This is a genomic window from Micromonospora sp. NPDC049102 (assembly GCF_043197485.1).
Classification (GTDB): Bacteria; Actinomycetota; Actinomycetes; order Mycobacteriales; family Micromonosporaceae; genus Micromonospora.
Window position 1 is genome coordinate 169456 of sequence record NZ_JBICTE010000003.1, and the last position, 56128, is coordinate 225583.

A 56128-nucleotide genomic window follows, 5' to 3' on the forward strand; every position below is an offset into this window, starting at 1 on the left:
CTCCCGTCGGTGTGCGTCGTCTCCATCTGGAGACCCAGGGCGCCGTCGACGAGCATCGAACGTGCCCGCACCCGCTGCGCGTACCGGCCGGTCCGGCCGAACAGGCCGAGCGTGAGGCGACCGTGCCGGGGCGCACCCGGTGCGGTGACCGCCCGCCGAGCCCGGGAGGCGAGCTGCCGCGCGCCCACCTCGCTGGTGCCCAGGACCTCGGCCACCCGGGCGAACGGCACCGCGAACACGTCGTGCAGCACGAGCGCGACCCGCTGCTCGGGCGCGAGCCGTTCCAGCAGCACCCGCAGGGCGGTGCCGACCTGGTCGGTGCGGACCGCGCGCTCGGCGGGATCGGGGGCATACCCACCACCCTGGTGGGCCTCGGCGGGCGGATGGTGCGGGGGTGGGCGATGATCCGAGGATGAGTGAAAGCGGGCAGGAGCAGGGCGAGCGGATCGTGGCACCCCACGGCGGGTCCGTACGGGATCTGCTACGGGTCACCGCGCCCGTGGACCTCGCCACGATCGACCCCCGGTCCACGCCCGGCCTGCCGGATGCCAAGGCGATCGGCGAGCGCCGGAAGACCTGGGCCCGTACGCAGGTGGAGTTGATCGGCGAGGAGCTGGGTCGGCGGCAGGAGATGCTGTTCGCGATGGCCAAGGCCGGCTCGGCGGACCCGGCGCGACGGGTGCTGCTGGTGCTCCAGGCCATGGACTGCGGTGGTAAGGACGGCACGATCAAGCGGGTGGCGGGCGCGATGAACCCGCTGGGCCTGCACATCCGCTCGTTCGGACCGCCGACCCCGCAGGAGCTGCGGCACGACTTCCTCTGGCGGATTCGCCGCGAGCTGCCGCCGCCCGGGTACGTCGGGATGTTCAACCGCTCGCACTACGAGGACGTGCTGATCGCCCGGGTCGGCGCCCTGGTGCCGAAGGCGACCTGGCGGGCGCGCTACGAGCAGATCAACTCCTTCGAGCGGGAGCTGGTCGACGACGGGGTGACCGTCGTGAAGGTGATGCTGCACATCTCGTACGCCGAGCAGGGCGAGCGGCTGCTGGAACGGCTCACGGACCCCCGTAAGCACTGGAAGTACAACCCGTCGGACGTCGACTCCCGGGCGCACTGGGACGACTACCAGGCCGCGTACGCCGAGGCCCTGAGCCGGTGCGGCACGGACGCCGCGCCGTGGTTCGTGGTGCCGGCGGACCGCAAGTGGTACCGGGACTGGGCCGTGGCCCACCTGCTCCGTGAGACGTTCGACACGCTCGGTCTGGGGTATCCGCCTGCCGATTTCGACGTGGCGCACGAGCGTGAGCGATTGGCCGCTGGGGGAGCGGGGACGGTTGGGACGCCCGAGATGAACAGCAGATGAACGACCGGTGAATGTGGCCTGGCCAGGGGTGGGCCGGGGAATTTGCGGTTCTGGCGTTTCCTAGCATTCACCGAGCGGACGCCTACGGACGCCGCCACCCCTTCCACCGACGCGACGAGGTCTGTGCTGTGAAGTTTTCCTTCCGCCCCACCGAGGGCGCCTTCTACGAGCTCTTCACCAGGGCCGCGCAGAACCTGGTCCGGGGCACGGCGCTGCTGAACGAGCTGGCTCTGCCCGGTGTCGACGTGCAGTCGGTCAGCGAGCGCTTGACCGAGGTCGAGCACGACAGCGACCAGATCACGCACGATCTGTACAAGAAGATCAACTCGACCTTCATCACGCCCTTCGACCGGGAGGACATCTACCGGCTGGGCTCGCTGCTCGACGACGTGATGGACCACCTGGAGGCGGTCGGCGACCTGCTCTACCTGTACGGGCTGACGGAGCTGCCGGCGCTGCCCCGCGAGCTGCACGAAATGGTCAACGTGCTCGACCAGCAGGCCAAGTTGACCGCCGAGGCGATGCCCCGGCTGCAGTCGATGAAGGACCTCGAGGACTACTGGATCGAGTGCAACCGACTGGAGAACGAGGGCGACCGGATCAACCGGCAGCTGCTCGTCCGGCTCTTCTCCGGCGAGTACGACGCGTTGACGGTGCTGAAGATGAAGGAGGTCGCCGACGAGTTGGAGGCCGCCTGCGACGCCTTCGAGCACGTGGCCAACACAGTCGAGACCATCGCGGTCAAGGAGTCCTGAACCGGTGACTCCCGAACTCATCGCCGTGCTGGCGGTGATCGCGGTTGCCCTGGCGTTCGACTACACCAACGGCTTCCACGACGCTGCCAACGCGATCGCGACAAGCGTCTCCACCCGTGCGCTGACACCCCGGATCGCCCTTGGCCTCGCCGCGGTGGGCAACTTCATCGGCGCACACTTCGGTGCCGGGGTCGCCAAGACCGTCGGCGATGGCCTGGTCACCCTTCCCCCGGGGGTGAGCAGCCTCGGGGTGGTCTTCGCCGGGGTGCTGGGTGCCATCGCCTGGAACCTGATCACCTGGTACTTCGGCCTGCCGTCATCGTCCTCGCACGCGCTCTTCGGCGGTCTGGTCGGCGCGACCCTGCTCTCGACCGGCGGCCTCGTGCAGTGGGGCAACATCGGCGAGAAGGTCATCCTGCCGATGGTGCTCTCGCCGATCGTCGGCCTCACCCTCGGTTACCTGCTGATGCTGGCGATCCTCTGGCTGTTCCGCAAGGGCCAGCCGGGCAGGCTCAACCGGGGTTTCCGCCACGCGCAGACCGTCTCCGCCGCCGCCATGTCGGTCGGCCACGGCATGCAGGACGCCGCCAAGACGATGGGCATCGTGGTGCTGGCGCTCTACACCGGCGGTTTCCAGGAGAGCAAGACGCACATCCCGGGCTGGGTCTTCTGGACCTCGGCGACGATGTTGGCCCTCGGCACGTACGCCGGTGGTTGGCGGATCATCCGTACCCTCGGTCGTAAGATCATCGACCTTGGACCGCCGGAGGGTTTCGCCGCCGAGACGGTGGCCAGCGCGGTGCTCTACTTCAACGCCCTGGTGCTGAAGGCTCCGATCTCCACGACCCACACGATCACCTCGGCGATCATGGGCGTGGGAGCGACGAAGCGGCTCTCGGCGGTTCGCTGGAACGTCGCGGGCAACATCGTGATCGCCTGGATCATCACGTTCCCGGCCTCCGCGCTGATCGCCTGCGTCACCTACCTGCTGGTCCGGCCGCTGTTCGGCTGACCGGACCCGACGCGCGACAGGGCCCCCCGGACGCCGGGGGCCCTGTCGCGTTCACTCGTAGCGCACGCCGATCTGCTCGCGGACCGTGTCCAGCAGGGCCATCACCTCAAGGGTCGTGGTGTGCGGCACCAGCGGGCTCTCGGTGAGCCCGGCGGCCAGGCAGCGTCCCACCTCGATCGCCTCGTACTGGTAGCCGTTGCCGGCCTCCTCGGCGGTGATCGTCTCGGGCTCGGCGCCGTCCCGGTGCAGGGTCAGCGAAGCCGGCCGGAAGAACGGCTCCGGCAGGTCGATACGGCCGGTGCTGCCGGTGACCGAGGCGGCCAACGAACTCGCACCGACCATGCCGCAGCTCAACGTCGCCACCGCTCCGCTGTCGTACCCGAAGAGGATGCCGGTGTTCTCGTCGGTCCCCTCCGGGCCGAGGTGCGCCCAGGAGCGGACGTGCTGCGGCACGCCCAGCAGCAGGTGCGCCAGGCTGATCGGGTAGATCCCCAGGTCGAGCAGCGCGCCCCCACCCAGCGCCGGGTTGCGCATCCGGTGCTCCGGCGGGAACGGTCCGGCCACCCCGAAGTCGGCCCGCACGTTGCTCACCGTGCCGATCGCCCCGTCCGCGATCAACTCGACCGCCCGCAGGATCAGCGGGTTCGTCCTCATCCACATGGCCTCCATCAGGAAGACCCCGGCGGCGCGGGCGGTGTCCACCAGCTCGGTGCTGGTGGCCAGGTCGAGGGTGAACGGCTTCTCCAGCAGCACCGCCCGGCCGGCGGTCAGGCAGGTCAGCGCCGCCTCGTGGTGCGCGGCGTGCGGAGTCGCCACGTAGATCACGTCGACCTCCGGATCGGCGGCGAGCTCCACCCAGGAGCCGTACGCCCGCTGCGCACCGTAGGTGTCCGCGAACCGCTGCGCGCTGTTGACGGAGCGGGAACCGACCGCGACCAGCTCGGCGTCCGGTACCAGCCGGAGGTCTTCGGCGAAACGGCTGGCGATGTGGCCGGTGGCCAGGATGCCCCAACGAGTCATGCTGGAACGCTAGACGAGCCACGTGAACCGCCCGCTGCCTGGCCGCCGCCCAGCTCATCCGTCGGGACCTCGGCGCGCTCCTGGCCGCCCTCGCGCCGCGCGCCCCGCGCCGGGGCCGCGCGCCGGACACTGCGCACCGCGCGCCGCGCCGGCCGGGCCACCCCTCACCTCCGCCCTTTGCTCTGCTTCAGCCGACGCAACGGTGCCGGGGATTTTTGTTGCCTGGGTTGAAGCAGAGCAAAGGATGTGTGGGGGCGGGGCCGGCCCGCCTGCGCCGACCGGCCGGGGAACTAGGCTCGCGGCATGACGAGCGACAGCGACGGCTTCGCCGCCCCGGCCGCCCTGGTCGAGCACGCCCGCCGGTTCCAGGCCGAGGGCGGCACCCCGGCGGTGCCCCGGGTCGCGGCCACGGTGCTGCTGCTGCGTCCGACCGACACCGACTTCGAGGTGTACGTCATCCGCCGCGTCGCCGCGATGACCTTCGGCGGGATGTACGCCTTCCCCGGGGGCGGGGTGGACCGTTCCGACTCGGAGGCACACCTGGACTGGGCGGGCCCGACACCGGACGAGTGGGCGGGCCGCCTCGGCGTCCCCCCAGACGCGGCCCAGGCGGTGGTCTGCGCCGCCGCGCGGGAGGTCTTCGAGGAGGCGGGTGTGCTGCTCGCCGGCCCGGACCCGGCGACCGTGGTCGGCGACGTGAGCGGCGACGACTGGGAAACGGCCCGGCAGGACCTGGAGGGTCGCCGGCTGGGCTTCGCGGCGCTGCTCGCCAACCGTCAGCTCACCCTGCGGTCGGACCTGCTGCTGCCCTGGAGCCGGTGGGTCACTCCGGAGTTCGAGCCACGGCGCTTCGACACGTACTTCTTCGTCGCCCTGCTGCCGGCGGGACAGCGGACCCGCGACGTCTCCGGCGAGGCCGACCACACGCTGTGGATTCGGCCGGCGGATGCGCTGGCCCGGGCGCAGGCCGGTGAGCTGACCATGCTGCCACCGACGCTGGTCACGCTGGCCCAGGTGGTGGCCGCTGGCGACTTGGCCGGCGTGGCCCGCGCGGCAGCTCAGCGGGACGCCGCCACCCCGGTCACCCCACGCCTGGATCTGCCGCCGAACGGCGAACCCCGCTTCGTCCTCGGGTGACCCGTCGGGCGCTGAGGCGGTGTCGGGAATGGCACCGGCGCCCACGCCGGGAGGGCGGGGCGCCGGTGACCGGACGTGACCGGCTCAGCCGAAGCGGCCGGTGATGTAGTCCTCGGTCTTCTTCACGCTCGGGTTGCTGAAGATCTTCTGGGTGTTGTCGTACTCGATGAGCCGGCCCGGGTCGCCGGTCTTCTCGATCGAGAAGAAGGCCGTCCGGTCCGAGACCCGCGCGGCCTGCTGCATGTTGTGGGTCACGATGATGATCGTGAACTTGTCCTTGAGCTGGAACATCAGGTCCTCGATGGCCAGCGTGGAGATCGGGTCCAGGGCCGAGCACGGCTCGTCCATCAGGACGACCTGCGGCTCGACCGCGATGGTCCGGGCGATGCACAGCCGCTGCTGCTGACCGCCGGAGAGGCCCGCGCCCGGCTTGCCGAGGCGGTCCTTGACCTCGTCCCACAGGTTCGCCGAGCGCAGGGCCTTCTCGGCCGCGTCCTCCAGGATCGACTTCTTCCGGACGCCGTTGAGCTTCAGCCCGGCCACCACGTTCTCGAAGATGCTCATGGTCGGGAACGGGTTCGGCCGCTGGAAGACCATGCCGATCGTGCGCCGGACCGCGGTGACGTCCACGTCCCGGTCGTAGATGTCCTGGTCGTCGATGGTCAGGCTGCCCTCGACGCGGGCCCCCGGCAGCACCTCGTGCATCCGGTTGATCGACCGCAGGAACGTCGACTTGCCGCAGCCGGACGGCCCGATGAGAGCGGTGACGGTCTTCGGCTCGACGGTCAGGTTGATGTTCTCGATCGCCTTGAAGCCGCCGTAGTACGCGGTGACGTTCGAGGCGGAGACGCGCTTGGCCATGGTGGTACCTCCAGGGTTCATCGGCTGAGCCTGTTGCGACGGGCCAGCAGCTTCGCCGCGATCGTCAGGATGAGCACGAGGGCGACCAGGGTGAGTGCCGCCGTCCACGCCCGTGCCGGCGAATACTTCGACGCCTCGCCGGCCTGCTGGTAGACGAAGAGGGCCAGCGACGACTGGTTGTTCTCGAAGGGGTTGAAGTTGATCGCGGCGCCACCGCCGGCGACCAGGAGCACCGGCGCGGTCTCGCCGGCCGCGCGGGCGATCGCGAGCATGACGCCGGTGACGATGCCGGGCAGCGCGGTCGGCAGGACCACCCGCAGGATGGTCTTCCATTTGGGTACGCCGAGCGCGTACGCGCCCTCACGCAGTGGGGCCGGCACGAGGCGGAGCATCTCCTCGGTGGACCGGACGATGGTGGGCAGCATCAGTACGGCAAGGGCCAGCGCGGCGGCGAAGCCGGAGAAGCTCGGCCGGCCGTCGTTGAACCAGGGCGACACGATCAGCACCCAGAACGCCAGCACGAAGAGGCCGGTGACGATCGACGGGATGCCCGTCATGACGTCCACGAAGAACCGGATCGCGAAGGCGAACCGACCCCGCCCGTACTCGACGATGTAGATGGCGCAGAGGATGCCGAGCGGGACGGTGATCAGGGTGGCGATGCCGACCTGCTCCAGCGTGCCGATGATCGCGTGGTAGGCCCCGCCGTTGGCGTCCCGGGCCCCGATGTTGTTCATCGAGGTCTGGAAGAAGTTGCCGTCCAGCCGCTCGGTGCCCTTGCTGACCAGCGTCCAGACGACCGAGATGAGCGGCAGCACCGCCAGCACGAACGCGGAGTGGATCAGCGCGCTCCAGGTACGGTTGCGGGCCGACCGACGCCCCTCGACCACGTTGGCCGCAGCGAAGAGCCCGGCCAGGTAGAGGATCGCGCCGAGGACGACGACGAGGACCGGGCCGCCGATGTCTCCGCCGTAGACGATCACGGCGGAGAGCGCGAGGGCCGCCACGGCGATGACCGGTGCGGCGTACCAGGGCAGCCGCCGGGCCCGCAGTGAAGCCGGATGGGCCGGCGGCCGGGTGCGGTGGGAGGTGACGGTTGTGGTCATGCGGCGGACTCCGTGAACTCCCGGCGGCGGTAGATGATCGCCCGCGCGATGATGTTGACGATCAAGGTGATCGCGAACAACACGAGGCCGGAGGCGATCAGGGCGCCCCGACCGGTCTCGTTCGCCTCGGCGAACCGGTTGGCGATGTTGGCCGCGATGGTGTTACCACCGGACTCGAGCAGGTTGAACGAGATGGCGTAGGTGGAGCCGAGGGTCAACGCCAGCGCGATGGTCTCGCCCAGCGCGCGGCCCAGGCCGAGCATGACCGCGGCGATGATGCCGGGACGGCCGTACGGCAGCACCGCAGTGCGGAGCATCTCCCAACGGGTGGCGCCCAGGGCGATGGCGGCTTCCTCGTTGGCCTTCGGCGTCTGGAGGAACACCTCGCGGGTGAGCGAGGTGACGATCGGCAGGATCATGATGGCCAGTACCAGGGAACCGAGCAGGATCGAGTTGCCGTAGGGGCCGTCGCCGCCAAAGATCGGGATCCAGCTGAAGTACTTGTTGAGCCAGACGGAGAGGTCCGACACCGGGCCGATGAGGTAGTCGCGACCCCAGAGGCCGAACACCACGCTGGGTACGGCAGCCAGCAGGTCGATCAGGAAGCCAAGGCTGTTGCCAAGCCTGCGCGGAGCGTAGTGGGAGAGGTAGAGCGCGATGCCCATTGCCACAGGTACGGCCATGAGCAGCGCCAGGGTGGCGGTGAGCACGGTGCCGAAGGCGAGAGCGCCGATGCCGAACGTGGGCGGGTTGTCGTTCGGAAACCAGCCTTCGAAGGTCCAGAAGTTCGCGGAGTTGGCGCGTAGGGCCGGGATCGCCTTCGCGATCAGGAAGACCGCGATGGCCACGATGATGACCAACACTGTCGTTCCGGCAGCCAGGGTGAGGCCACGGAAGGCCCGCTCGGCCCCGAACTTCCGGTTTCGGGGCAGCGTGTCGCCGCCGCCGCCCAGCCCGGTGCCGCCCGGGAAACGGGTGCTGACTGGTGCCTCGGCCACACGCGCCGAGGCACCGGCGGGCCACTCGTGACTCTGGGTCACGCGCGTCCCACCGGTGCCGGCGTCGGCCGAGCGGTGAGGGGTTTCACCCATCTGCTCGCTCGATTCGGTTGCGGAGGTGTGGTGGTCTCGGATCAGGAGAGGTTCTTGACCGCGGTCTCGACCTTGGTGCGGACCGTCTCGGGCAGCGGGGCGTAGCCGAGGTCGGTCAGGGAGTTCTGGCCCTCAGCGCTGGCGGCGTGGCTCAGCAGACCCTTGACCAGCTTCAGCTTGTCGGCCGCGAGGCCCTTGCTGCAGACGACCTCGTACGTCGCCAGGACGATCGGGTAGGCCCCGGCCTCCTTGGTGTTGTAGTCGATCGACAGCTTGAGGTCGTCGCCCTGGCCCTCGATCTTCGCCCCGGCGATGGTCTTGCCGGCCGACTCAGCGGTCAGCGCGGCCCACTCGCCGGCACCGTTTTGCACCTTGGCCATGTTCAGGCTGGAGTTCTCGGCGTACGACCACTCGACGTAGCTGATCGTGCCGACCGTGCTCTTGACCTTGCTGGCCACACCGTCGGACTTGGCGGCACCGATACCACCCGGGGCCTTCCACGCCTTGGCGTTGCTGAAGGTCCAGTCCGACTCGGCGGTCTTCGACAGGTACTTGGTGAAGTTGTCGGTGGTGCCCGACTCGTCCGAGCGGTGGACCGTCTGGATGGCGGCGGACGGAAGCTTGGCGTCCGGGTTGTCCGCCTTGATGGCCGGGTCGTCCCACTTGGTGACCTTGCCGGCGAAGATCTTCGCCAGGGTGGCCGGCTTGAACTGCAGGTTGTCCACGCCGCTGCCGGCGTTGTAGACGACCGCGACCGGGCCGATCACCATGGGCAGGTTGAGAGCCTTGCCGCCGGCGCACTTGGCGTCGGCCTGCGGCTGCTCCTCCGGCTTGAGCGCCGAGTCGGAGCCGGCGAAGTCGGCGGTCCCGGCGATGAACGCCTGGATGCCGGCACCCGAGCCGGAAGCCTCGTAGTTGATGGTGGTGCCGGCGCACTTCTGCTGGTACGCCTTGATCCACTCGGCCATGGCGTTCTTCTGGGCCGACGAGCCCTGTGCGTTGACCGTGCCGGTACCGCAGTCGACCGCGGCGGCGGAGCCCGAGGCGCTGGCGCCGGAAGTGGGCTCGTTGTTGTCCGAGCCGCATGCACTGAGGCCGAGCGTCGCGGCAAGAGCGAGGCAGGCAATAGTGCCGTACCGCTGGAGCTTCACCTGAGGGGTTTCCCTTCGCGTCTGACTTGGCGCCCCGATCCCGGGGCCCCGAGGACCGGCACTGACCGGCTGACACGAAAGTTAGAAGTGCCAGGTAGCCGGTTCGCCGGTCGCAAGTGAACGCGAGGTGAACACGTACGGCCCCTGAGGTGACCGCTCGCTGAGGGTGAGTTGTCCGTTAAGTGAACCGGGGCACTTCGGTGCCCGTTGCCGCTCAGCCCAGGTGGTAGTTGATGTGCGCGGACCATCGGGCGAACCCGAGTCGCTCGTACAGCGCGACAGCCCCGGTGTTCGAGTCGTCGACGTAGAGCATCACCCGGTCCAGACCCCGCTTGTCCCGCAGGTACGCGAGTCCCGCCGTGGTCAGTGCCCGCCCCAACCCGCCGCCGTGCGCGGTCGGCTCGACCCCGAGCACGTACACCTCGCCGATGCGGGCCGACCCGGGCCGCTCGTGCACCTTCGTCCAGTGGAAGCCGAGCAGCCGGCCGGTCGCGGTCTCCTCGGCGAGCAGGAAGCCGGCCGGGTCGAACCACGGCTCGCCCAGACGGACCCGCAGGTCGTCCGAGGTCCACCGGCCCTGCTCGGGGTGCTCGGCGAAGGCCCGCGCGTTCAGGGCCAGCCATGCCGCGTCGTCCGTGTTGGGCCGGAACGCGCGCAGCACCACCCCGTCGGGGAGGCGTGGCTCGCCCAGCGGCGCCGCCAACGGCCGGCGGAGTTGCCAGAGCACCCGGGTCCGGGTGAAGCCGAGGTCCACGGCGAGTGCCGCCGCCGACGGGTGGTCGCCGTGCGCCCACGCCCGCAACGGTCCGGTCGCCGAGGCGAGCACACCTCGGGCCAGCGCCCGGCCGGTGCCCCGCCGCCGGTACGCCGGGTGCACCACCAGCTCCACCCCGATCCCGTCCACCGGGTCGGTGGTGTCCAGGTGCGCGTACCCCGTCAGGGTGCCGTCGTCCGCGCGGGCCAGCAGGTGCACGGCCGGAGCGCCCGGGTCGCGCAGGCGGAGCAGGACGTGCTCGTCGAGCGGGTCCGCGCCATCGGTGTCGCCCGCCGTGCGGGCCAGGGCCAGTACGCCGGCGATCTCCGTGGGGGACAGTCGGTCGGTCCGGGTCACCTGGTCGCTGGTCGGCTCCGCGCTGCTCATCCCGTCACCGTAGCCGCTGCGTCCCGTGCGTCCCGGACTGTCTGCCGAGTAGCGTCCCGGACCCGTCGCCGGAGGAGGGTGACCGGCTCACGTCGGGTCGGTGGGCAGCGCCTCCAGCTCGTACCGGGCGCTGAGCTCGGGCAGGATTCGGCGCAGCGCGTCGACAGTGCCCTGCCGGTCGCCGCCGGCGTCGTGCATGAGCACCACGCCCCCGGCTCGCGCCTGCGCGAGCACCGTCGAGGCGATCTTGTCGGCGCCGGGCGCCTGCCAGTCCGACGGGTCCACCGACCAGTGCAGAGGGGTCATGCCGAGCTGCTGGGACACCGACACCACCGGGTAGGTCCAGGCACCGCCGGGTTGCCGGTACCAGACGATCGCGGCGTCCGGCACGGCCGCTCGGATCGCCTCGTTGGTGCGTACCAGATCGGCGCGGATCTGGTCGGCGGACCGGTTGCCCAGCGTGACGTCGTGGTGCCAGGAGTGGTTGCAGAGCGTGTGGCCGTCGGCGACGATGGCCTGGATCAGGTCGGGGTGGTCCTGGGCGTTCTCGCCCACCACGCAGAACGTGGCCTTGACGTCGTACTCGCGCAGCGTCGCGAGGACCTGCGGTGTGTAGCGCGGGTCCGGACCGTCGTCGAAGGTCAGCGCGAGTCGGGCGGTTCCGGTGCCGGTGTGGGCGCCGAACAGCTTGTCGCCGCTGGCGTCGCGGCCCGTGCCGTCCTGGCCGGCCTCGGTGGGACCGGCGGCGTTCTGGCTGGCGCTGGTGCTGGGGCTCGCGGCCGACGGCCGCTCGGGTGGTTGGTCGGCGTAGTGCGGCCCGTCGGCGTCGGTGGTGACGCCGGTGGCGTGCCGCTGCGGCTGGTCGGGGACGAGGCTGCGGCCCAGCACGTACGCCGAGCCGAGCAGCGCCGCCACCACCACTGTCACGATCCCTGCCGCCCGCGCGGTCGAGCTGACCCGCGTCACGGCTTCCATCCGGTCGGCCGGAGCCGCCGGCCCGTCGCCCCCGTGCTACCTGCGCGCACCCTGAACCCCCCTTTTGCGACAAACCCGGCAGTCAGAATAGGACCGGCGAGATGCGCAAAAGGGGCATATGGGGAATCAGGTGGAGCTAGACGGGCAGCGGTGCGTGCTCCGCCTCGGGCAGGGACCGCGACGGCGGTACGACGAACTTGTAGCCCACCTGGCGGACCGTGCCGATCATCGACTCGTACTCGGAGCCGAGCTTGGCGCGCAGCCGCCGGACGTGTACGTCCACCGTCCGGGTGCCACCGAAGTAGTCGTACCCCCAGACCTCGCGCAGCAGCTGGTCACGCGTGAAGACCCGGCCCGGGTGCTGGGCCAGGAACTTCAGCAGCTCGAACTCCTTGTAGGTGAGGTCGAGCGGGCGACCCTTGAGCTTTGCCGCGTACGTGTCGGGGTCGATGGTGAGTTCCCCGGCCCGGATCGAGCCGCCGGCGCCGGCGGTCGCGTTGCTCAGGCGACCGACCGCGAGCCGCAGTCGGGCCTCGACCTCGGCGGGGCCGGCGGAGGCGAGGATGACGTCGTCGACGCCCCAGTCCGCGTTGAGCGCGATCAGGCCGGCCTCGGTGACGACCGCGACCAGCGGCACGCCGAGCCCGGTGGCGTGCAGCATCCGGCAGGTCGCCCGGGCCTCGCTCAACTCCGACCGGGCGTCCACCAGCACCGCGTCGGGGCTGGGCCCGGCAACCAGGGTGCGGACGTCGCGCGGCGCGGTACGCACCGAGTGTGGCAGCAGGTCGAGTGCCGGCAGCACAGCCGACGGTTCCCCTGCGCGTGCGGTCACCAGCAGCAGGATCTCCACGATCACCTCCGTCCCGGCGGCGCATCGCCGCACGCGACCAGACACACTCGTGAGGGAGTGCGCTGAGAAATTGCGTGGTCCCGGCGTCGCTGACGGGCGGGTAACGCGTTGAGCGTAACCGATCGCCTCGGCTGCGCCCGCAGGCCATTTCCCGTTTGTCTAGCTTGCCCCTGATAGTGGCACAGGTTTTAACGTTGCTGAAACCCGTGACCGTCGCGTCCGGCGGCCGATCTGGCACGATCGGGGCGTGTTTCCCTCCACCTCGCCCGACGCCGGCCGCGATTCGTGGGCCGACGGCCCCCGTCCGGGTCCGGCCGCTCCGACCCGTGGCCACCCGCCCGCGCCGCGTACCGGGCCGGCGCCCGCCGAGGGTGAGCGCCGTGAACGTGGTCCGCGCCGAGCCCGTCGTGCCGGAGAGCCGGCCCGTCGTAGCGAGGACGAGGTCGACGAGCCGGAAGAGGAGGTCATCCCTCCGGTCGAGGTGCACCGTCCGCTGGCGCTGACCATCGCCGGCTTCGCCGCGCTGCTCGGCGTGGGACTCGTGCTCGGCGCGCAGACGTCGGGTCCGGGCAACCGGCTGCCGTTCGCCTTCATCATCTTCGGCGTCCAACTGCTGTTCGTCCTCGCCTGGACGATGGCCATGCGCCCACCGGCGTTGCTGCTGGTCGGCGGGATCAGCGTCGTCGTCGCCGCTGCCGCCGACGTCGCCGCCGTCCGGAGCGACATCGCCGGTCTGGCGCCGCTGGGCTACCTGGCCGTCGGCGGCTTCCTCGCCGCCGTGCTCGGCCAGCTGGTCCGCCGGGTCGACCGGGTCCGGGTCACCGACTCGCTCGGCGCCACCCTGCTCATCGTGGTCGGCGTCGTGGCCTTCGGCACGCTGATCGTGCTCAGCCGCATCCCGGCCGGCACCCAGGCGATCACGGTCTGCCTGACCGCGAGCGGGGTCGCGTTGACCGTCGCCCGGCTCACCGACGCGGTGCTGCCGTGGCCCCGGCTGGCCCCGCAGGTGCCCCGGGGCGCGGCCGGCGTCGTCGGCGGCGCGATGGTGGGCACGCTGGGCAGCGCGTTGCTCGGCAGCTATCTGGTGGCCCCCTTCACCCCGACCAAAGCCGCGGTGATCGGCCTGGTCGCGGCCGTCACCGCCGTCCTCTCCGACCTCGCGGTGGGGTACGCGGAGGCAGGCCGCCTGATGGCCGGAGAGCCGCCCACCATGTGGGTCGCCCGGCACATGCAGGGACCGCTCGGTGGGTTCGCCCTGGCTGCGCCCGCCGCGTACGCCATGTGCATGCTCTTCCTCTGAGCCCACGGTTGAGGCCGGTGCCCGTCGGGTACCTTCCGTTGCGCCGCGCTGCGGCACGAGTTCGGACGTCCCGCCGTGTCGCGGTGGGCAGAGACAGGAGGCGGCGTGGCCGACGATTATCCGGCTGGCGAGACCCGGCCCCGACGGCGTGGACGCAAGGTGCTCATCGGCCTGGTCGTCCTGCTCCTCGTGGTGGCGGGTCTGCTCGTGGTCGCCGACCGGGTGGCGGTCGGCGTGGCCGAGCGGCTCATCGCCGAGCGGGTCAGCCAGGAGATCAGCAAGCAGGGCGCGCAGTCCACTGCACCCGACGTCGAGGTCGGTGGGGTGCCGTTCCTGACCCAGGTGCTCGACGGGCGGTACGAGCGCATCTCCATCTCGCTGCGGGACGTGCAGGCCTCGGTCGAGGGCGACGCCGTACGGCTGCCGGTGCTGGACGTCGACGCCCACAACGTGCGGGCCTCGCTGGACACGCTGCGTTCCGGCCAGGGTGACATCGTGGCCGACACGGTGAACGGCACCGGCACGGTCAGCTACGAGAGCCTGGCCGCGCTGCTGGACCGGCCCGGGCTCACCCTCGGCGAGCAGGGCGGCAAGCTGGCCGTCACCGCCCCGGTCGACATCCTCGGCCGGAAGTTCACCGTCGCCGGCACCGCCGACGTCACCGTCGGCGAGAACGGCAAGGTGGCCCTGCGGTTCAACAACCTGGACGCCGCGGGTCTGCCGAACCTGCCGCTGGCCCGCACGGTGCTCAACAACTACGCCAAGGGCATCTCCATCGACGTGCCCCTGCCCGACCTGCCGTTCCAGCTCGCGGTCCGGAAGGTCCAGCCGTTGCCCGAAGGGCTGGCGGTCACCGCCGACGCGAAGAACGTGCCGATCAACTCCGTCAGCTGAGTGGCGCGTCAACGGTCCGGGCCGCTGGGACGACGCGGCGGCCCGGTAGCCGGCCGATTCCCGGATGGTGGTCGGTACGGTGGTAGCCCGGTCACTGGCTGGTAGGCTCCGTGACCATGGGGACCCACCTCACCAAACGGCGCGCGGTCGACCTGTGCCGCGTGGCCACCTGCCTGTGTCGCCCTGTCATCTGACGGCGGGGCTGTTTTCGGCCGCCTGACGGCGGCCACCGGCACGCAGGGTCCTCGATCCTTTCCGGTGATCCCACCGAATGCCCGGCAGCGGCGCCGTCGCACGAACCCCGTGATCCCGTCCTTCCGCTGGGTCCCGCGCGCGGTGCGACAGTTCAACCCATCGATATTCGCGCGTTGGCTCACCATCCATCCTCACCAGGGAGTGATTCGATGAGTCGCGACACCGCACTCGTATCGGCCGAGTGGGCCGAGAAGAACCTCGACGCCCCGGGCGTCGTCTTCGTCGAGGTCGACGAGGACACCTCGGCCTACGAGACCGGCCACATCACCGGCGCCATCAAGATCGACTGGAAGACCGACCTCCAGGACCAGGTTCGCCGGGACTTCGTCAACAAGACCCAGTTCGAGGCGCTGCTGTCCGAGCGGGGCATCAGCAACGACGACACCGTGATCCTCTACGGCGGCAACAACAACTGGTTCGCGGCGTACGCCTACTGGTACTTCAAGCTCTACGGTCACCGCGACGTCAAGCTGCTCGACGGTGGCCGCAAGAAGTGGGAGCTGGACGCCCGCCCGCTGGTCACCGAGACGGCGACCCGCCCGGCGACCCAGTACGTCGCGCAGGAGCCGGACACCTCCATCCGGGCCTTCCGCGACGAGGTCGTCGCGGCGATCGGCACCAAGAACCTGGTCGACGTGCGCAGCCCCGACGAGTTCGCCGGCCGGCTGCTCGCCCCCGCCCACCTTCCGCAGGAGCAGGCGCAGCGGGCCGGTCACATCCCGACGGCGATCAGCGTGCCGTGGTCCAAGGCGGCCAACGAGGACGGCACCTTCCGGTCCGACGACGAGCTGCGCAAGATCTACGGCGACGCCGGGCTGGACGACGGCAAGGAGACCATCGCGTACTGCCGGATCGGTGAGCGGTCCTCGCACACCTGGTTCGTGCTGCAGGAGCTGCTCGGTCACCGCAACGTGAAGAACTACGACGGCTCCTGGACCGAGTACGGCTCGCTGGTCGGCGTGCCGGTCGCTCTCGGCGACGAGCCCGGGGAGGCCTGACGATGACCGCTCCCACCGCTGCGGGCTGCGCCGCACCCGACCAGGCCGCGCCCCTGCCGGCCAGCCTGGACCTCGAAAAGGAAACCGTCATCACCGGCATCGTCCGCTCGGCGGCGGACGAGGTCGTGCCGGGCGCGTACGTCCGGCTGCTCGACTCCACGGGTGAGTTCACCGCCGAGGTGGTGACCTCGGCCGCCGGGCAGTTCCGGTTCTTCGCCGCGCCGGGCTCGTGGACGCTACGGGCGCTGTCCCGGCACGGCAACGGCGACGCCGCCGTCACCGCTGGCCGGGGCATCAACGAGGTGGCCGTAACCGTCGCCTGACCCACCGCTTCGATCGACCGGGGCCGGCCACCCTCCTGGGTGACCGGCCCCGGTCGTGTGTGCGGTCAGATTCCGGTGGCTCTCGTGCAGGACGAGGCCGGGTCGAGGACGACGTCGAGGGTGTCGACGATGCCCGCCCTGACACGCGTGCGCTGCGTCTGCGGTATCCACCCGTCCTTGGCGACGATCACCTCGTAGCGGCCCTTCGGCAGCCACCAGACGTACCGGCCGTTGGCGTCCGCGGTCAGCGTCCAGCCGGTGGTCGTACCCACCCGGTTCACCCGGACCGTCGCCGCGACCCCGACGGTGACCCCAGCGCAGGTGATCCCGGTGACGGTGCCCTGGATCCTGCCCCAGCTGGCCGGCGGTGACACGGTCATCCGCATCGGCACCGCGGGGACCCGGTACGGCGTGTCGGATGCGATGCCCAGCTCGCCCGAGTAGGTGCCGGGCTGGGCCACACCGGCCGAGGCCGAGGCGCGCAATGTGACGGTGACCGTCCGGGCGGCGCCCGGTGCGAGGGTGAACGTGGCGGGTTTCGTCGTCAGCCAGGGTAGGTCCGCCTCTCCGGCGCACAGCTCCAGGCCGCCGAGCCGTTCACCGTCCGTGGAGCCCACGAACGACGACGGCGAACCACCGATCTTGTACGCGCCGCAGGCGGCGGCGCCCCGGTACCGACCGGACTGGACGTTGGGCAGGTCGCGCCAACTCCCGGCCACCGGGTCGTACGCGATGGTCCGGTTGGTCACCGTGGTCGACGCGCCCGTGACCCCGCCGGCCAGGACCAGGAGGTCACCGGCCGCCGCGTACTGGGAGCCCCACAGGTCCACCGGCAGGTTCGGCAGGGGCCGCCAGGCGTCCGCCGCAGGGTCGTACCGGTAGGCGTCGGTGTAGTCGGCGTCGCCGGTGCCCCCGGCACAGTAGACCGCGTTGCCGATCCCGCCGCAGGAGAGCCAGGACACCGTGTGCGGGTACGCCGCGCCGGTGCGGAACGTGCCGGTGCCCGGGTCGAAGACGACGAGCCGGTCCGATTCGGCGCAGTCGTTGTCCCGGCAGCCACCGGCAAGGTAGACCTTCCCGCCGGTGACCGCCCCGCCGGCCGCCGCCACCGGGAAGGGGTTGCCCGCTCCGGCCAGCGTGCTCCACGTGTCCGTGGCCGGGTCGAACACGTCCACCGAGGCGACGGTCTCGTCGTCGGCGCCCCAGCCACCGAAGACGTACAGCTTGCCGCCGACGGCAGCCGCGACCGGCTTGGCCCGGGCGCTCGGCATGTCGGGCAGCGCCGTCCAGGTGTCCGTGTCGGGGTCGTAGCGCCAGGCCTTTCGTTCCAGACCGCTGCCACCACCACCGCCGACGGAGTAGACCTTGCCGTCGAGGGTGGCCGCCGCGTTGTCGTAGACCGCCGCCGGAAGGGCCGCGATGCTGCTCCAGGCGTCCTGCGCCCGTGGCGCCGCCTCGGTTGCGGCCGGGCCGTACGAGGTGCCCGCGCGGGCCTTGCTGATCCCCTTCGTCCTCTGCTCGCGCAGTGGCGCACCGGCTTTGGACGGCAACTCGAACCGGCCGCTGCGTTCCACGAGGTTGACGGCGGCCGGCGCGCTGCCGGTGTTGCGTACCCGCAGCTTCGCGGTCCGGGTGCTGCCGTACGGCTGGTACGACTGGACGGTGGGCGGCGTGACGGTGAGCCGACCGGCGGCGAGCGCCACGTCCAGGCGGCGGACGTCGTCGGCCGGCACCGTCACCGTCTCCGTGGTCACCTGGTACGGCTGTCGACTGGCGGTGAGCCGATGTGCGCCGGTCAGCCCGGAGAAGAGCCAGTAGAAGCCGTCCGGCGTCCTCGGGTCGTCCGGCGTCGACGTGGACCTGCCGCGGTCCTGCGGGCGTTCGACGCTGACCACTGTGACGTCGTTGAGTGGGGTGTCGGTGTTGCGGTCGGTGGTCACGCCGAGCACCAGGCCGCCGGGTGCGGGCACGCAGTCACGGTTGACCACCTGCACGTCGTCCACCTGCCACCACCAGGCGAAACTGCCGTGGAAGCGGAACCGGACCCGGACGGCGGAGGCTCCGGCCGCCGGATCGAGCGGTACCTCCTCGACGAGCGGCCCGCGCCGGCTGGTGGTCTGGTGCCAGACCGTGTTCCAGGTGGCGCCGTCGTCGGTGGAGACGTCCACGTCGGCGGTGTCGCTCACCCCGACGGCCCGCCAGTCGCTGTGGAACCGCAGGACCGGTGCCGGTGTGCCGCGCAGGTCGACGGTCGGGGTCACCAGGTCGGTGTCCTGGGTCCGGCCGGAGCCCAGACGGTCGCTGTCGGCGATGGCGAAGGCACCGCTGCCGCCGGTGAGGTTGCCCCGCTCGCCGGCGTCGGTGAAGGTCCAGCCGCCGTCCTCGGTCCGGTTCCGCACCGACCAGCCGTCCGGGGTGGCGCTGCCGTCGAAGCTCTCGTCCAGCAGGGGCGTACCGAGGCTGCCGGTGTACCCGGCCGCCGTGCACGAGGTCTCGACCGGTACGGCGATGTCGGCCGTCACCGGACCACCCTCGGTGACCACGTCCCGGGTGGCCGTGCGGTAGCCGGGGTAGCGGGCGGTGACGGTGAGCCGGTACGTCGTGTTGCCCGGCACGGTGAACGTGTACCGGCCGGTGGCTGGGTCGGTGAACACCGGTCCACCGGGACGGCCGGCGACCTCGATCCGTGCGTAGAGCGGCCAGCCGTGCCCGGAGGCGTCGGTGATCCGGCCGTTGACGGTGACGGACGGGTTCGCGGTCAGGGCGAAGTCCCGGGTGACCTGCCCGCCCTCGGTGACGGTGACGGTGGCGCTCTGGCCGGCGTACCCGTAGGCGCTGACGGCGACGGTCGCCTCGCCGGCCGGCACGGTGAGCGCGTACCTGCCGTCCGCGCCGGTGGTGACGCTGCGGGTGCCGTCGCCGACTGTCGCACCGGCGAGCGGGTCGCCGCCTCCGGCCGCGGTGACCGTGCCGCTGATCCGCCCGACGGCGCCACGCGGCGCGGCCATCACCGCCGCGTACGCGTCCAGTCGGCCCTCGCCGAACACGTTGTTGTCGGCGGCGGTGCCTCCGCAGGCGGTGGCGTCGACGTCGTGGGCGGTCCGGTCCAGCAGCTCCTCGGTGGCGGCGATGTCGCCCCTGAGTGTCGGTGCGGCCGACCAGAGCAGCGCGACGGTGCCGGAGACGTGCGGCGCGGCCATCGAGGTGCCGTCGTAGGCGGCGTAGGAGTTGTCGGGGACGCTGGAGCGCACGTTGCTGCCCGGTGCGGCGACGTTCGGCTTGTACGACCGCGCGTCGGTTCCGCCGCCCCGGCCGGAAAAGTCGGAGATGGTGTTCTGCACGTTGTACGAGCCGACCGCGTACGCGTCGGCGTTGTCTCCGGGGGAGCCGGCGCTGCCGCAGGCCGGACCGTCGTTGCCGGCGGAGAAGACTCCGAAGATGCCGGCTGCACGCCAGGCCGCGATGGTCTGCTGGAACCACGGGTCGCCCCCCGCGCCGCCCCAGGAGTTGTTGACCACGTCGGGGCGTAGGTCGGGGCGGGGGTTCTGCCCGTTCAGGTCGGTCGGGGCCAGCACCCACTGGCCGGCCGCGAGCAGCGAGGCGTCGGTGCACGAGTCGGTCTCGCAGCCCTTCGCGGCGATCCACTTCGCGCCGGGAGCGACGCCGATCTGGTTGCCCGCTCCGTCGTCGCCGACCATCGTGCCCATGGTGTGCGTGCCGTGGCCGGCGTTGTCACAGGGCACCGCGCTCGGGCACACGCCGGCCGGGTCGTACCAGTTGTGGTCGTGGTCGAAGGTGCCACCGCCGAGGTTGCCGCGGTACGTCCCGACCAGCGCCGGATGGTCGTACTGGGCGCCGCTGTCGATGGTGGCGACGACCACGCCGTCGCCCCGGTCGCCGAGTTCGCTCCACACCCGCGGGGCGTTGATGTTGGTGAGCCCCCACTCCGGGCCGTTCGCCTCCGCGCGGCTGCCGGTGGCGGGCGTCGGTCGCAGCAGCGGGTAGCTGCGGCTGGGCTCGATCCTCGCCACCTCGGGCCGCTTGGCGATCTCGTCGAGCAGCCCGCGATCACCTGTCACGCGTACCGCGTTGGCGATCCAGTACGCGGTGTGTGGCGCCTTGCGGCTGGTGAGCAGCTTGCGCAGACCCTTCTGGGTGCGCGTGGCGGTCGTGGTGAGCAGGCGGTGCACCTCGCGGGCCCGGTCGTCCGGGTCACGCAGCTTCGCGGTCCTCGCCACTGGCGCGGTGCTGCGCAGGTAGACCAGGAAGGTGCCGCCGCCCGTCGTGCCGAGTTGGCGGAGCAGTCGCTGGTCGACGCGGGCGGGCGCGGGTCTGGGTTGGGTGGCGACCGCGGGCTGGGCGGTGAGGGCCAGCAGGGCGGTGCCGCATGCCACGGCGGTCCGCCAGAGAGTGGATCTCGGGTTCGATGGTCGGAGCACTGTTCCTCCCCACATGGGGTCCCGCTGGGTTCGGGACCTGCTCGGACGGTGCTCAATGACTAACGATTGGCCGGTGACCTGGCGTTATTCAGGCCGAGTGGCAGGTTGTCGGGCCGTGGGCCACTGCCATTCGGAGCGGAGGACAGCTCGTGACACCATGGCCGGGTGAGCGGTGCTGTCCAGACGGGTCGGCCCCCGTCGAGCGACCCCGCCCCGCCGGCACACGCCCGGCGTGGGCGGCGCTGGCTGCTGGTCGGGACCGTGTTGTGGGCCCTGCTGCTGGCCGGGCTCACCTGGCTGTCGGTCCGGAACGACCCGCCGACGGTGCGCGAGCAGCGCACTCTCGCCGAGGCCGTCCCGGTGGTCGAGCGGGCGGTCGGTGAGCTGGCCCGTGCCGCGGGGACAGCCGGGTTGCTGGAGCTGGGTCCGGCGCGGGTCAGCGCGGGATGCCGCGTCACCCCGCTCGCCGACGGCGCGAAGCTGCGTCGCGAGGTCGGTGTGCTGGCGCCCGCCGGCACCGAGCGGACCGTGCTGACCGCCATCGCCGATCGACTGCCGGCGACCTGGCGGGCCGGGGTCGGTCCCGGACTGGACGGCCCGGAACTGCGCGCCGACGCCGGAGAGTTCGTCGCCGTCGAGGGGCGGCCGACCGGGGACGGGCGGCTGCGGTTGACAGTCGACACCGGCTGTCGGCCGCCGGGCGCCGGCTACGAGCCCGCGCCGGCCACCGCCGCCGGCCCGGAAGCAGCGGCCCTCACTGCTGCGCTGACCGCGCTGAACCGTCCGGCCGGCGGCGCACCCGAGCTGGTCACCGCGCCGTGCCCGGACGGCACGCTGGCCCGTACCGCACGGTCCGCCGCCGGCTCAGGTCCGGCCACGGCCAGCGCACTCGCCCCGCTGGCCGGCGGCAACCCACTGCTGGACAACCCCCCGGTGTACGCGTACCGCGCCGGCGACGTGACCGTGCTGGCCGAATTCGCCCCGGACGCCGCACGGGTGGCCGCCACCGTCGGCTGCCCCGGTTGAGTCGCCGGGTCAGCCGGCCGTCTCCTGGTCCTGCGGACCCCGGCTGCGACCCAACGCGTCGACGCGGCCCCAGCGGCCGGGGATGTCCAGCAGTTCCACCCGGCCCATCCCCGGCGGTACGGCCGGATCGATGATCAGGTGTTCGCCCTGCGGTTCCAGCCCGAGCATCACCCGCAGCGACAACAGCGGGGTGCCGCTCGACCAGGCCTGCGGGCTGCACGCGGTGGGATACTCCACCGGGTAGCCCGTGCGGCTGCGGGTGTACCCGGCGAACGCCTCCGGCAGCCGCCCGTCGAAGTACTCCGACGCGGCCAGCATCGCGTCGCAGATCCGCCCGGCCTCCTCCCGGTAGCCGTACCGGCTCAGTCCCCAGGCGATGATCGAGTTGGTTGTCCCGGCCGAACAGGGTCATGAACCACGGCAACCCGGCGGCGATCAGCCGTGTGCCCAGGGCGATCGACTCGTAGCGCAGCGCGGCCAGGTCGTTGAGGCTGCGCCGGTACGCCCCGGCCAGCGGCTCGCAGTCGCAGCCGAGCGTGGGCGCCCGGTCGATCAGTGCCCGGTGCTCGGCGCGGATGGCGTCCCCGCCGCGGCTGCCAGAGAACCGCAGGGTGGTCCGGATGTCCTCGCCCCGTCCCCCCGTAGACGACGGTGGAGATGTGCAGTCGGGTCGTCCACTCGCTGTTGCGGTGGATCCGGACGCGGAACGTCATCCCGGCGACGTCGACCTGCGCCGGCACCGTCGAGCGGATCTGGGTCTCCCGGTGGAAGCCCTCCCGCCGGTACGTCAGGCGCAGCTCGTTGTCGGTCGCCTCGACCGTCGTCCGGCCCACCTTCTGCTGGGCGTGCTTGATCTCGAACAGGTCGGCGAAGTCGCTGCCCATCTCGATCCGGACGGTGAACTCGGCCTCCTCGCCGGAGTGGTTGTGGACGGTCAACTCCTCGTCGAAGCCACTTCCGATTTCCCGGCTGTGGATCACCGAAGCCTTGGCGTCCAGGTAGTGGGTGGGTTCGCCGGGCGCCAGGAAGAAGGTGGTCCGGTACGACTCGCTGGCGTCCACGGAGAGGGCGTGCAGCCGCTGGCCGTCGAGGTGAGCACCCAGCTCGACAGGAAGCGCGTGTCGAAGGAGAACAGCCCGGTCGGGAAGTCGAAGGACGGCTCGATGTCCCCGCGATGGTCGGTGACCAGGAAGGTGTCGCCGTCCAGGATGCTGACGAGGTCCTTCACGAACGCCGCCCGACTGCCTCGCGAGCGACCTCGCACGGGTCCCTCGTGCCCGGCGGGTCCGGGAAGAAGCGGCGGAAGGCCAGGAGGAGCACCACGTCACCGCTGAAGGTGCTCTCGTTGCGCAGCACGGCGGCGAGCGCCTGGGCCTCGCCGGTGATCAACCTGTCGAACAGGGTCGAGCTGCTGTACCAGACGGCGTAGGCGGGACCCCGTTCGCGACTGCTCTCTACGGCGCCCGGCCGCATTCGGACCAGCCAGTGCTCGGTCTGGTGGCCGGTGCCGAGGTCGATCTGGAGGGTTCCCGCGACCAGGCCGCGCAGGACCGTCGGGGCGCGCTCCGGCAGGGATTCGAAGAACCGCTGGGTCGCCTCGGTCACAAACGAATCGTAGGCAGCGCTTTGGGTTGCCGGGTCGGTATCCGAACTCCGCCACCCGGCTGAGTCAAGGATCAGTACACGAGCGCCTGTGCGCCCTCGGCCAACGCCTCCTCGACGAACACGGCGGCGCCCGCGATCCGCACGCCGGGCAGTACGTCGTCCGGGCCGATCTCCCGGCGGGCCGCGCACTGGGTGCAGGCGGTCACCCGACCGCTGGTCAGGATGACGTGTAGCAGCTCGGCCAGCGGTGCGGAGTGCGGCAGCTCGAATTCCTGGGCGCGGCCGGGCAGCGCGAACCAGGTCGACTCCCCGGTCAGCCAGAGCGAGACGTCCACGCCGGCCGCGACCGCCGTGGCGGCGACCGTGAATGCCTGGGCGCAGCGCTCCGGGGCGTCCGCCCCGGCGGTGACCTTGACGACGAGAGAGCGGGCCATGAGGCCCAGCATAGGATGGTCGGGATGGTTACCGAGATCGGGTTCGTCAGCCTGCTGGTCGCCGGCCTGGGCGGACTCGCCGGTGGCCTGGTCTACCTGGCAGTACGCATTTCGAGGGGACGCTGGTGAGCGCGAGGAGTGAGCCGGGTTTGCGAGCCCCGCAGTCGCGAACGAAAGGTGGCTCCGCGTGAGCGACGAGAATCCGCTGCAACCGCCGTGGCTGAACGCGCCTCCGGTCGACGAGTACCCGTACGAGGAGAGCTACGACCTGCGCGTCGGCCCGAAGCTGCACCCCGCGCTGGACGGCCTGCTGCCGTACATCGGTCTGTGGCGCGGTCGGGGCAAGGGTGGCTTTCCCACCATCGAGGACTTCGACTACGCGCAGGAGATCCGGATCAGCCACGACGGCCGGCCGTTCCTGCACTACGAGTCGCGGGCCTGGATCCTCGACGAGCAGAGCCGGCCCGTCCGCCCGGCCGGGCGTGAGGTCGGCTGGTGGCGGCCGGTGCTGGTGGACGGCCGGGCCACCGACGAGTTGGAGGCCCTGCTGACGGCTCCGACCGGTGTGATGGAGCTGCACCTCGGTAAGCGCACCGGCACCCAGGTCGAGTTCACCACCGACGCGGTGGTGCGGACGGCGACCGCCAAGGAGGTCACCGGAGGCCACCGTCTCTTCGGCATCGTCGAGGGCGCGTTGCTCTACGCCCAGGAGATGGCCGCGCTGGGTCACCCGCTCAGCCCGCACCTCTCGGCGCGGCTCGTCCGGGTCGGCGGCTGACGCTCAGTCGACGGGGAAACCCAGCAGTTCGTGCAGGGCAGGGGTACGCGGGCAGCGGTCCCGGCGTACCCCGTCCAGCATCCGCACCTCGACGAGTCCGCGTACCGAGGAGCTGAACCAGACGCCGTCGGCGGCGTGCAGCTCCTCGGGCGTCACCATCCGCTCGGCTCCGTCGAGGCCCAGTTCGTGCGCGTGGGCGAGCAGCCAGGCGGCGGTCGTGCCGGGCAGGATGCCGGTGGTGGCGGCGGGCACCGTGCAGATCGTGTCGCCGGTGAGCCACACCACGTTGGCGATCGGCCCCTCCAGGGCGTACCCGTCCGACGAGACCCAGAGCACGTCGTCCACCCCAGCCCGTCGAGCCCAGCGGCGGGCGGCGCTGTTGACCGCGTACGAGGTGGATTTGATGCCTGCCGGCAGCCAGTCCAAGCCGGTACGTGCGTCGGCGGGCACGCCCAGCGGCAGGATGGCCACGGTTATCCCGATCCGACGGGCCGTCAGTGACGACTCCGGCACCGCGCTCAGCGTGGCGTAGACGGTCGGCGGACCGCCGGCCTCCGAGCCCCGGGTGCAGACCAGACGCAACGCGCCCTCCACCTCCGCCGGCCAGTCGGCGAGCACCGAGTCGAGCAGATCGGTGAGCGCGTCGGTCGGAGGTAGCTCCAGGTCGACGGCCGCTGCCGCCGTGACCAGCCGAGCCAGGTGCTCGTCGCGCAGCCACGGCCGCCCGTGGCGCAGGTGCATCGACTCGAAGAGCCCGTCGCCGCGCAGGACGCCCAGGTCGTCGCCGCGGAGAACGGGTTCGTCCGCCGGGATCGGGCCGCGCCCCAGCACGGCGATCCGTGTGCTCGGCGTGGCCGGGACATTACCAACGGGCGACGTCACCATGACCGTCGAGCGTAGCGGCGGTCGGCGGCGCGCAGGGGGTCGGCGCGATTGCCGAACTATGATCGGACGGTGTCCGAATCCTCCCTCGCGGAAATGCTCCGGGCCCGTGGGCTGCGGCTGACGGCCCAACGGCAGCTCGTCCTGCAGGCGGTGCTCGATCTGGGCCACGCCACCCCGGAGCGGGTGCACGCCGCCGTCCGGGAGGTCGCGGCCGGGGTCAACATCACCACCATCTACCGCACGCTGGAGCTGCTGGAACGGCTCGGCCTGGTGACGCACACGCACCTCTCGCACGGTTCGCCGACCTACCACGCGGCGGGTGAGCACCAACACGTCCACCTGGTCTGTCGGGAGTGCGGCGCGATCGACGAGATCGATCCGGATCTGCTCCGTCCGCTCGCCGAGCAGTTGGAGGCGCAGCGGGGATTCCGGGTGGACATCGGGCACGTGTCACTCTTCGGAGTCTGCGGCCGTTGCGAGAACGGGGACCACAAATGATCGACATCGCGGGTGCGGTGGCCGTCGAGAGCATCGACGAGGCCAGTCGGGACCAGCCGGACCCTGCGCACGTCGCGGCGGGCGTACGGGGCGTCGCGGCCCACTACGGCGATCCGCTGCGCGAGCAGCGTGTGCTGGACACCGAGGTCGGTCTTGTCGACAGGTCACACCGGGGGATCATCGCGGTGCCCGGCGAGGAGCGTGCCGGTTGGCTGCACACGATCACCTCGCAGCACCTGTCGACGCTGTCCGCCGGTGAGGGCACCGAGCTGCTGGTGCTCTCCCCGCACGGGCATGTCGAGCAGCACGCCCTGGTCGCCGAGGACGGCGAGACCACCTGGCTGGACACCGATCCGGGGGCGACGGATGGCCTGCTGTCGTACCTGGAGAAGATGCGGTTCTTCAGCAAGGTCGAGCCCCGCGACGCCACCGCCGAACGGGCGCTGCTGTCGCTGGTCGGACCGGCGGCGACGGAGGCCCTGGGCACGCTGGGCGTGACCGGGCTGGCCGCACCGGACCTGGTCCCGGTGCCGGGTCCGAAGTTCGCCGCCGGCGCCGTGCCGCCTCGGGCGGGCATCCGGTACGACGTCCGACCGCTGCCGATCGGCGGCTGGGCGCGACGTGGCCCCCTCGGGGTCGACCTGCTGGTGCCCCGCTCGGCGATGGAGCAGGTGGTCGCCGAGTTGCGCGGCGCGGGCGTGCCGGTCGCCGGCCTGTGGGCGTACGAGGCGATCCGGGTGGCCGCCCGGCAGCCCCGGGTCGGGGTGGACACCGACCACCGGACCATCCCGGCCGAGGTGGACCTGATCGGTCCGGCCGTGCACCTGGACAAGGGCTGCTACCGGGGTCAGGAGACGGTCGCCCGGGTGCACAACCTGGGCCGGCCGCCGCGTCGCCTGGTGCTGCTGCACCTCGACGGGGTGACCACCGACCAGCCGCCGACCGCCGGTACGCCGGTGACCCTCGACGGCCGAGCGGTGGGCTTCGTGGGCACCGCGGTGCTGCACCACGAGCTGGGCCAGGTCGCCCTCGCGGTGCTGAAGCGGAACGTCCCCGACGACGCCGCGCTGATGATCGGCGAGAGCGCGGCGGCGATCGACCCGTCCTGACCGGCACGTCTAGGATCGCCGGCATGACGACAGGGACGTTGATCACGGTGGCCCCGACCGGCGCGGAGTCGGTCAAGGCGGAGGTGCCGGCGCTGCCGGTGACGCTGGACGAGCTGCTGCGCACCGCCAAGGAGTGCGAGGCGCTCGGCGCGGCCGTGATCCACGTCCACATCCGCGACGACGAGGCCCGGCCGACCCTCGACCTGGCCCGCCTGGCCGAGACGGTGGCGGCGCTGCGGGAGAGCACCGACCTGATCGTGCAGCTCTCCTCCGGCGGCGCGGTGACCGACCCGGAGGCGTCCCGGCTCGCCGTGCTCGACGCTCGCCCCGACATGGCCTCCTGCACGATGGGCACTGTCAACTTCGGTGACGACGTCTTCCTCAACCGCTGGGAGTTCATCGTCGACCTGCACACCCGGATGCAGGAGCGCGGGATCGTGCCGGAGTACGAGATCTTCGACCTCGGCCACCTGTCCGCGTTGCAGCGGCTGCTCGGCAGGTACGGGCTTCCGGCCGGTGGGCACGTGCACGTGGATTTCGTGATGGGTGTGCCGGGCGGCATGCCAGGCACCACCGAGACGCTCGTCGCCGCACACCGGATGCTGCGGGACCTGCCCGAGGGCACCACGTTCTCGGCCACCGGCATCGGTCGCAGCACGATTCCGGTGCTGCTGGCCTCGTTGTCGACCGGCGGACACCTGCGGGTCGGTATGGAGGACACGGTGACGTACGCCAAGGGCCGCCCGGTCGAGTCCAACATGCAGTTGGTCGCCCGCGCGGTCGGCTTCGCCCAGCTCGCGCAGCGGCCGCCGCTGACCACGACCGAGGCCCGCGCGCTGCTCGGCCTGTAAGGGCGGGGGCGTCCCGCGCTCCTGTCACTCGGGCGGTGGACGGCCTGGTCACCCCGCCGGCGGACGGTCCAGCCTCCTGGGTACCGTCCAGCACGTGGGAAAGACGTACGAGGGCGGCGTACCGCTCGCCGAGGTGGTCCGGTCCGGGTTCGTGGAGGGCGGGCACCGCGGCTCGGTGGTGGTGCTGGACGCGACCGGGGCGCCGCTGGCCGCCGCCGGGGACGTGACCGCGCCGATCTTCCCGCGCTCGGCCAGCAAGCCGATGCAGACGATCGGGATGCTCCGCGCCGGACTGCCGCTCACCGAGCCGGCCGACCTGGCGTTGGTCTCGGCGAGCCACGCGGGGGAGGACTTCCACCTGGCTCGGGTCGGCGCGCTGCTCGACCGGGCCGGGCTGGACGCCTCAGCGCTGCACTGCCCGCCCGACCTGCCGGCCGGGGCGGCGGCCCGGGAAGCGGTGCTGCGCTCCGGCGGCGGACCGAACCGGCTACAGATGAACTGCTCCGGCAAGCACAGCGGGATGCTGCTGACCTGTTCGGCCGCCGGCTGGCCGCACGACGGCTACTGGCGGCCGGAGCACCCGTTGCAGCAGGGGCTGCGGGCCGCAATCGAGGAGTTCACCGGTGAGCCGGCGGCGGCGGTGGGGGTGGACGGCTGCGGCGCTCCCGTGCTCGCGGTGTCGCTGACCGGCCTGGCCGGGGCGTACCTCCGGCTGGTCGATGCCGAGCCCGGCTCGGCGCCGCGCCGGGTCGCCGACGCGATGCGCGCCCACCCGGAGATCGTGGGGGGCACCCAGGCCGACGACACCCGGCTGATGCGCGGCGTTCCGGGCCTGCTGGCCAAGGTCGGTGCCGAGGGCGTGTTCGCGGTCGGACTGCCGGGCGTCGGCGCGGTCGCTCTCAAGATCGACGACGGGGCCGACCGGGCCCGGATGCCGGTGCTGGTCTCGGCCCTGCGGCGGCTCTGCGTGGAGGCTCCTGTGCTGACCGAGTACGCCGAGGTGCCGCTCTTCGGCGGCGGCGTCCCAGTCGGAGCCGTCCGCCCGCTCTGGTGAACCGCCCCGCCCCGCCCGCCCCCGCCCGTCCCCCGCCCGCCCCCCGCCCGCCCCCCGCCCGCCCCCCGCCCGCCCGCCCGCCCGCCGCCCCGCCCCGCCCCGCAGCCGGGCCCCGGCCGTCAGGGCGACCTCGCCCGTGATCATGAAGTTATTGCCACGACACGCCGTCGCGGATGGCAACAACTTCATGATCAACGGGGTGATGCAGTGGCCCCGGCGGGTGTGCGGGCCTGGGCGCTGCCGGTGGCACCTCGTCGATGACCGCTATACCTCAGAGTCATATGTATGACTCTGAGGTATATGGCTCGTTCGAGCGTGGGCCCGAGTGCCGCAGCCCGAGCCCGAGCCCGAGCCCGAGCGCGGCAGCGCCGGGGTGCGGGTTGCTCAGGGCAGGAAGTCGAGCAGGGCCGCGTTGACCGGCTCCGGACGCTCCAGCGGCAGCAGGTGTGCGGCGTCCGGCACGTCCGGCAGTCGTACCGCGTTGGGGGCCTCGGCGGCGATCCGGTCGGCGAGCCGGCGGATGTCCGGCACGTCCGCCGCGCCGGCGGCGACCAGGACGGGGATCTTCAGTTCGCCGAGACGTCCGATCGCCGGAGGCGTCAGCTCGCCCACCTCCACCGCGCCGAGTGCCAGTTCCGCGGCCAGGGCGCGCTGGTCCATCTCCTGTGCCAACGCCAGCAGGTCGGCGTCGACGTCGGCCGGCTGACGGGCCGGGCCGACCACCCAGAAACGCACCTCGCCGGCCGCGCCCGCGACGAAGTCGTCCGGGTCGACCTCGCCGACCAGGTCGTCCCAGAGGTCGTTGGCCTCCTCGGACCACTCGTTGCCGGAGACCGCGGTGTCGAACAGGGCGAGCGCGCTCACCCGGTCCGGGTGGGCCAGGGCGGTGTCGACGGCGACCGATCCACCAAAGGAGCAGCCGACCAGGGCGGCCTGGGGCAGGTCGAGGGCGTCCAACAGGCCGGCCACGTCGTCGTGGTGCGCGAACGGCGTCGGCGGTAGCTCCGAGTCCCCGTATCCGCGCAGGTCAGGGACGATCACCCGGTGTCGGGTGGCGAGCGCGGGCAGGACGTCCCGCCACATCCGCCGGTCCGCGATGCCGGCGTGCAGCAGGACGACGGGCGAACCGCTGCCGGCCTCGTCGTACGCGATGACTGCTCCATTGACTGTGATCTTGTGCACCACCGGACCGTACGGACCGGGCGGGGCGGCACGCAAGCGGGACGCTGAGACCTTGCTAACTCTGGCAAGCGTTTTGCTTGCAGGAGTTAGCGGATCGGTCTAGCGTCGGCGGCATGGCGACACCAAAGGACCTTCCCGACGTTGGCGGGTTCATCCGCGATCTGCGCCGCAACGCCAAGATCTCCCTGCGCCAGCTTGCCGAGCAGGCGGGGGTCAGCAACCCGTACCTCAGTCAGATCGAGCGCGGTCTGCGCAAGCCCAGCGCCGAGGTACTCCAGCAGCTGGCCAGCGCGCTGCGGGTGTCGACTCCGGCGATGTACCTGCGGGCCGGGCTGCTCGACGACAAGGAAGGCCACGGCGTGCTCGCCGCCATCGCGGTGGACCCCGACCTGACGATGGCCCAGAAGCAGTCGCTCAGCCAGATCTACGAGACGTTCCGCCGGGAGAACGCCCGACTGTCCGAGGCCCAGGCCGCGACCGGGACGCCCACCCAGGGCGCGACCGAGGCCACCACCCCGACCGACGTCGCCGACGCGCCCGCCGACGTGGCCAACCTGGCAGCGACCGGTCCCACCACCGCGGGCGGCACCCCGACCGAGGCCGTGCTCGAGTCGGTCGCCGTCACCGAGGCAGGCCCCGCACCCGCCCCGAGCAGCACCCCCGAAAAGCTCGCACCCGCCCCGAGCAGCACCCCCGACAAGAAGAAGGCCGCCGAGACGGCCGAGGAGGAGACGTCATGACCGAGCCGAAGACCAACCGCATCCCCGCTCCGATCTACGCCGCCGCCGGTGCGGCCGAGCTGGCTCTCGAGCAGCTCCGCAAGCTGCCCGCCGCCGTCGGTATGCACGGCACCCGGGTCGTCGCCGACCTGGGTGGCCGGGCGGTGCTGACCGGCTTCGAACTGCGTCAGAAGGCCACCGAGACCCTGCGTACGGCCAACGAGACCCTGCGTACGGCCAACGAGACCGCCGGCACGCTGCGCGACCGCGCGCAGGCCGAGCTGGACCTGGCCAAGCTGCGCGATTCGGCCGACCTGGCCAAGCTGCGCGAGGTCGCCGACCTGGCCAAGCTGCGCGAGGTCGCCGACATGGACAAGCTGCGTGCCGCCGCCACCCGCAACGCGGCCGTGGTGGTGACCGCGGCGCAGGCGGCCCAGGAGCGGGCGTTCGCCGCGTACGGCGCGCTGGTGGCTCGTGGTGAACGGGTCGTCGGCGCCGGCGTCCTCGAGGCCGCCGAGACGGTCAACGCGGACATCGAGGCCACCGAGGCGACGACCCAGGCCGCGACGACCCAGGCCGCGACGACGGCCCCGGCGGAGGTGCCGAGCCCGGCCGAGGTCGCCGAGATCGCCGAGGCCAAGTTGGCCGCCGTCAAGAAGGCCACTCGGGCGAAGGCCGTGAAGCCGGCCGCGACCCCGTCGGCCAAGCTGCCCCGGGCCACCAAGCAGAGCCGCCCGACGGCCGAGTAGTTCGTCCTGTCGGCGATCCCGACGGCGTCCTTGACGGACGTAGTCGGGGTCGCCGACATAAACTTGCCGGCATGGCCACCGCCGCGCCGATCTTCGCGTTCGAAGTCCGCTACGTGATCGAGCTGATTCTGCTCGTCTTCGCGTTGATCATTCAGGGTGTCGCGTTGGTGCATGCCATCACGCAGCGCTCCGACGCCTTCTCCGCCATCGGGACGCTTCCCAAGGGCGGCTGGATCGCCATTCTGGCGGTCTGCCTCGTGCTGATCCTGCTCAGCCGTGGTCCGATCAGCCTCTTCGGACTGATCGGCATCGCCGCCGCGCTCATCTACCTGCTCGACGTGCGGGTCGGTCTCCGCGATCTCAGCGACGGCAAAGGGTTCTGGTGAGAGGTTTTCGCTGGCCTCCTCCTCCGGACAGCGGTCCCCGTACCTGGGGTCCGGGCCCAGGCGGGCCGCGCACCGGCCGCCCCGCGATCCCGGACCCGGAGACCGAGCTGGTCGCCACTCCGCACGGCGTGCAGCTAGAGCGCCTGGTCACCGGCGTCGGTGATCGGGTGACAGTCTTTGCCCACGGGCTGGGCAACGGGATCGCCACCACGCGACCGTTCGGCAGCGGGGTCGCCGGTCGTCGGCTGTTCTTCCAGTTCCGGGGGCACGGTCGCTCGGAGTCGCCGGCCGGCCCGTGGACCTACCTCGACCTGGCCCGCGATCTGCGGGCCATCGCCGATCTCGGCGGCGCCAGCCGGGCGTTCGGAGCGAGCCTCGGCGCAGGCGCACTCTGCCGTCTGCTCGCCGAGAGCCCGGAGCGCTTCGAGAAGCTGGTGTTCTTCCTGCCGGCGGTGCTCGACGAGCTGCGTGCTCCGGTCGCCTGGGAACGTGTCAACGCGCTGTTGGAGGCCGTCGGGAGCGGTGACGCCTCCGCCGTCGCCGATGTCGTCTCGCTGGAACTGCCGGCGGCGGTCCGCAACACGCCGGCCGGATGGGCGTACCTGCGGCAGCGGCTCGACCAGCTGCTCCGCGACGGCCTGGCCGACGACCTGGCCACCCTGGCGGGGCAGGTGCCGCTGACCGACGCGACCGCCCTGGCGGCGGTCACCGCGCCGGCTCTGGTGATCGGCTGCGCGGGCGACGACCTGCACCCGGTCGAGGTCGCCGAGCAGCTCGCGGCCGCGTTGCCCCAGGCCACTCTGCACGTGTACGACCGACCGGGCGTTCTCTGGTCGGAACGCGCCGACCTGCGGGGGCGCATTTCCGGCTTTCTCAACGAGTAACGTGCCCTGTCATGGGCGTCACACAACATGGCCGGACACACCGGCTGGATCTCGCCGACCCGACCCTGCGCGAGTGGACCTGCACGGTCCTGCACGCCGACCCGGAGCAGGGCATCGTGCTCGACCGCTCGGCGTTCTACCCGGGCGGCGGCGGCCAACCACCGGACCACGGGGTGCTGCTCTGGCAGGGCGTGCAGACCCGGATCGTCGGCACGCGCAAGGGCGACGACCCGTACCTGATCCCCGCCGAGGGCGACCCGTTGCCGCCGGTCGGCACCGAGGTCGTCGGCGCGGTGGAGGACGAGCGCCGCACCCGTCTGATGCGTACGCACTCCGGGCTGCACGTGCTCTGCGGTGTGGTGTTCCGCGACTTCGGCGCGCTCGTGACCGGCAACTCGATGGAACCGGGCGAGGCCAGGATGGACTTCAACCTCCCCGAGGTGCCGCCGGACTTCAAGGCCCGCATCGAGGAGCTGGTCAACGCCGAGGTGGCCGCCGACCGCTCGGTCGCCACCCGGGTGCTGCCGCGTACCGAGGCGCTCGCCCTGCCGGACATCATCCGCACCCAGTCCAACCTCATCCCGCCCGACGAGCAGGAGGTGCGGATCGTGGACATCGTCGGTCTGGACGTCCAGGCCGACGGTGGCACCCACGTCGCGTCCACCGCCCAGATCGGCAAGGTGCAGGTGGTCAAGGTGGAGAGCAAGGGCCGGGCCAACCGGCGGGTCCGCGTCAGACTGGTGGATTGACAAATTCGGACGGCGGCTGTCAGGTATCGCTGGCAGCCTCGCAGGCATGACACCACCGCTCGCAGGAAAGGTCGCGCTCGTCGCCGGAGCCACACGGGGCGCCGGACGACAGATCGCGGTCCAGTTGGGTGCCGCCGGCGCCACCGTGTACGCCACCGGTCGCAGCAGCCGCGCCGGCCGTTCGGAGATGGACCGACCGGAGACCATCGAGGAGACGGCCGAGCTGGTCACCGCGGCCGGTGGCACCGGCATCGCCGTGCAGGTCGACCACCTCGTACCGGAGCAGGTCCGCGACCTGGTCGCCCGGATCGACGCCGAGCAGGGCGGTCTCGACGTGCTGGTCAACGACATCTGGGGCGGCGACCCGCTCGTCACCTGGGACAAGCCGGTCTGGGAGCAGCCTCTCGACAAGGGTTTCCGCACCCTGCGGCTGGCCGTGGACACGCACATCATCACCAGCCACTTCGCGCTGCCGCTGCTGATCCGTAAGCCCGGTGGCCTGGTCGTCGAGATCGGCGACGGCACGAAGGCGTACAACGACGAGAACTATCGCCTCTCGGTCTTCTACGACCTGGCCAAGACCTCGGTCAACCGGCTCGCCTTCAGCCAGGCGCACGAGCTGAGGCCGCACGGCTGCACGGCGGTGGCGCTCACTCCCGGCTGGATCCGCTCCGAGGCGATGTTGGAGCACTTCGGCGTGACCGAGGCGACCTGGCGCGACGGTGCCGCCACCGACCCGCACTTCCTCATCTCGGAAACCCCGGCCTTCGTCGGCCGCGCGGTGGCCGCGCTCGCCGCCGACGAGGACCGGGCCCGCTGGAGCGGCCGGTCCGTCGACGCCGGCACGCTGTCGAAGGTGTACGGCTTCACCGACGTCGACGGCAGCCAGCCGGAGGCGTTCCGCTACATCAGCGAGGTCGTCGACGCCGGCAAGCCGGCCGACGTCACCGGCTACCGCTGACGCCGTCCACCACGGCCGGGTCGTCGTATCGTGCGGCGGCCCGGCGCGCCGCGTCCGCCATGCGTCCGCGCAGCTCCGGCGGGTCGAGCGCCTCCACCTCGGGGCCCAGCGCCAGCAACTGGGTGTACGCGACTTCGACCGATTCCACGGGCAGTCGCGCCACCACCCAGCCCTGCCCGTCCGGTTCGCTGACGGCGGCGACCACCTCGTCGTACACCTGAGGGGCGTCGACCATGTGCCGGAGCCGGCGCAGGCCGGCGGGGCTGAACCGGACGGTGACCTCGGCTCGCAGCATCGTCCGCAGGAACGACCCGGCCTGCTCGCGCCAGTGCCCGGCCAGGTCGAAGCCCTCGTTGCGCGCGAAGGACTCCTCGCCGACCTCGACGCCGGTCACCCGGTCCACCCGGTAGGTGCGCATGTCGTCGCCGACCCGGCCGACCAGATACCAGGTCGCGCTCTTGAGCACGAGCCCGTACGGCTGCACCCGCCGGGTCACCTCGTTGTCGCCGCGTCGGTAGCGCAACCGCACCACCCGGTCGCCCCAGACCGCCCGCGCCAACTCGGCCAGCCACGGCGGTGGTGGCGTCTCCCGGAACCACCCCGGCACATCGAGGTGGAACCGCTGTCCCGCGCGGACGGGCGCGTCGCGCAGGGCCGGTGGCAGTGCGGCGAGCAGCTTCAGCTCGGCGGCGGCGACCGCGTCGGCGAGTCCCATGTCGCCGGCCGGGCCGGGCAGACCGGCCAGGAAGAGCGCTTCCGCCTCGTCGCGGGTCAGCCCGGTCAACCGGGTCCGGTAGCCCCCGAGCAGGCGGTACCCGCCGGCCCGACCCCGGTCGGAGTACACCGGCACCCCGGCGGCGGACAACGCCAGCACGTCCCGGTAGACGGTCCGCTCGGAGACCTCCAGCTCCCGCGCCAGCTCGCCGGCAGTCATCGAGCCGCGCGCCTGCAACAGCAGCAACAGTGAGATCAGTCGGGACGCGCGCACCCGCCCATCCTGCCCGGTGCCGCTCGCCGTCCGGCGGATTCGATCACCTGTCGTTAGGCTGCTCGATCGTGGACGCCAGCAGAATCGCCAACCCGGTGACCGGGGCCGTCGGACGCTTCCTCCTCGGGGTCAGGTTGCTCCTGCGCGGGCTGGGCCTCTACGTCCGCAGCCCGAAGCTGATGCTGCTCGGCATCGTGCCGGCGCTGATCTCCGGCGTGCTGTTCGTGGCCGTGTACGCCACCCTCGTGTACTTCGTGGACGATCTCGCCGCGCTGGTCACCCCGTTCGCCGACGACTGGTCGAGCACCGGCCGTAGCCTGGTCCGGGTGATCGCCGGGCTGGCCTTCCTGGGGCTCGGCGGCCTGCTCGCGGTCATCAGCTTCACCGCGGTGACCCTGGTCATCGGTGACCCCTTCTACGAGAAGATCTCCGAGAAGGTGGAGGAGCGGCTCGGCGGCACCCCGGACGCGGTGGACGTGCCGTTCTGGTCGTCGCTGCGCCGCAGCCTCGCCGACTCCGTACGCCTGGTGGCCCTCACTGTGCTGGTCGGCATCCCACTCTTCCTCGCCGGCTTCATCCCCGTGGTCGGCCAGACGGTCGTACCGGTGATCGGGGCGGCGGTGGGTGGCTGGTTCCTCGCCGTCGAGCTGGTCGGCGCACCCTTCTACCGACGCGGGATGCGGCTGCCGCAACGCCGGAACATCCTCAAGGCGGACCGGCCCATGGCCCTCGGTTTCGGTGTGGCGGTCTTCCTGTGCTTCCTCATCCCACTCGGCGCGGTGCTGGTCATGCCGGCCGCCGTCGCCGGCGCGACCCTGCTGGCCCGCCGCTCGTTGGGCCAGACGATCGAGGAGAGCTGACGTGGAGATCACCCTGATCGAGGGGGACATCACCGGCCAGCAGGTCGACGCCGTCGTGAACGCCGCGAACTCGTCCCTGCTCGGCGGCGGCGGGGTGGACGGCGCGATCCACCGACGCGGCGGGCCAGCCATCCTGGCCGAGTGCCGGGCGCTGCGCGCGTCCCAGTACGGCAAGGGGCTGCGCACCGGGCAGGCGGTGGCGACCACCGCCGGTAACCTGCCGGCCCGCTGGGTCATCCACACGGTCGGCCCGGTCTTCTCGGCCGCCGAGGACCGCTCGGGACTGCTGCGCGACTGTTACGCCAACAGCCTGCGGGTGGCCGACGAGCTGGGCGCGTCCACCGTGGCGTTTCCGCTGATCTCCGCCGGGATCTACGGGTGGCCGGTCGACGGCGCCGTCCGCCAGGCCCTTTCGGTGCTCCGCTCGGCCACGCCGGCCACGGTCACCGAGGCCCGTCTGGTGCTCTTCGGCGCGGACACGCACACAACGGCCCGCGAGGTCTTCGAGGCGGCGTAGGCCTCGTGCATTAGGCCTCGTGCCTTGATTACTTGATGCTCACCAGTTCCCGTGGGTGGCCCCGAACTGGTCACCATCAAGTGATCACCGCTGGTCCGACCGGTCCGGTCGGTCCTCCCGCAGATCTTGGACAGTTTCCGTCAGCAGATGACGGAAACTGTCCAAGATCTCGTCGTTGCGGTGCGACCACAGTTGGCATCGCCGTCAGGCACAGCGAAAGACCCCCGGGTTCACCGAGGGTCTTCGTGATGTGGTGGCTCAGAGGACGGCGGTCTTCACCATGTCGACGAAGCCCCGCCAGGTGTGCCGGTCGAACTGGAGGGTGCCGCCAGCGCGGTCCTTCGAGTCGCGAACCGCGACGACACCCGGAAGGTTGTCGGCGACCTCGACACAGTTGCCGCCGTTAGAGCTGCTGCGGGTGCTCTTGCGCCAATGGGCGCCGGTCAGGTCATCCATGCTCGCGCTCTCAGGAATTCGACGGTCTGGTCACGCGGAAGCGCTACCGACCTCACGGTATCCGAGACCGCCCACAGCGGAGCAACGTCATTAGTGATGCGCCCGGCCGCCTGGTCGTCGAGATAGCCGACCGTCTCACCGTCCGTTGTCGCGGCAAGGACGAAGGGCCCGGCCTGGCCGGGGTGCAGCCCAGCACCGAGCGGGATCACGTGCACCATCACGTTCGGCCGCTGCGCCATCGCTGCCAGGTGGTCGATCTGTGCGCTCATCAGGTCGGCAGGGCCACGGCGTAATGCCGCTTCGTCGATGACAAAGACCGTCATCGGCGGGCGAGGCCGATCGAAGACTGCCTCCTGCCGCCGTAGACGCGTCTCTACGTAAACCCCGGCATCAGCGCTAAGTGGCCCGCTCGTGATGACGGCGCGGGCATATGCCTCGGTCTGAAGTAGCCCGGGGATGACGGACGACTCGTAGCACCGCAGGCCCACCGCCTCACGTTCGATGTCGGTCCACGCCCGAAACCATGCTGGCTCACGACGCTTCAGGACGTCCGGCCACAACTCGTCAATGTCCTTGCCGAGTATCGCGGCGACCTGGGCGCGATGCCGCGTCTGTGGGACTCGTCCGTGGCTCGCCCATCGCGCGGCAGTCTTCGGGTCCACGCCTACCTGGCCTGCGAGGCTCTCGGCAGTCTCCCCAGCCTCATTCATCGCGGCCATCACGGCTCGATTCATCCCGGGTCTGCCCTCTTCTGTCCCGAACGTCCGAAGTACATAATGCAACGCTGTGTGTTCATCCGGCAACGGTTGGAAGCCTTCAGGTGAGCGGCACTGCTGGTGGAGGTGTAGCCCGGCGGCGGTGTCGGCCCGGGGCCGTTCCGTGGGCGAGCACTCAGGGACGGCCCCTCTCAGACCGCCGGAGGGGGAGACATGCCCGCAGCACCAGGACCGTCATTCCGGGCCGGCGACCTGCTACGCCTGTCGGCCACCGCGAGCGTGCAGTTCCTGCGCCCGATCACCGTGCGGGTCATCCGCGAGTTGGAGTGGGACACGTACGACGGGTGGGTGTGGCTCGACGCGTACGAGCTGGGCGCGCGTGGTGACGCGGTCGCCCGGCGTGAGTTTTACGTGCGGCGCGAAGGCGTGCAGCTACTGGACACGCGCCAGCCCGCGTGCGCCGGATGAGCCCGCGCCCGCGCCCGCATCACGCCGGCCTGCCGCACTGGCGCTGTACCCGCTGCGGCGCCCACTGGCCGTGTTCGGCGGCGCGGCTGTCGCTGCTGTCCCGTTGGCACGGCGACCGGGTCGGGATGCTGCTCATGTTGACCACGCTCACGCGGGAGGCGTTCGTGGACGCGCTGAAGCTGGGCCTGCGGCCGGACCCGGCGGTGTACGTCGCGCGGTTCCTGGAATGGACGCGCCCGCGTAGCGAAGCCGACTGATCAGGTCAGGTCGGCCAGGCAGGTCCACTGCGACGCCACCGGTCGGTAGCCCAGCCGGGCGTTGATCGCCAGCATCGGCGCGTTGGACTCGTCGTTCGAGGTGTATGCGATCCGTACGCCGGTCGCAGCGGCCCGGTGCAGCGCCGCCGTCTTGGCAAGTCGGGCGAGCCCGCGACCCCGGTACGCCGGGACCGAGCAGGTGTAGTCCGACCACATCCGGTCACCGTCCCGCTTGACCAGGCTGAACGCGGCCACGTCGCCGTCGACCTCGGCGGCGGTGCTGGCGACCTTGTCCAGTCCGACGTTGTCCCAGACGTCGTACCGCCAGCTCTCGAAGGTGACCGCGTCGACGGGTACGTCACCGGGTTCGTCGACGGCCGAGGCGACGTCGGCCGCGTAGAGCAGGTGCGGGTCCAGCTCGGCGATCGGCCGCAGCCGTACGCCCGCAGGTGGCTCGGGCAGCGCGGGCGGCGGGGTCAGGTCCAGCGCGGAGTAGCGCACCTCGCGGCTGGGCTCGAAGCCGTGCCGGCGGGCGAACGGTAGCGAGTCCGCCGTGGCCATGGTGCGGACGCGGCGCACCCCGAGCGGGCGGAGGTGGTCGGTCGCGGCGGTCAGCAGTGCCGTCCCGATGCCCCGGCGGCGGTGGTCGGGGTGTACGTGCAGGGTGCTGACGTCGCCGAAGCCCGGTACCGACGTCGAGGTGTTGGGCTCGGCGGACGTCCAGCCGACCACCTGGCCGTCGACCTCGGCCACCAACGCGATCCAGCCCTCGTTCGGTGGCGGATCGGCCAGCATCTTGTGGGTCGACTCGACCCCGCGCACCAGGTACGGGTGGACGATCGCCCGCAGCGCCACCACGGCTGCCGCGTCGTCCGGCCGGGCTTCGCGGATGCGCATGTCAGGCCCCCGTCCGTACGGCGGCGACGGCCTCGACCTCGACGAGCTGGTCGGTGTAGCCGAGCACGGCCACGCCCAGCAGGGTGCTGGGCGGGTCGTGGTCGCCGAAGAAGTCCCGGACCACCTCCCAGACGGTCACCAGGTCCGCCTGCCGTGACGATGCCACGTACACGGTGGTCTTGACGACGTCGGTGAGCCGCGCGCCGGCCGCCCCGAGGGCGGTCTTCAGGTTCGCCATCACCTGCCGGGCCTGCGCGGCGTGGTCGCCCGCCGCGACGGTACGACCCTCGGCGTCCAGCGGACACGCGCCGGCGGTGAACACCAGCCGGGCGGGCGGTTCGACGGTCGCCGCGTACGCGTACTCGGCGACGTCGGAGAGGGCGGGCACGTGCAGCAGCGCGACAGGATCCGGCATGCCGGCGAGGCTAACGACGATCCCGCACCGGCGCGACGCATTAGTACTCCAGCCGCACTTGGTTGATCCCGAGTTTTAGCAGTTCACGGGCATGGCACCCGTCCGAGCCGCACAGGTAGCGCAGCTACTTATGTCGATACTATTCGTGCGATGGCTCAGTTGATCGCACTGTCTGTCTGTTGTGGTCGGTCGCAGCGCGGGCAGGCTCCCGTGCTTGTGTTGATCGATGAGATCGTGGGCTGGCGGGCGGGTCTGGATGATCTGCTGGCGCGGTTCGCGCACCGGTTCGGGCGTGCGGAGCCGCCCCGGCAGGCGCTGACCTACCTGGTCGGGCTGCTGTCACCGCTGGTCAGCAAGAACCTTTGGACCTTGGCCGAGGCCGCCGGTGACACCACTCCGGATCGGATGCAACGGCTGCTCAACCGGTCCGCGTGGGATCCGGACGCGGTCCGCGATGACCTGTTCGCCTACGTCTCCGAGCATCTCGGTGACGACGACGGGGTCTTGATCGTCGACGAGACCGGCTTCCTGAAGAAGGGCATCAAGTCCGCCGGGGTGCAGCGTCAGTACTCGGGCACAGCGGGGCGGACGGAGAACTGCCAGCTCGGGGTGTTCCTGGCCTATGCCAGCCCGGTCGGGCGCACGCTGGTCGACCGTGAGTTGTATCCACCCCGTGGCTGGTGCGATGACCCCGCCCGCCGCGAGGAAGCCGGCATCGCCGCCAGCGTCGGGTTCGCCACGAAACCGGCACTGGGCGTGCGGATGCTCGAACGCGCCATCATCGCCGGCCTGCCGGCGAGGTGGGTCACCGCCGACGAGGCATACGGGCAGGACTCGAAGTTCCGCACCTGGTTGCAGCAGCACCAGATGGGCTATGTGCTTGCCGTGCCTCGCAACCAGCGGGTCCCGACCGCAGCGGGCAACTCCCGCCCGGACGTCCTCGCCGCGAACGCGCCGGCCCTGGCATGGAAGCGGCGCAGCTGCGGCGATGGCGCCAAAGGGCCACGACTCTACGACTGGGCCGTGGCATCCCTGCCCGGCACCGTCGACGGATACGGCCACTGGCTGCTGATCCGCCGCAGCATCACCAACCCCACCGACCTGGCCTACTACCTCTGCTTCGGCCCCGTAGGCACCCAGGACGAGGACCTGATCCGCATCGCCGGAACCCGATGGGTGATCGAGGAATGCTTCCAAACCGCCAAGACCGAGGTCGGCCTGGACCACTACCAGGTTCGCCGGTACGACGCCTGGTACCGCCACATAACACTCGTTCTGTGCGCCCACGCCTACCTCGCCGTCACCGCCGCGCAGGCCAAAAAGGGGGCGCTGAGTCCGATGATGGCCTCATTCCTTTCACCCTCGGCGAGGTCCGACGTCTCCTGGCATACCTGATCGCCACCGCCCGACCCTTCGATCACATGCATCGATGGTCACGATGGCGACGCCGACACCAGTACCGCGCCAAAACAGCCCACTATCAGAGAAGACTCCAACTCCACCAGGTGCACCTGCGTGACGGATCGTGCCGCTGTCCGCGACACGATGACGCAACCGCCTAGAGGGCCGGCCCACAGTCATAGATGGCGTCCCCGAGCGATCGGAGGTGTGGCCGCTTCTTGGAAAGGTCTGCTATCGCGACCAGCCATTTATCCCTCTCGTCCCAAGAGAGTTTGCGCCGGTTGGCGACGATAAAAGCTTCGGCCTTGTCCAGGTGGCCTGCTTCGATATCTCTAATCAACCGAAGCACCGACAGCGAGAAGGAGTCGGTGTCGTCCACTGCGGTGACCATACGTTCCAGTGCGGCGGACGTCAGGCCGTTTGCTGCCGACGAGCCCGGATGTTCGACCTCCCTAATCTGGGTCACCGCCGTCATCAGCTTTTCAGGCCGTTCTTCCCGGGCAGCGGCAGCATAGTCGAAGACGGTCTTGGAGTCCCCGAGGGCGCCGACCTCCAGCACAGACGCGAAGATGCCCAGCCGAGATTGCCCATTGATCCGTCCGATCATCTGTTCGATCTGGGCCTGGGCGGTGATCAGGTGCTTCGAGGACCACCTTCGCCGCAATTTTGCAAATGCTTCCTGTGACTCGGCGATAGTCGGGGCCCAAATCATGTGGCGGAGCCCACTGTCAACCGGGTTGATCGCCGCCTCTGGTCGAGCCAACCCCGCGACCGCCTGAAGGACGGCTTGGTCAATCCTTCGCCAGGGGCTGCCGGGGGTACTGGCTAGCTCGGGCCCTCCGCGCAGCCCGCGCCTGGTGGCCTGCCACTGCGGCTCGAACTGAAGTTTGTCATTTTTCCCGGAGTTGCTGGACTTGTCCCACACCGGATGTAGCACTGCGAGGCCGTACGTCGCTGCCATGTCAAGCAACTTGAGACTAGGGCGGCTACGGGTGACCACGACGGGTCGCAGGGCGCATTGGGCAAACTGTTCGAGCAGGACGTTCAGTTCGGCAATGTCCGCACCGTTTGCGGCCCCGGCGATGCCTGGGTCCGCCAGGAGGATAACCGGGAGCTCGGTGCCAGACGCATCGATGAGGTCGCTCATCAGTGACTGCGGTGCGGAAATTTTCCGCGAGGAGATGGCGTACACGTTGCCGTCAGCGGTTATGGCAGGGGTCAGCAGCATCGGCGGCCCGCTCAGCGAAATATGCGGAGCCCAGGCATCGTAATGTGTGTCACTTTCACGCCAGACCGACACCTCGGAAAGCGTGGCCGGTCCGAACGGGACAATGGCCCTGCCTTCGGGATGGTCCATGTCGTGAATCCTGATCGGCATTCGTAGTATGTGGGATACGAGGTGCACGAATGCCTCACCGAACTCACCTGTCCAGTTGTCGTCCCACTTTGCGACAGCAGCCTTCAAGGCGTCGATGTCGTCGGCTGAGGCGAGGTACGCATCCGCGCCGCCGGGTGCGTTCCGCGCGCGTTCTGTATTCCTGAGCACGTGTTGCAAGGTGCTCGACATCTCGTCGCTGTCAACCGATTCGACGCGCCTCTCAAAAACCTCTTTCAGGCGAGCGGCTGCTGATTCGCTGTTCGTGTAATCTCCTCCTTCCAGGAGGCGTAGGTGGTCTGACGGTGGCATCATCGCGATGGCGATCGCAGTGAGAAGGCACCGAGCATTCTCGGGGACCCGCAGCACTGCGCTGGGCGGAAATGCAGGTGCGGGAGGGGCTGGCCGGCGGTCTACAACGGATAGGACGGTGGTGCCCTCGCGTACCGAGTCCTTTGGGGTGTAATCTATGCGTAGCTGCCTGTCAATTTGTTCCGCGCCGGGTAAATCGAAAAAGTATTCCAGATACTCCCGCACCCGTTGCGTTAATTGAAGAGAGGTTCGAAAAGCGGAACTTCCAGGTCCGCCAGCGGTGGAGATTTGGACAATAAGACTTCCGCCTTCAGCGATCTTGGCGGCTAGCCAGCGGGCCATTCGATCAATCTGCCACCAGGCAAACTGGTCGCTGAGCTTTATCTCCCCTGGCTTGAGTTTCGGGTTGGGCCAGAACGGGCTCAAAGGAATTGCCGCTTCTGACTCCATGGGGAGAGGATTGCGTCGAGCTTTCACCGGAAGCGTTAGCGTGAAATTTTCTTCTTGCTTACGGGGTTTCCCAGAATCGCTTCGCTCGAGGCGTTCCCCCAGGATCCGCACAATGGCAGCCGGCATGGGTAGCCGGTCCTTGTTGAGGTCCACGGCGTAGAGGGCGCGGAGCGGGGTCGACCGGTCAGCCAATAGGTGCGCTATTGCGGCTCGGAGGATGAGATTCTTCTCGACTAGCCTCTGTTCATCGGCATATGTCAAAAGGTTGTCGACATTGAGTACCCCTTTGCTCCGGTCGAACGACAAACGTATGGCTTGTCGGACGGCCTTGTGGGCGCGATACCGATCGGTTACGGAGATGCCGTTCGGGCCGATCGCCTGCGGCTCCGGGTAGCCCCAGTTGCCGATGGCTGACGTCTGGGCCAGCTCGGCGACGACCGATTGGAAGTAAGAGATCGGCATTGTCGTGCTCAGGACGTCCCAGTAACCCTGTTTAGATACTTCCGCTCGGCGATATGGGCCGTCGGAGTGAAAGGTTAGAGGTTGAGTTGGAAAGTACACGGCAATATCGAGGTTGTTGCGGCCGACCAGTGCCTTGCGGAAATCGGATGCGAACCGACGCGACGCGGGTCCTTGGAGGAGTATCGACCGGACACCCCGCGAGTACGCGGCCATAAAGTTACTGTCCTGCTTGACAATTTGTGCCAGCGAGGCGGCGTTTATCCAGACGTTCCTGTAGGAGGAGTGTGAAGCACGGTCTGCTGCAAACGACACCTGGACCAAGGCGTGCTGATGCTCGATTACCGATTTAACAATATAAATCTTATCGTCTCCCCAGGGGCAGGGTATTCCTATCCGGGTATCTTGCGGACCGGTAATGACAAATCGCGTTTTATCGGCTATCGGGGGAGACGCTTCTTCGGTGTTTCCAGTCGCTGGGCGCAGATCCCAGAGGAAGTCAGTGGGCCCGTCGGCTGGGCCCGGAAAAATCAAGGAGGGGATGATGCTCCCGCCGTGGGAAATCCTGAAGCACCTGAGTGAACTGGTGTTGAAGGTCTTCGGATCACTTGTTCCAGCGTGGATGCCCGCCAAGGAAAAGTCCAGCGCGTACTTGAACTGTTGGAGACCCAGCCGGAGTCCGGAGTTTGATTCGTCGGACAATGCGGTGATTCCGTCGAAGGGTCGGCCGTCACCCTCCGGATCGTTGACAACATCCCAGTCCTCGCCGCTGCTTTCCCCGGGGACGAAGAGGCGCCAGCTCGTCCCCTGCCATGTCGAGAGTCCACCGGGGATGTTCGCGCCGACCGACACATCACCCTGCGGGGCGAGCACAGCCCGATCTTCCAAGGCATCGGCCAACCTGGCCGCGAACCCACCATCATCTGCTCCAGCGGCGCAGGAGGCGAAGACCCACGAGTCGGCGTCCGGTTCGACAGTCTTCATTATCATGGCCAGGTCCGGCGCCTCGAGACTGGCCGTCCCTTCGGTGCCGTCCGCGTACCGCACCGGAACGCGGACATCCCCACCCGTGACTGAATGCACCATGAGGGTGGGCGCTCTACCCGGTGGGACCAGGCCCCGGCCGGCGAGCTCGGCCCACTCCTGGTCGCTGACCAGGACGAACTGGCGACGGCCACCGGTGGTGACCTGTCGGACGACCACGTGCATGGTGCCCACCGCGACCAGTCGGACGGCCTCCGGTTCGGCGGGATGGGTGCCCCGATCGTCGCGCTCCTGCACAGGATGGAGCGGACCGCGCGAGTCCAGGCGTGCGCCGACGATTTGACGGCTGGACCCGGGTTGGCGCGGACCGGGTGGGATGAGGGCGGCGTCATACTGCCGCACCAATTCGGTCAGCCACGCGGTGCGTCTGCGTAGGGCTGCCGCATACTCCTCCGGCTTTCCCCTGGCGATATGCCCGGCCGGCTCGATGTCAGTCATCTTGGGCGGATAACGCAGTGGGTCAGCAACAGCGGGATCGTACGAACCGAGCTGCTCGCGCGCCCACTTCTCGGTGCGCCGGTAGAGCAGGCTCGCCAGGTGCTCGGCAGGCATGACGAGCGCGGCACCGACCTCGCCATAGGCGTGGAACGGCACGACTCGCGAATCGCTTAGACCCAGCAGCCGGGGCGCACGTACGAGGGTCGGCAGGCCTAATTGGTCAGCACTGGTCTGTGCGGCTTCCAAGCTGGGCGCGACTCCAGCCGGAACGTGCACCATCGCCGCGAGCACGCCCACCGGCTCATTGCGGAGAATCTTGGCGACGACGTCAGCGCCAATGCGGGCCACTTCGATGTGTGCCAGATGGAACCCGGAGACCCGCGGCGCGTCAAGCACCGCGACCGGCACCGGGCCGAAGAGGCTGATCCATCGGCCCGAGGGCACCCAGGTGACGGCATCCTCGACGCAGAGCATGTGGGAAACATCCGTCAATCCGCGCCCCTCTCAGAAAAACTTGGGAACGCGAGGTGAGCTGCACTGTCACCTGCGGCCCTCTCAGGCAGGGTAGTCCCCGGTCCGAAACCGGCAGCAGCCAGCGGTCCGAAATGGACGTAGGCACATCGCCCCGAGGAGCACACAGGTGTCGCGGACCAGGACCGGTCAGGCCGACGCGCGGATCACCAGCTCGGTGTCGAGCATGACGGCCTGTTCGATGGTCTCCCCGGCGGAGAGCCGGAGCAGTTGCCGGGTCATCCGTCGGCCGAGTTCGACGATCGGCTGCCGGACGGTGGTCAGCGGTGGCTCGGTGTACGCGGCGGTCTCGATGTCGTCGAAGCCGACCACCGCCACGTCCTGTGGCACGCGCCGGCCGGCCTCGCGGAGTGTGCGCAGGGCGGCGTGCGCCATCAGGTCCGAGGCGGCGAACACCCCGTCCAGGTCGGGATGGTCGGCGAGCAACTGGTGCATCGCCGCCGCGCCGGATTCCCGGGTGAAGTCGCCCACGGCGACCAGCTCGGGTAGTCCGGCGGCGGTGACTGCCTCCCGGTAGCTGTTCAGCCGTTCGATGCCGGCGACCATGTCCTGCGGGCCGGCGATGGTGGCGATCTGCCGCCGACCGCTGTCGATCATGTGCCGGACGGCGGCGGTCACCCCGCCGACGTGGTCGACGTCCACGTACGGCACGGGTACGTCGCCGAGCGGCCGGCCGCTGACCACCACGGGAATGCCGAGGCGGGCGAGCGTGCCGGGCAGCGGGTCGGCGCCGTGCAGCGAGGCGAAGAGCACCCCGTCGACGTGGCGGCCGGTCGTGTACCGCCCGACCCGCTGGTGCCCGGCCGGTGAGCCGGCCAGCATCAGCACCAACTGCTTGTCGGCGGCCTCCAGCTCCTGACTGACGCCGCGGATGATGCCGGGGTACACCTGGTCATCGGAGAAGACCCGGGTGGCCGTCTCCGGCATGACCAGGGCGATCGAGTCGGTGCGCTGGGTGACGAGGCTGCGGGCGGCGAGGTTGGGCACGTACCCCAGCTCGTCGACGGCCCGCTTGACAGCCTCCCGGATCGGCTCGGCGACGGTGGTGGCACCGTTGACCACCCGGGAGACGGTGGCTCTGGACACCCCGGCCCGGGCCGCCACCGCCTCCAGCGTCGGCCGCTGCGCCGTCGTCATCGTGACTGTCCCCCGCTCGTCACAGCCCGTTCCGGGAGATCACCTCCTGGTACCACCGGGCGCTGGCCTTCGGTGTGCGCCGCTGGGTCGGGTAGTCGACGTGCACGATCCCGAACCGCTTGCGGTAACCCTCCGCCCACTCGAAGTTGTCCAACAACGACCATACGAGATACCCGCGCAGATCCACGCCCCGGGAGATCGCTTCGTGGGCGGCCCGCAGGTGCCCGTCGAGGTAGGCGATCCGGTCGTTGTCGACCACCTGCCCCAACTCTCCGGACGAGTCGGCGCCCGCCTTGTCGGGGAACGCCGCGCCGTTCTCGGTGATCAGCAGTGGCACGCCGGGGTAGTCGGCGGCGATCCGCTCCAGCAGCCGGGTCAGCCCGGACGGCTCGATCATCCAGCCCATGTCGGTGAGGGGTCCGCTGGGCGGCAGGAAGTGCACGGCTCCCTCGGTGCCCGGGTACGCGCCGTTACCGCCACCGTCGGGCCGGCCCGCGACGTAGGTCGGCGAATAGTAGTTGATACCCAGCAGGTCGATCGGGGCGGCGATCAGCTTCTCGTCGCCGTCGTGGATGAACGTCGGTTCGACGATGCGCGCCACGTGCTCGCGAACGTCGTCCGGGTAGCCGCCGGCCAGCAGCGGGTCCAGGAAGATCCGGTTGTGCAGGCCGTCGACCAGGCGGACGGCGGCGGCGTCGGCCGCGCTCTGCGGGTCGGCCGGTCGTACATCGGCGGGGTTGATGGTGATGCCGACGCTGCGTGCGCCGGCCGCGCGCAGCGCCCGTGCGGCCAGGCCGTGCCCCAACAGCAGATGGTGTACGGCGCTGAAGGCCGCCGCCCCGTCCTGCTCGCCCGGGGCGTGCACTCCGTTGGCGTACCCGAGGTAGGCCGAGCACCACGGCTCGTTGAGCGTCGTCCAGGTGTCGATCCGGTCGCCGAGGCGGGCGTGGACGGCGGTGGCGTACGTGGCGAAGTGCTCGGCCGTCTCCCGGTTGGTCCAGCCGCCCCGGTCACCCAGGCTCTGCGGCAGGTCCCAGTGGTAGAGGGTGACGATCGGGTCGATGCCCCGGGCGAGCAGCGTGTCGGTGAGGCGGTCGTAGAAGTCCAGCCCGCGCGGGTTGACCGGGCCGCTGCCGTCGGGCTGGATCCGGGGCCAGGCGACCGAGAACCGGTACGCCGCCAGGCCCAGCTCCGCCATCAGCGCCACGTCGTCGGCGTACCGGTGGTAGTGGTCGCAGGCGACGTCACCGGTGTGGCCCTGGTAGACCTTTCCCGGCGTACGGCAGAAGGTGTCCCAGATGGACGGACCGCGACCGTCGTCGCGGGCCGCGCCCTCGATCTGGTACGCGGCGGTGGCCGCACCCCAGAGGAAGTGTTCGGGAAATCGGATCTCGTTCACGCCTTGACCGCACCTTCCATGATCCCGCCGATGATCTGGCGACCGAACAGCACGAAGGCCAGCATCAGGGGCAGCGTCGCGATGGCCGTCCCGGTGAACACCTGCGACATGTCCTGGTAGTACCCGTCGGACAGCGCTCGCAGGGAGAGCTGAACGGTCGGGTTCGCCGGGTCGTTCAGCACAGCGTACGGCCACAGGAAGTCGTTCCAGGTGGTCATGAACGTGAGCAGGCCGAGCACGGCGGCGGCCGGGCGCAGCGCCGGCAGCACGACGTGCCACCACGATGTCGCCGGCGCCCCGGCCGGCGGCGAGCCACTGGGTCAGCTTCGGTGAGTACTCGTCGAGGTTGCCGCCGGTGCCCCGCTCGACGATCTCCACGTCGGGGTGCGCGGCCATGTACTCCTTGTAGAGCTGGTCGTAACCGAACTGGCCGAAGACGTCGACGGTCAGCGTGATCGGCCCGTCCGCCTCGGCGTCGCCGCCGCCGCCGCAACCGGCGGTGACGAGCAGGGCGGTCGTGGCGGCGAGGGCCACCGCGGCGAGGCGGCGGCGCGGAAGGACAGCCATCGTATGGACCTCTCTCAACGTGAGGTGGTGGTAGAAGGCCAAGAGAGCGGTCTCACGCCAGGGTGGTTGCTTCCCCGCACCCTGTCAAGAGAGCGCTCTCCCGAATCTGTCCCCGCCTATGCGACGAGGGCGTCACCCCCGCCGGGGTGACGCCCTCGTGACGCGCGGTGGCGCGAGATCAGCCGGTACGCAGGCCGTCGAGCAGCGTACGGTCGCCGGTGACGTCGAGGGTCTCGAAGCTGACCCGCCCCCAGAGCGCCAGCAGCAGATCGCTCGCAGTGCCGCTGACCTGCGCGCGGGCATGATGGTCGTCGTGGTCGAGAATGGTCGCCGTGTCGAGCAGCGCCACCCCCTCGCCGCGCAGCCGCAGATACCACTCCTGGTCCGCGTCCGTCGCCGCGATCTGAACCACCCCGTGCCAGTCGCCCTTCGCCTGCCGCCGACCGGCGGGCAACCAGGTGTCCAGCACCTCGCTCACCCCGTCGGCGGCGAGCTTGGCCTCGACCGGCTCACCGGCCGCGATGGCGAGTTGGGCGTCCCAGCGGTGCACCGCCGTCTCGTGTGCCATCCGGCGCGGCCAGAAACCGGCCCTCTTCGGCTGCGGAGCCCAGTTCCAGGCCGGCGCCTCCGGGTCGAGCCCATCGAACAGGGTCATCAACCGGTCGTACCCCTGCTGCCAGAGCTGGAGCGGGCTCACCCCGGACGGCATCGCGGACGCGTCCCGGCGCGGCGGCGCGTCCGTGCTCCCGGACCCGGCGAACGAATAAACCCAGTGGTAGAGGCCCGCGAGGTGCAGGGTGAGATCATTGACTGTCCAGCCGGGACAGGACAGCACGGGTGTCTCCGGCGGTGCCTCGGCAACCGCCGCGGCGAATGCCGGACCCTCGGTCCGGAGTGCCCCAATCCAGAAATCCTTGCTGCCCTGCACTCTGCTCATCGCCATCCTCCCGGGGTGCCGGGCCACCAGTAGGTGCCGCGGCTGCCCATCAGCCTAAGGTGAAAGACGTGTCAGACGCCTACGCCCAGCCGACAACCGAAGCCGATCGTGCCATCCCTGGTCCACTGGCCAGCTACACCACGCTACGGATGGGCGGACCGGCCGGGCGGATCATGGCCGCGACCAGCGCCGACGAGATCATCCAGGCGGTACGGGCCACGGACGAGCCGATCCTCGTCCTGGCCGGCGGCAGCAACGTGGTGATCAGCGACACTGGCTTCCCCGGCACGGTCGTGCTGGTGCGCTCGCGCGGCCTGCGGGTCCTCGCCCAGGACGCCGAGTCCGTCACCGTCCGTGTCGAAGCCGGCGAGCCGTGGGACGACCTGGTCGCCGCCACGGTCCGTAACGGCTGGGCCGGCCTGGAATGCCTCTCCGGCATCCCCGGCTCCACCGGTGCCACCCCGATCCAGAACGTCGGCGCGTACGGCCAGGAGGTCGCCGAGACGATCATCGGCGTCGAGGTGTACGACCGCCTCGACGGCACCCGCCAGACGATCCCCGCCGCCGACTGTGGGTTCGCCTACCGAGGCAGCATCTTCAAGTACCAGGACCGCTGGGTCGTGCTGTCGGTCGACTTCCGGCTCACCCGCTCGCCGCTCTCCGGCCCGGTGCGCTACGCCGAACTGGCCCGGGCGCTCGGCGTCGAGGTGGGCGAGCAGGTGCCGCTGGCCGACGCGCGCCCGGCGGTGCTGCGGCTGCGCGCCGGCAAGGGCATGGTGCTCGACGCGGCCGATCCGGACACCCGCTCCGTTGGCTCATTCTTCACCAACCCGGTCCTCGACCGGGCGACGTACGAACAACTCCTGGAACGCTCCGCCGAGCTGGGCGACCCGCCCGCGTGGCCCGGAGCGGACGGCCTGGTCAAGGTGAGCGCCGCCTGGCTGATCGACAAGGCGGGCTTCGCCAAGGGGCACCCCGGCCCGGGTGGCGTCGCCATCTCCAGCAAGCACACCCTCGCCCTCACCAACCGCAGCGGCACCGCCAGCACCACCGACCTGCTCACGCTCGCCAGCACCATCCGCAACAAGGTCCACGCCCGGCTGGGCGTGACCCTGCACCCCGAACCAGTCCTCATCAACTGCACCCTCTAACCCGGGTTCAGAGGCCAGGGGAGGGTCAGCTCGCCCTGGCGCCAGCGTTTCGGCGTGGACAGGACGGGCCAGCCGTCAGCCTTGAGCTGGGTCACCGCCCGTACCCAGCGTTGGCGGGGACCGAACGTGGCGTAGGGGGCGGCGGTCCGCCAGGCGTCCTCCAACGCCTGGATCAGGTCGTACACCGCCTCGCCTGGGACGTTGCGGTGGATCAGCGCCTTCGGCAGCCGCTCGGCCAGCTCTGCGGGGCTCTCCAGCGTGGTGAGCTTCGCGGCCAGGGTCAACGTCCGAGGACCGTCCGCGTCGATGAGCAGCCAGCTCGCCAGGCGGCCCAGCTCGTCACAGGTGCCCTCGACGAGCGCCCCATCCGGGGCGAGCGCGGCGGTCATGGTGCGCCAGGCGTCGGGCACCTGGCTCTCGTCGTACTGTCGCAGGACGTTGAACGCGCGGACCAGCACCGGCCGGAGCCCGGCCAACTCGAAGCCACCCCGGGCGAAGGTCAGGCCGGGCGGGTCGGCGGCCGGCGTCGCGGCGGCCACCCGCGCCGGGTCGATCTCCAGCCCGACGAGGCGTACGTCCCGACGGACCCCCGCCGCCAGCCGGGCCCGCAACTCGACGGCGGTGACCGGCGTGGCGCCGTAGCCGAGGTCCACCACCAGCGGGTCGTCAGCACCCCGCAGCCGGTCGGCGCAGGTTTCCACGATCCAGTTGTCCACCCGGCGGAGTCGGTTCGGGTTGGTCGTGCCCCGGGTGACCACGCCGAGCGGTCGGCGTCGTGGAGCCCCGCTCATGGGTCCTGTGCCCGGCTCAGGAGACCCGGTGGACCTTGTGTTGCGCCGCCTGCGCCCGTGGCCGGACCACCAACCTGTCGATGTTGACGTGCTCGGGGCGGGTGGCGCACCAGGCGATGCAGTCCGCCACGTCCTCGGCGACCAGCGGGTCGGGCACGCCGGCGTAGACGGCGGCAGCCCGTTCGGCGTCCCCCTCGAAGCGGACCAGCCCGAACTCCTCGGTCTTCACCATTCCCGGGTCGATCTCGATCACGCGCAGCGGTCGGCCGCATAGCTCCAGCCGGAGCGTGCCGGCGATGGCCGTCTGGGCGTGCTTCGCCGCCGTGTAGCCGCCGCCGCCTTCGTAGACGGTCAGCCCGGCCGTGGAGGAGACCACCACGATCGTCCCGGAGCCGGACGCCTCCAGCGCCGGCAGCAGCGCCTGGGTGACCCGCAGCGTGCCGAGCACGTTCACGTCGTACATCCACTGCCAGTCGTCGAGCGAGCCGGACTCCACCGGGTCCAGACCGCGCGCGCCACCAGCGTTGTTGACCAGCAGGGTGACCGGCCCGGGTGCCCGCGCGGCAGCCTCGGCGAGCCCGGCCACCGAATCGTCCGAGGTGACGTCGCAGGTCACCGCAGTGGCCTGCCCGCCCGCGGCGGCGATCTCGGCGACGAGACCGGCGAGGCGGTCGGCGCGACGGGCGGCGGCGAGCACGTGGAAGCCCTCGGCGGCGAGCCGGCGGGCGGTGGCCGCGCCGATCCCGCTGGACGCTCCGGTGACGATGGCGACAGAGGTCATCGGGTCATTGTCACCCGGGCCGTACCGCCGATCCCGACCGGGCGTGTGGCCCGCATCGGTGGGCGTCGGTGATGAGGTCCGTCACGCCGGGAGGCCGCGCCGGCGCATTTCCGTAGCCCGATGGGGAAGATGACATCCGGCGTACGGGTTGACCGAGAAGCGCCGGTCGTGCGTGACGGCATTAACCGTGGCAGAAGGAGCGGACGTGGCGGAACTGCACACCGGCGTTGGTCGTCAGCGAGGTGCCCGTCCGTGGCCTCGTCCCCGTCGCATCGCCACCCTCTCCGTACACACATCCCCCCTGCACCAGCCCGGAACGGGCGACGCCGGGGGGATGAACGTATACATCCTGGAAGTCGCCCGGCGGCTCGCCGAGGCCGACGTCGAGGTGGAGATCTTCACCCGGGCCACCTCGGGCGACCTTCCCCCGGTGGTCGAGATGGCCCCCGGCGTGCAGGTCCGCCACATCACCTCCGGCCCGCTCGAAGGGCTGACCAAGGAGGAGCTGCCCGGTCAGCTCTGCGCCTTCACGGCGGGAGTGCTGCGGGCCGAGGCGTCCCGCCCGCCCGGCCACTACGACCTGATCCACTCCCACTACTGGCTCTCGGGCCAGGTCGGCTGGCTGGCCAAGGAGCGGTGGGGAGTGCCGCTCGTGCACACCGCGCACACCCTCGCGAAGGTCAAGAACGCTCAGCTCGCCGCCGACGACCGACCGGAACCGAAGGCCCGGGTGATCGGCGAGGAGCAGGTGGTCGCCGAGGCGGACCAGATGGTCGCCAACACCCGCGTGGAGGCCCGCGACCTCGTCGAGCGGTACGACGCCGACCCCGCCAACGTCACCGTCGTGCAGCCGGGTGTCGACCTGGCCCGGTTCCGGCCCGCGCCGGGCGACCGCTTCCTGGCGGCCCGCGCTGCCCGCCGTCGGCTGGGGCTGCCCGTCGACGGGTACGTGGTGGCCTTCGTCGGCCGGATCCAGCCGCTCAAGGCACCGGACGTGCTGATCCGCGCCGTCGCCGCGTTGCGCGAGCGTGACCCGGCCCTGGCCGACGAGGTGACCGTGGTGATCTGCGGCGGGCCCAGCGGTAGCGGCCTGGACCGGCCGACCGCCCTGATCGAGCTGGCCGCGACGCTCGGTGTCACCGACCGGGTCGTCTTCCTGCCGCCGCGTACCGGCGACGACCTGCCGGCCCTGTACCGGGCCGCCGACCTGGTCGCGGTGCCGTCGCACAACGAATCCTTCGGGCTCGTGGCCCTCGAGGCTCAGGCCTGCGGTACGCCGGTGCTGGCCGCCGCCGTCGGCGGCCTGGTCACCGCCGTACGGGACCAGGTCAGCGGGGTGCTGATCGACGGGCACGACCCGGTGGACTGGGCCCGCGCGCTGAGTCGCCTGCTGCCGGACACCGCCCTGCGGGCCACGCTGTCCAGGGGCGCCGCGCAGCACGCTCGGCACTTCTCCTGGGACCGTACGGTGTCGGGTCTACTCGACGTCTACGGCGAGGCGATCGCCGCGCGTCGGGCCCGGCTCGCTACCGACCTGGCCTGCGACCCGGCGCTCTCCTGCTCCTGGTGACGCCTGGGGCTCGCCCCCGGTGTGGGTGCACCGGTTCGGTCGTAGAGTGGGTCCGGTGAGCCCGAAGAGCGATCTTGCGACCCTCATCGAGTCGGTCTGTGCCGAACGTGACCTGGCCTGGGCGTCGACCGGTCCCGGCTCGTACGCGGTCACCCTGCCGGGCACCCACAAGCTCAAGACGATCTGCAACCTGATCGTCGGCGAGCACGCGCTGCGGATCGAGGCGTTCGTCATGCGCCAGCCCGACGAGCGGCGCGAGGAGCTGTGGACCTGGCTGTTGCAGCGCAACGCGCGAATGTACGGCGTCTCCTTCTCCATCGACGCCGTCGGCGACGTCTACCTCACCGGGCGGGTCAACCCGGCCGGCGTGGACGCCGACGAACTGGACCGGCTGCTCGGTTCGGTGCTCACCTACTCCGACGAGTCCTTCGACACGATGCTGGAGATCGGCTTCGGCAGCTCGATCCGGCGTGAGTACGAGTGGCGCGTCAAACGCGGCGAGTCGACCGCGAACCTCGCCGCCTTCTCCCACCTCTTCGAGCCCTCCGGCCCAGGCCCCACCCGCGACCCCGCCTGACACACCGCGCTCCCGATGAGGGCTTGACCAGGCGGGCTTCCGTGATCGAGGTGGTGGGGCCGCGCGCCGCTGTCCGGCCGCGACCTCAGCCGCCTGCCTCCTTTGCTCTGCTTCAACCGAGGCGACACTTGAGGGCTCCGAGCGTCGCCTGGGTTGAAGCAGAGCAAAGGACGTGTGGGGTACGGGCGCCCCCGCTCCGACCCCTGGCCGTCACGGCGGGCCGCGACGCGCGGGGGTTCGGACTGCTCCTGACGGGTATGCCGCGGCGCGCGGTGCGGCACAGGGACCCCCGCGCGCCGAGGACGGAGTGTCGAGGAGCGGAGCGTCCCATGGCTCAGCGGAACAGCTCAGGTCGCGGCGGGACTGCGACCAGGACCAGACGACAGGCCGGCAACCAGAGCCCGGCTACTCCCGGGGTCTCCGAGTCGGAGATTTCGCGGATGCGAGTGGAGGACATCCGGGGGCAGCTGCGTAAGCGCGGGGTCTCCGGGATCTCCGCGTTGCGCAAGCCCGACCTGGTGAAACAGTTGGTGCGCTCGTTGCGTTCCGACGCCGGTGGCGCGGGTCGGCGCAGCACCGGACCGGCCGGCCGGGCCACCGGCAGCAGGGCGTCGGCCGGTCGGGCCGCCGCGACGAAGAAGTCGGCGGCGAGGGCCGTGCCGAGCCGCGCCAAGGCCGCGCCCGCGAACAAGAGCGCCCCCGCGAAGAAGACGGCCGCTGCGAAGAAGTCGGTTGCCGCGAAGAAGTCGGTTGCCGCGAAGAAGTCGGTTGCCGCGAAGAAGACGACGGCCGCCAAGTCGACGGCGGCACGCAGGACCTCCGCGACGGCCCGTACCGCGCCCGCGCGGAAGGCGCCGGCGAAGAAGGCGTCGTCCCGGCCGGCCGCCAAGCGGACCGCGTCGGCGACGCAGGCCACGACGAAGCGCGCGGCTCCCGCGAAGCGGACGGCCGAGAGCACCGCCGCCCGGGCCACGGCCAAGAGGGCTCCCGCCAAGCGGACCCTGGCGAAGAGCACGGCGTCGGCGGGCGCGGGGATGGCGGCCGGTGGGATCCGGACCGGGCGGGGCAGCAGTCGGTCGGTCCGCAGCTCGCA

The 56128-nt window shown here is 70.8% G+C and carries 57 protein-coding genes and 2 pseudogenes (2 of these 59 running past the window's edge); 32 read left to right on the top strand and 27 right to left on the bottom strand.

The genetic code is table 11. The features are described from left to right. Positions 1-251: the 5' portion of a hypothetical protein gene (locus tag ACGFH9_RS05405; protein ID WP_393215688.1), read on the bottom strand. Its footprint begins 133 nt before the window's first position; only the first 251 of its 384 coding nucleotides appear in the window; the start codon lies at positions 249-251; its stop codon lies off the left edge, out of view. On the opposite strand from ACGFH9_RS05405, the gene ACGFH9_RS05410 reads away from it, so the two are divergent. The 4 genes from ACGFH9_RS05410 to ACGFH9_RS05425 all read left to right on the top strand — a co-directional run bounded on the left by ACGFH9_RS05410 (position 243) and on the right by ACGFH9_RS05425 (position 3130). Next, a complete protein-coding gene (locus ACGFH9_RS05410) occupies positions 243-416 on the top strand; it encodes a hypothetical protein (protein ID WP_393215691.1) in 174 nt (57 codons plus the stop codon). The two genes, ACGFH9_RS05405 and ACGFH9_RS05410, sit on opposite strands and share 9 nt — an antisense overlap. Beyond that, a complete protein-coding gene (locus ACGFH9_RS05415; RefSeq protein WP_393215694.1) occupies positions 413-1363 on the top strand; it encodes a PPK2 family polyphosphate kinase in 951 nt (316 codons plus the stop codon). The genes ACGFH9_RS05410 and ACGFH9_RS05415 overlap by 4 nt, the downstream gene beginning before the upstream one ends. 128 nt (positions 1364-1491) lie before the next feature. Next, the gene (locus ACGFH9_RS05420) at positions 1492-2118 is read left to right on the top strand and encodes a DUF47 domain-containing protein (protein ID WP_007465788.1); all 627 of its coding nucleotides are present in this window, start codon (positions 1492-1494) and stop codon (positions 2116-2118) included. Between the two features lie 4 nt (positions 2119-2122). Further along, positions 2123-3130, top strand: a complete 1008-nt coding sequence (locus tag ACGFH9_RS05425) for an anion permease (protein ID WP_393215699.1) — start codon at positions 2123-2125, stop codon at positions 3128-3130. A gap of 51 nt (positions 3131-3181) precedes the next feature. On the opposite strand, the gene ACGFH9_RS05430 is transcribed toward ACGFH9_RS05425, so the two are convergent. Further along, positions 3182-4150: a Gfo/Idh/MocA family protein gene (locus ACGFH9_RS05430; RefSeq protein WP_393215702.1), complete on the bottom strand. Its 969-nt coding sequence runs from the start codon at positions 4148-4150 to the stop codon at positions 3182-3184. Positions 4151-4453: 303 nt separating this feature from the next. On the opposite strand from ACGFH9_RS05430, the gene ACGFH9_RS05435 reads away from it, so the two are divergent. Then, the gene (locus ACGFH9_RS05435; protein WP_393215705.1) at positions 4454-5287 is read left to right on the top strand and encodes an NUDIX hydrolase; all 834 of its coding nucleotides are present in this window, start codon (positions 4454-4456) and stop codon (positions 5285-5287) included. Positions 5288-5371: 84 nt separating this feature from the next. Here the strand turns inward: ACGFH9_RS05435 and pstB are convergent, their stop codons facing one another. The 7 genes from pstB to ACGFH9_RS05470 all read right to left on the bottom strand — a co-directional run bounded on the left by pstB (position 5372) and on the right by ACGFH9_RS05470 (position 12468). Next, entirely contained in the window at positions 5372-6148 is a 777-nt protein-coding gene (gene pstB, locus ACGFH9_RS05440; protein ID WP_099848932.1) for a phosphate ABC transporter ATP-binding protein PstB, read from the bottom strand. 17 nt (positions 6149-6165) lie between these two features. Next, positions 6166-7254, bottom strand: a complete 1089-nt coding sequence (pstA, locus tag ACGFH9_RS05445; RefSeq protein ID WP_393215708.1) for a phosphate ABC transporter permease PstA — start codon at positions 7252-7254, stop codon at positions 6166-6168. Further along, entirely contained in the window at positions 7251-8345 is a 1095-nt protein-coding gene (gene pstC / locus ACGFH9_RS05450) for a phosphate ABC transporter permease subunit PstC (protein WP_357128991.1), read from the bottom strand. The genes pstA and pstC overlap by 4 nt, the downstream gene beginning before the upstream one ends. 41 nt (positions 8346-8386) lie before the next feature. Next, complete coding sequence (gene pstS / locus ACGFH9_RS05455) at positions 8387-9496, bottom strand: phosphate ABC transporter substrate-binding protein PstS (protein WP_357128994.1); 1110 nt, start codon at positions 9494-9496, stop codon at positions 8387-8389. 214 nt (positions 9497-9710) lie between these two features. After that, entirely contained in the window at positions 9711-10637 is a 927-nt protein-coding gene (gene mshD / locus ACGFH9_RS05460; protein WP_393215713.1) for a mycothiol synthase, read from the bottom strand. An 87-nt stretch (positions 10638-10724) separates the two neighbouring features. Further along, positions 10725-11612, bottom strand: a complete 888-nt coding sequence (locus ACGFH9_RS05465; protein WP_393215720.1) for a polysaccharide deacetylase family protein — start codon at positions 11610-11612, stop codon at positions 10725-10727. A gap of 136 nt (positions 11613-11748) precedes the next feature. Next, entirely contained in the window at positions 11749-12468 is a 720-nt protein-coding gene (locus ACGFH9_RS05470; RefSeq protein ID WP_179781168.1) for a response regulator transcription factor, read from the bottom strand. 241 nt (positions 12469-12709) lie between these two features. On the opposite strand from ACGFH9_RS05470, the gene ACGFH9_RS05475 reads away from it, so the two are divergent. The 5 genes from ACGFH9_RS05475 (at position 12710) to ACGFH9_RS05495 (ending at position 16232) form a co-directional block, all read left to right on the top strand. Continuing rightward, entirely contained in the window at positions 12710-13762 is a 1053-nt protein-coding gene (locus ACGFH9_RS05475; protein WP_393215723.1) for a hypothetical protein, read from the top strand. A 105-nt stretch (positions 13763-13867) separates the two neighbouring features. Further along, on the top strand, positions 13868-14656 hold the full coding sequence (locus ACGFH9_RS05480; protein WP_355242604.1) for a DUF2993 domain-containing protein: 789 nt from the start codon (positions 13868-13870) through the stop codon (positions 14654-14656). A gap of 116 nt (positions 14657-14772) precedes the next feature. Next, positions 14773-14850 carry an Ms5788A family Cys-rich leader peptide gene (locus ACGFH9_RS05485; RefSeq protein WP_310503780.1) on the top strand — a complete coding sequence of 26 codons (78 nt, stop codon included), beginning with the start codon at positions 14773-14775 and terminating at the stop codon, positions 14848-14850. 210 nt (positions 14851-15060) lie between these two features. Beyond that, positions 15061-15909 (top strand): sulfurtransferase, encoded by an 849-nt coding sequence (locus tag ACGFH9_RS05490; RefSeq protein ID WP_355242607.1) that lies wholly within the window; start codon positions 15061-15063, stop codon positions 15907-15909. Between the two features lie 2 nt (positions 15910-15911). Then, positions 15912-16232: a DUF1416 domain-containing protein gene (locus ACGFH9_RS05495; RefSeq protein ID WP_355242610.1), complete on the top strand. Its 321-nt coding sequence runs from the start codon at positions 15912-15914 to the stop codon at positions 16230-16232. Between the two features lie 65 nt (positions 16233-16297). Here ACGFH9_RS05495 and ACGFH9_RS05500 read toward each other — a convergent pair whose 3' ends face one another. Continuing rightward, on the bottom strand, positions 16298-20671 hold the full coding sequence (locus ACGFH9_RS05500; protein ID WP_393215726.1) for a S8 family serine peptidase: 4374 nt from the start codon (positions 20669-20671) through the stop codon (positions 16298-16300). A 165-nt stretch (positions 20672-20836) separates the two neighbouring features. Here ACGFH9_RS05500 and ACGFH9_RS05505 point away from each other — a divergent pair, with 165 nt between their 5' ends. Then, positions 20837-21697 (top strand): hypothetical protein, encoded by an 861-nt coding sequence (locus tag ACGFH9_RS05505; RefSeq protein ID WP_393215729.1) that lies wholly within the window; start codon positions 20837-20839, stop codon positions 21695-21697. A 9-nt stretch (positions 21698-21706) separates the two neighbouring features. On the opposite strand, the pseudogene ACGFH9_RS05510 reads toward ACGFH9_RS05505, so the two are convergent. From ACGFH9_RS05510 to ACGFH9_RS05520, 3 genes and pseudogenes are all read right to left on the bottom strand, one after another. Then, a pseudogene (locus ACGFH9_RS05510) lies at positions 21707-22925 on the bottom strand (glycogen debranching N-terminal domain-containing protein). Beyond that, entirely contained in the window at positions 22922-23302 is a 381-nt protein-coding gene (locus tag ACGFH9_RS05515; protein ID WP_393215732.1) for a hypothetical protein, read from the bottom strand. Before ACGFH9_RS05515 ends, ACGFH9_RS05510 begins: the two are co-directional and overlap by 4 nt. 71 nt (positions 23303-23373) lie before the next feature. After that, positions 23374-23748 carry a DsrE family protein gene (locus ACGFH9_RS05520; RefSeq protein ID WP_007465736.1) on the bottom strand — a complete coding sequence of 125 codons (375 nt, stop codon included), beginning with the start codon at positions 23746-23748 and terminating at the stop codon, positions 23374-23376. A gap of 12 nt (positions 23749-23760) precedes the next feature. On the opposite strand from ACGFH9_RS05520, the gene mtfM reads away from it, so the two are divergent. Both mtfM and ACGFH9_RS05530 read left to right on the top strand, forming a co-directional pair. Continuing rightward, a complete protein-coding gene (mtfM, locus tag ACGFH9_RS05525) occupies positions 23761-23865 on the top strand; it encodes a small membrane protein MtfM (RefSeq protein ID WP_030327764.1) in 105 nt (34 codons plus the stop codon). Positions 23866-23923: 58 nt separating this feature from the next. Continuing rightward, positions 23924-24514 carry an FABP family protein gene (locus tag ACGFH9_RS05530; RefSeq protein WP_393215736.1) on the top strand — a complete coding sequence of 197 codons (591 nt, stop codon included), beginning with the start codon at positions 23924-23926 and terminating at the stop codon, positions 24512-24514. 3 nt (positions 24515-24517) lie between these two features. Here the strand turns inward: ACGFH9_RS05530 and ACGFH9_RS05535 are convergent, their stop codons facing one another. Continuing rightward, the gene (locus tag ACGFH9_RS05535; RefSeq protein WP_393215738.1) at positions 24518-25399 is read right to left on the bottom strand and encodes an aminotransferase class IV; all 882 of its coding nucleotides are present in this window, start codon (positions 25397-25399) and stop codon (positions 24518-24520) included. A gap of 69 nt (positions 25400-25468) precedes the next feature. On the opposite strand from ACGFH9_RS05535, the gene ACGFH9_RS05540 reads away from it, so the two are divergent. The 4 genes from ACGFH9_RS05540 (at position 25469) to ACGFH9_RS05555 (ending at position 28911) form a co-directional block, all read left to right on the top strand. After that, positions 25469-25897, top strand: a complete 429-nt coding sequence (locus ACGFH9_RS05540) for a Fur family transcriptional regulator (RefSeq protein ID WP_393215741.1) — start codon at positions 25469-25471, stop codon at positions 25895-25897. Continuing rightward, entirely contained in the window at positions 25894-27006 is a 1113-nt protein-coding gene (locus ACGFH9_RS05545) for a YgfZ/GcvT domain-containing protein (protein WP_393215744.1), read from the top strand. Before ACGFH9_RS05540 ends, ACGFH9_RS05545 begins: the two co-directional genes overlap by 4 nt. A gap of 23 nt (positions 27007-27029) precedes the next feature. Next, the gene (locus tag ACGFH9_RS05550) at positions 27030-27857 is read left to right on the top strand and encodes a 3-keto-5-aminohexanoate cleavage protein (RefSeq protein WP_393215747.1); all 828 of its coding nucleotides are present in this window, start codon (positions 27030-27032) and stop codon (positions 27855-27857) included. Positions 27858-27951: 94 nt separating this feature from the next. After that, positions 27952-28911, top strand: a complete 960-nt coding sequence (locus ACGFH9_RS05555) for an asparaginase (protein WP_393215750.1) — start codon at positions 27952-27954, stop codon at positions 28909-28911. A 384-nt stretch (positions 28912-29295) separates the two neighbouring features. Here the strand turns inward: ACGFH9_RS05555 and ACGFH9_RS05560 are convergent, their stop codons facing one another. Then, positions 29296-30093, bottom strand: coding sequence for an alpha/beta hydrolase (locus tag ACGFH9_RS05560; protein ID WP_355242636.1), 798 nt, complete (start codon positions 30091-30093; stop codon positions 29296-29298). A 113-nt stretch (positions 30094-30206) separates the two neighbouring features. On the opposite strand from ACGFH9_RS05560, the gene ACGFH9_RS05565 reads away from it, so the two are divergent. The 6 genes from ACGFH9_RS05565 (at position 30207) to ACGFH9_RS05590 (ending at position 34541) form a co-directional block, all read left to right on the top strand. Beyond that, a complete protein-coding gene (locus ACGFH9_RS05565) occupies positions 30207-30833 on the top strand; it encodes a helix-turn-helix domain-containing protein (RefSeq protein WP_393215754.1) in 627 nt (208 codons plus the stop codon). Next, the gene (locus ACGFH9_RS05570; RefSeq protein WP_393215757.1) at positions 30830-31561 is read left to right on the top strand and encodes a hypothetical protein; all 732 of its coding nucleotides are present in this window, start codon (positions 30830-30832) and stop codon (positions 31559-31561) included. The genes ACGFH9_RS05565 and ACGFH9_RS05570 overlap by 4 nt, the downstream gene beginning before the upstream one ends. Positions 31562-31632: 71 nt before the next feature. Further along, positions 31633-31947 (top strand): DUF2516 family protein, encoded by a 315-nt coding sequence (locus tag ACGFH9_RS05575; protein WP_234582317.1) that lies wholly within the window; start codon positions 31633-31635, stop codon positions 31945-31947. Continuing rightward, positions 31944-32831 (top strand): alpha/beta fold hydrolase, encoded by an 888-nt coding sequence (locus ACGFH9_RS05580; RefSeq protein ID WP_393215760.1) that lies wholly within the window; start codon positions 31944-31946, stop codon positions 32829-32831. Before ACGFH9_RS05575 ends, ACGFH9_RS05580 begins: the two co-directional genes overlap by 4 nt. An 11-nt stretch (positions 32832-32842) precedes the next feature. Further along, complete coding sequence (locus ACGFH9_RS05585; RefSeq protein WP_354972269.1) at positions 32843-33580, top strand: alanyl-tRNA editing protein; 738 nt, start codon at positions 32843-32845, stop codon at positions 33578-33580. Positions 33581-33626: 46 nt separating this feature from the next. Beyond that, positions 33627-34541 (top strand): SDR family oxidoreductase, encoded by a 915-nt coding sequence (locus ACGFH9_RS05590; RefSeq protein WP_393215763.1) that lies wholly within the window; start codon positions 33627-33629, stop codon positions 34539-34541. On the opposite strand, the gene ACGFH9_RS05595 is transcribed toward ACGFH9_RS05590, so the two are convergent. Continuing rightward, positions 34525-35529 carry a helix-turn-helix transcriptional regulator gene (locus tag ACGFH9_RS05595; RefSeq protein ID WP_393215766.1) on the bottom strand — a complete coding sequence of 335 codons (1005 nt, stop codon included), beginning with the start codon at positions 35527-35529 and terminating at the stop codon, positions 34525-34527. The two genes, ACGFH9_RS05590 and ACGFH9_RS05595, sit on opposite strands and share 17 nt — an antisense overlap. 68 nt (positions 35530-35597) lie before the next feature. Here ACGFH9_RS05595 and ACGFH9_RS05600 point away from each other — a divergent pair, with 68 nt between their 5' ends. Together ACGFH9_RS05600 and ACGFH9_RS05605 are read left to right on the top strand one after the other, a co-directional pair. After that, positions 35598-36389 (top strand): EI24 domain-containing protein, encoded by a 792-nt coding sequence (locus ACGFH9_RS05600; protein ID WP_393215769.1) that lies wholly within the window; start codon positions 35598-35600, stop codon positions 36387-36389. 1 nt (position 36390) lies between these two features. Next, entirely contained in the window at positions 36391-36906 is a 516-nt protein-coding gene (locus ACGFH9_RS05605; protein WP_393215772.1) for an O-acetyl-ADP-ribose deacetylase, read from the top strand. A gap of 258 nt (positions 36907-37164) precedes the next feature. Here ACGFH9_RS05605 and ACGFH9_RS05610 read toward each other — a convergent pair whose 3' ends face one another. Beyond that, entirely contained in the window at positions 37165-37353 is a 189-nt protein-coding gene (locus tag ACGFH9_RS05610) for a DUF397 domain-containing protein (protein WP_393215983.1), read from the bottom strand. After that, a complete protein-coding gene (locus ACGFH9_RS05615; protein ID WP_393215775.1) occupies positions 37350-38096 on the bottom strand; it encodes a Scr1 family TA system antitoxin-like transcriptional regulator in 747 nt (248 codons plus the stop codon). Before ACGFH9_RS05615 ends, ACGFH9_RS05610 begins: the two co-directional genes overlap by 4 nt. A 195-nt stretch (positions 38097-38291) precedes the next feature. On the opposite strand from ACGFH9_RS05615, the gene ACGFH9_RS05620 reads away from it, so the two are divergent. Both ACGFH9_RS05620 and ACGFH9_RS05625 read left to right on the top strand, forming a co-directional pair. Further along, positions 38292-38546, top strand: a complete 255-nt coding sequence (locus tag ACGFH9_RS05620) for a hypothetical protein (RefSeq protein WP_393215778.1) — start codon at positions 38292-38294, stop codon at positions 38544-38546. Next, entirely contained in the window at positions 38543-38803 is a 261-nt protein-coding gene (locus ACGFH9_RS05625; RefSeq protein WP_393215781.1) for a flavin reductase, read from the top strand. Before ACGFH9_RS05620 ends, ACGFH9_RS05625 begins: the two co-directional genes overlap by 4 nt. On the opposite strand, the gene ACGFH9_RS05630 is transcribed toward ACGFH9_RS05625, so the two are convergent. Continuing rightward, on the bottom strand, positions 38804-39700 hold the full coding sequence (locus tag ACGFH9_RS05630) for a GNAT family N-acetyltransferase (RefSeq protein WP_393215784.1): 897 nt from the start codon (positions 39698-39700) through the stop codon (positions 38804-38806). 1 nt (position 39701) lies between these two features. Next, positions 39702-40115: a RidA family protein gene (locus ACGFH9_RS05635; RefSeq protein WP_393215786.1), complete on the bottom strand. Its 414-nt coding sequence runs from the start codon at positions 40113-40115 to the stop codon at positions 39702-39704. A gap of 234 nt (positions 40116-40349) precedes the next feature. Between ACGFH9_RS05635 and ACGFH9_RS05640 the strand changes: the two genes are divergently transcribed. Beyond that, the gene (locus tag ACGFH9_RS05640) at positions 40350-41510 is read left to right on the top strand and encodes an IS701 family transposase (RefSeq protein ID WP_393215986.1); all 1161 of its coding nucleotides are present in this window, start codon (positions 40350-40352) and stop codon (positions 41508-41510) included. A gap of 163 nt (positions 41511-41673) precedes the next feature. On the opposite strand, the gene ACGFH9_RS05645 is transcribed toward ACGFH9_RS05640, so the two are convergent. The 5 genes and pseudogenes from ACGFH9_RS05645 to ACGFH9_RS05665 all read right to left on the bottom strand — a co-directional run bounded on the left by ACGFH9_RS05645 (position 41674) and on the right by ACGFH9_RS05665 (position 50165). Further along, positions 41674-46068, bottom strand: a complete 4395-nt coding sequence (locus ACGFH9_RS05645; protein ID WP_393215789.1) for a hypothetical protein — start codon at positions 46066-46068, stop codon at positions 41674-41676. 186 nt (positions 46069-46254) lie between these two features. Continuing rightward, complete coding sequence (locus tag ACGFH9_RS05650) at positions 46255-47262, bottom strand: LacI family DNA-binding transcriptional regulator (protein WP_393215792.1); 1008 nt, start codon at positions 47260-47262, stop codon at positions 46255-46257. Positions 47263-47281: 19 nt separating this feature from the next. Further along, positions 47282-48661, bottom strand: coding sequence for a GH1 family beta-glucosidase (locus ACGFH9_RS05655; RefSeq protein WP_393215795.1), 1380 nt, complete (start codon positions 48659-48661; stop codon positions 47282-47284). Continuing rightward, positions 48658-48942: pseudogene (locus ACGFH9_RS05660) on the bottom strand (carbohydrate ABC transporter permease); the annotation flags it as partial. The gene ACGFH9_RS05655 and the pseudogene ACGFH9_RS05660, both read right to left, overlap by 4 nt. A gap of 464 nt (positions 48943-49406) precedes the next feature. Then, positions 49407-50165, bottom strand: a complete 759-nt coding sequence (locus tag ACGFH9_RS05665) for a maleylpyruvate isomerase family mycothiol-dependent enzyme (RefSeq protein WP_393215798.1) — start codon at positions 50163-50165, stop codon at positions 49407-49409. A gap of 68 nt (positions 50166-50233) precedes the next feature. Here ACGFH9_RS05665 and ACGFH9_RS05670 point away from each other — a divergent pair, with 68 nt between their 5' ends. Further along, entirely contained in the window at positions 50234-51316 is a 1083-nt protein-coding gene (locus ACGFH9_RS05670) for a UDP-N-acetylmuramate dehydrogenase (protein ID WP_393215801.1), read from the top strand. Here ACGFH9_RS05670 and ACGFH9_RS05675 read toward each other — a convergent pair. Together ACGFH9_RS05675 and ACGFH9_RS05680 are read right to left on the bottom strand one after the other, a co-directional pair. Beyond that, entirely contained in the window at positions 51313-52107 is a 795-nt protein-coding gene (locus tag ACGFH9_RS05675; RefSeq protein WP_393215804.1) for a class I SAM-dependent methyltransferase, read from the bottom strand. The genes ACGFH9_RS05670 and ACGFH9_RS05675 overlap by 4 nt on opposite strands. A 16-nt stretch (positions 52108-52123) precedes the next feature. Continuing rightward, the gene (locus ACGFH9_RS05680) at positions 52124-52888 is read right to left on the bottom strand and encodes an SDR family oxidoreductase (RefSeq protein ID WP_393215807.1); all 765 of its coding nucleotides are present in this window, start codon (positions 52886-52888) and stop codon (positions 52124-52126) included. A 205-nt stretch (positions 52889-53093) separates the two neighbouring features. On the opposite strand from ACGFH9_RS05680, the gene mshA reads away from it, so the two are divergent. From mshA to ACGFH9_RS05695, 3 genes are all read left to right on the top strand, one after another. Next, positions 53094-54458 (top strand): D-inositol-3-phosphate glycosyltransferase, encoded by a 1365-nt coding sequence (gene mshA, locus ACGFH9_RS05685; RefSeq protein WP_393215810.1) that lies wholly within the window; start codon positions 53094-53096, stop codon positions 54456-54458. A 55-nt stretch (positions 54459-54513) separates the two neighbouring features. Next, positions 54514-55035, top strand: a complete 522-nt coding sequence (locus tag ACGFH9_RS05690; RefSeq protein WP_393215813.1) for a YbjN domain-containing protein — start codon at positions 54514-54516, stop codon at positions 55033-55035. A gap of 539 nt (positions 55036-55574) precedes the next feature. Continuing rightward, on the top strand, positions 55575-56128 hold the 5' portion of the coding sequence (locus tag ACGFH9_RS05695; protein WP_393215989.1) for a hypothetical protein. It continues 325 nt past the right edge of the window; only the first 554 of its 879 coding nucleotides appear in the window; the start codon lies at positions 55575-55577; its stop codon lies beyond the right edge, outside the window.

Bases quoted from the DNA above. Each gene is read 5' to 3' on its own strand.
- mtfM (WP_030327764.1), top strand. From the start codon at position 23,761: ATGGTTACCGAGATCGGGTTCGTCAGCCTGCTGGTCGCCGGCCTGGGC.
- ACGFH9_RS05585 (WP_354972269.1), top strand. From the start codon at position 32,843: ATGGGCGTCACACAACATGGCCGGACACACCGGCTGGATCTCGCCGAC.
- ACGFH9_RS05620 (WP_393215778.1), top strand. From the start codon at position 38,292: ATGCCCGCAGCACCAGGACCGTCATTCCGGGCCGGCGACCTGCTACGC.
- ACGFH9_RS05495 (WP_355242610.1), top strand. From the start codon at position 15,912: ATGACCGCTCCCACCGCTGCGGGCTGCGCCGCACCCGACCAGGCCGCG.
- ACGFH9_RS05570 (WP_393215757.1), top strand. From the start codon at position 30,830: ATGACCGAGCCGAAGACCAACCGCATCCCCGCTCCGATCTACGCCGCC.
- pstA (WP_393215708.1), bottom strand. From the start codon at position 7,254: ATGACCACAACCGTCACCTCCCACCGCACCCGGCCGCCGGCCCATCCG.
- ACGFH9_RS05485 (WP_310503780.1), top strand. From the start codon at position 14,773: ATGGGGACCCACCTCACCAAACGGCGCGCGGTCGACCTGTGCCGCGTG.
- ACGFH9_RS05490 (WP_355242607.1), top strand. From the start codon at position 15,061: ATGAGTCGCGACACCGCACTCGTATCGGCCGAGTGGGCCGAGAAGAAC.
- ACGFH9_RS05550 (WP_393215747.1), top strand. From the start codon at position 27,030: ATGACGACAGGGACGTTGATCACGGTGGCCCCGACCGGCGCGGAGTCG.
- ACGFH9_RS05630 (WP_393215784.1), bottom strand. From the start codon at position 39,700: ATGCGCATCCGCGAAGCCCGGCCGGACGACGCGGCAGCCGTGGTGGCG.
- ACGFH9_RS05430 (WP_393215702.1), bottom strand. From the start codon at position 4,150: ATGACTCGTTGGGGCATCCTGGCCACCGGCCACATCGCCAGCCGTTTC.
- ACGFH9_RS05575 (WP_234582317.1), top strand. From the start codon at position 31,633: ATGGCCACCGCCGCGCCGATCTTCGCGTTCGAAGTCCGCTACGTGATC.
- ACGFH9_RS05545 (WP_393215744.1), top strand. From the start codon at position 25,894: ATGATCGACATCGCGGGTGCGGTGGCCGTCGAGAGCATCGACGAGGCC.
- ACGFH9_RS05465 (WP_393215720.1), bottom strand. From the start codon at position 11,612: ATGGAAGCCGTGACGCGGGTCAGCTCGACCGCGCGGGCGGCAGGGATC.
- ACGFH9_RS05520 (WP_007465736.1), bottom strand. From the start codon at position 23,748: ATGCTGGGCCTCATGGCCCGCTCTCTCGTCGTCAAGGTCACCGCCGGG.
- mshD (WP_393215713.1), bottom strand. From the start codon at position 10,637: ATGAGCAGCGCGGAGCCGACCAGCGACCAGGTGACCCGGACCGACCGA.
- ACGFH9_RS05645 (WP_393215789.1), bottom strand. From the start codon at position 46,068: ATGCTCTGCGTCGAGGATGCCGTCACCTGGGTGCCCTCGGGCCGATGG.
- ACGFH9_RS05590 (WP_393215763.1), top strand. From the start codon at position 33,627: ATGACACCACCGCTCGCAGGAAAGGTCGCGCTCGTCGCCGGAGCCACA.
- ACGFH9_RS05615 (WP_393215775.1), bottom strand. From the start codon at position 38,096: ATGAATCGAGCCGTGATGGCCGCGATGAATGAGGCTGGGGAGACTGCC.
- ACGFH9_RS05635 (WP_393215786.1), bottom strand. From the start codon at position 40,115: ATGCCGGATCCTGTCGCGCTGCTGCACGTGCCCGCCCTCTCCGACGTC.
- ACGFH9_RS05415 (WP_393215694.1), top strand. From the start codon at position 413: ATGAGTGAAAGCGGGCAGGAGCAGGGCGAGCGGATCGTGGCACCCCAC.
- ACGFH9_RS05680 (WP_393215807.1), bottom strand. From the start codon at position 52,888: ATGACCTCTGTCGCCATCGTCACCGGAGCGTCCAGCGGGATCGGCGCG.
- ACGFH9_RS05565 (WP_393215754.1), top strand. From the start codon at position 30,207: ATGGCGACACCAAAGGACCTTCCCGACGTTGGCGGGTTCATCCGCGAT.
- pstB (WP_099848932.1), bottom strand. From the start codon at position 6,148: ATGGCCAAGCGCGTCTCCGCCTCGAACGTCACCGCGTACTACGGCGGC.
- ACGFH9_RS05650 (WP_393215792.1), bottom strand. From the start codon at position 47,262: ATGACGACGGCGCAGCGGCCGACGCTGGAGGCGGTGGCGGCCCGGGCC.
- ACGFH9_RS05665 (WP_393215798.1), bottom strand. From the start codon at position 50,165: ATGAGCAGAGTGCAGGGCAGCAAGGATTTCTGGATTGGGGCACTCCGG.
- ACGFH9_RS05675 (WP_393215804.1), bottom strand. From the start codon at position 52,107: ATGAGCGGGGCTCCACGACGCCGACCGCTCGGCGTGGTCACCCGGGGC.
- pstC (WP_357128991.1), bottom strand. From the start codon at position 8,345: ATGGGTGAAACCCCTCACCGCTCGGCCGACGCCGGCACCGGTGGGACG.
- ACGFH9_RS05435 (WP_393215705.1), top strand. From the start codon at position 4,454: ATGACGAGCGACAGCGACGGCTTCGCCGCCCCGGCCGCCCTGGTCGAG.
- ACGFH9_RS05535 (WP_393215738.1), bottom strand. From the start codon at position 25,399: ATGGTGACGTCGCCCGTTGGTAATGTCCCGGCCACGCCGAGCACACGG.
- ACGFH9_RS05625 (WP_393215781.1), top strand. From the start codon at position 38,543: ATGAGCCCGCGCCCGCGCCCGCATCACGCCGGCCTGCCGCACTGGCGC.